Below are 54,353 nucleotides of genomic sequence, written 5' to 3' on the forward strand. Positions count from 1 at the left end.
ATGATGGCAAGGGGAGCCAAACCTGGGGTGGCCCAGCAAGTGGCAGCAAATGCCGGTCGCTGGTGGCGCAACAGCGGCAAGCTCCTTAACGCCACCCTCACCATTAGATGGGCTGACCAACTTGGAATGCCCAGGCTCGTCTAACCTCAATCTCTCGAACCGCCTGGTGCGGACCCGCATGCCGGGTGGTGTGGCAGGGGTGCGATCACATCGAGCGCCCCCTATGCCGATTTCAGTCAGCCCACGCCCCTTGTGTATGGCCGATGCACGTGCAAGTTTCCCCTGCAGAGATCGGGAGGGCACCATGCAGACAGTCACACTTCTTGCGTTCGCAGTCGTTTCCTTCGTGGGTATTGCCACGCCGGGGCCGACCGTACTCCTGGCAATGACCAACGGCTCCCGCTACGGTGTCAGGCGTGCCGCTGCCGGCATGGTTGGAGCGGTGCTCTCGGATTTTGTCCTGATCGGCGCCGTTGCGATCGGTCTCGGGGCACTGCTCGCGGCTTCCGAATTCTGGTTCTCGGCCCTGAAGTACGTTGGGGCAGCCTATCTGGCGTTTCTCGGGATCATGATGCTCTGGTCGAAAGGCACGATCGATGCGGCGTTGAGGCAGGGGGCGGCGGATGCGGGCGGGACGCCGGTTTCGATCGCGTTGAAGAGCTTCATGGTCGCAGTCACCAATCCGAAGGGCTACCTCTTCTTTTCGGCCTTCCTACCGCAGTTCATCGATCCGACCGGCCTGCAGGCAACGCAGTATGGCGTGCTGGCACTGGTGTTCGCCTCCCTCGATTTCATCATCATGCTGGCCTATGCCGTGTTCGGCGTGCAGGCCGTCCGATTCCTCACGACGAACGGCGCGTTGTGGCTTGAGCGCGCCTGCGGCTGCGCGCTGTTGGCGTTGGCCGGTTCGCTTGCGCTCTATCGTCGGGCGGCGGCCTGATTTAGGGCAGTGATACGTGTCCGACACGATAGATCTGGCCTGAACCTGCAATGAGCGGCGCCGATCGGCGCAAGCTGAAGCGCACCAGCGTCCAGTTGGTCGGCTCGAAGGCCGAAACCGAGGCCAGGACGTCGGCCTGTCGTGCTTCTCGTTGCGCCTGCCTGACCTCCACGTCTCTGATCTCGGCGAGCGCGGAATAGGGCTCGATGGCGACTATCTCTGTGGTAACGAATTTTGCCTCTGCAATCGCGGAGGCGGTTTCCGCGTGCCATGCGATCCAGGTCTTCACGCGAGGCCAGCCGAAGGACTGCATCAGTCCCTCGAAGCCGGTGCCGGTAAGAAAGTCGCTGGCGCGCTCCGGCTGCTGCCAGAGATAGAAGGGCGCATAGAGGTTTTCGCGGGATCCGAACTCGCCTCTGCGGGCACTGAGGTAGGCCTTGAAGCCGAGACCGGGAAATCCGTCCAGCATCGGTCCCTTGTCGCGGATGCGCCGGTCGATGATCGACATGTCGTAATCGGCCGGAAGGGTGAAGCTGTACTGCATCGCCATCATGAGAGGATCTCCACCGGCTCAAGCCAGTCGACGTTGCGGCCGGCTTCGGTTGCCTGAATACTGAGATAGCTGAACGGGCTGTCGTGTCCGGCGCCGTGCCAATGCTTCTCGCCGGCGGCGAACCAGACAGCATCTCCGACCAGCAATTCGTCGACTGCCCCACCTTCGCGTTGCGCCAGACCCTTGCCTGATAGAACATAGAGCAGCTGCCCGCGCGGATGCCTGTGCCAGCGTGTGATCGTGCCCGGATCGAGCGTCGCCCGCATCGCCGTGTTCTCGCCGTCGGCTGTTCCTTCCAGCAGCATCTCCACCCAGAAGGGTGCGGTGGCAATATCAACGGGCGAGCGGACGGCATTGCCCGGACGCTGGATCGTCATACGTTCAGGGTTGCCCATCATGCCGCACTCCCGAAGGCGCGGGCTTCCCAGCCGGGTTCGCTCATCTGCGCCTTTCCGTCGCCGAACGACCATTCATCCGGTGATGTGGTGGTGACGACGATCATGATGTCTTCCGGCCGGATTCCCGGCGATTGTCCGAGAAGCTCGGTGGCCCGCTTGAAAAAGGCCTGGCGGGTCTCGGTCGAGCGCGGCTTTCCGGCGGTGATGGCGAAAAGCACGAAGTCGTCGGAACGCGGTCCGGCAAGATAGTTGCGGTCGAAGATCAGTTCGCCCGGTTCATGCTGGTGGATGATCTGGAAACGATCGGCGGGCGGCACGTTGAACGTCTCGACCATGGCGCGATGAATGCTGTCCGCAACAGCGCGCAAATACTCCGGCGACTTGCCGCGCAGTAGAGAGATACGAACAAAAGGCATGGCGAGTTCCTTTGAGTGAATTCTTGACAGGAGAAGCATCGCACGCCACGATAATGCTGAAAATCAGAATTGTTTGAACATACGATTCACAAAAACGGGACGAAAGTGATGCGACGGACGATCTTCGATCTCGATGTTCTCAGAACCTTTGCGACCGGAATGGAGCTCGGCAACTTCGCGCGAGCGGCTGACCGGCTCGGCCGCTCGACCTCGGCGGTCAGCGCTCAGTTGAAGAAGCTCGAGGAGCAGGCGGGCACGCCGATCTTCCGCAAGGCGGGGCGCGGCCTTGCGCTCACCGATGCCGGCGAGACGATGCTGGCCTATGCGCGGCGGCTGCTGGAACTCAACGACGAAGCGGCTGCAGCGGTAAAGAGCATCGAGCTCGAAGGCTGGGTGAGGCTCGGATTGCAGGAGGATTTCGGCGAGGTCTTGTTGCCCGACGTGCTCGGCCGTTTTGCGCGCGCGCATCCGAAGGTCCGCATCGAGGCGCGCGTGGTGCGCAATGTCGAACTGATCGAGCGCGTCACATCAGGAAAGCTCGATCTGGCACTCGCGTGGAGCGATGGCACGCTGACGCCGCATTGCGAGCAGATCGCCGAAGTCCCGATGCGTTGGATCGGGCCGGCGGAAGCAGCTGTTGACTGGAGCCTCGGCGGCGGCGAACCGATGCCGCTCGCCTCGCTGGAAGCCCCGTGCCTGTTGCGCTCCGCGGCGACCAAGGCGCTCGACGCGGCGGGCATTCCGTGGCGGCTTGCCTTCGTCAGTCCGAGCCTCGGCGGATTGTGGGCGGCGACGGCCGCTGGGCTCGGCATTACCATCCGCACACCGATCGGGCTGCCGCGAAAGGTCAAGCCGCTTGTCGCAGACGCAGCCGGCTTGCCGGAGCTTTCCTCGCTCGGTCTCGTCCTGCATCGCGCCGAGGCGGAGCCTGGGCCGGCGACGGCGCGGCTTGCGTCCATCATGTTGCAATCGGTGCGGGAGGCCGTCGCTGATGTCGTGCCGCAGGCAGTCCGCCCGGCGGCAAGAGCCTATGCCTGATATTCGCGCTGCGCGTTGCGGCGGATCGCTTGCGGTGGCTGGCCGAAAGCGCGCAGGAATGCGCGTCGCATCCTCTCACGATCCGCGAAGCCTGTCTCCGTGGCAACGACGTCGATCGGATGCCGGCCCTGTTCCATCATCAGCCGGGCCGCCTCGAGGCGCAGGTTCTCCACCGCTTTTGCGGGCGATTGCCCTGTCTCGGCGCGGAAGGTCCGACTGAACTGGCGGGGGCTGAGCGCCGCTGCTTCTGCCAGTTCTTCGACGGATAGCGTGTTCTTCAGGTTGCTGCGCGCATGGGCCAGCGCCTTCTGGATCCTGTCCGATTTGGGTTCCAGTTCCAACAGCGCGGAAAACTGCGACTGGCCGCCGGCCCGGCGGTGGTAGACGACGAGCTTGCGGGCAACGGCGCGGGCGATGTCGGCGCCGTGATCCTTCTCAACCATGGCAAGTGCCAGATCGACCCCGGCTGTCATGCCCGCCGAGCTCCAGACAGAGCCGTCGATGATGAAGATGCGATCCTCCTCGAGCCTGACCTTGGGGTAGCGCGATTGCAGCTCTCGAGCGAGCAGCCAATGCGTCGTGGCGCGCCGGCCGTCCAGCACACCCGCGTCGGCAAGCAGAAATGCACCGGTGCAGATCGAAGCGACGCGGCGGGAGGCGGCAAGCGCGTTGCGGATGAATTCGCCTTCTCGTGGGGTCGGCAGCTTGATGCCGACGGCGCCCGACACCAGCAGCGTATCGAAAGTGGGGTCGTCGAACCGCGTCGTCTCCATCGTGACGCCGAAGGAGCCGCGCACCGGCCCACCGGTCTCGGAGAGATAGGCGATGTCGTAGACCTGTTCGCCGAGTTCGAGGTTGGTGAACTCGAAGGCGGAGATGGCGGCGAGGCTCATCATCTGAAAGCCGGGAAAGAGCAGGACGGCAATGCGCTGCATGGCTCGAAACTCCGTTTGTCCTAAAAGGTTGTTTATATGACATTCAAGACATTGGCAATCAGGCGTAAGACTCTCCTCAGGCCAACAGCAGGCGCTGTCGCCCAACACGGAGAACGACAATGACCGAGCAGCACAAAGGAACCGCACTCGTTACGGGCGCATCATCGGGGATCGGCGCCATCTACGCCCACCGGCTCGCAAAGCGGGGTTACGATCTCATTCTAGTCGCGCGCAATGCCGAGCGCCTTTCCGAGCTTGCGACCAAGTTGACCCGGGAGACGGGCAGGACGGTTGAAACGGTGCCTGCCGATCTCGGCAACAAGGCTGATCTGGCGCGTGTCGAGGCGGTGTTGAAGAACGACCGCAGCATCACCCTTCTGGTCAACAATGCCGGCGTCGGCGGCACCGCGCCGCTGCTGGCCTCCGATGTCGACAAGATGCAGGCGATGGTCGATCTCAACGTTACAGCGCTGATGCGGCTGACCTACGCAGTCGTGCCCGGTTTCACGGCCCGCGGCGGCGGCTCGATCATCAACATTGCGTCGATCGTGGCGATCGCGCCTGAAGTTCTGAATGGGGTCTATGGGGCAAGCAAAGCGTTCGTTCTTGCTTTCAGCCAATCGCTGAAGCACGAGCTGGCGGATAAGAATATCCGCGTTCAGGCGGTGCTGCCGGGGGCGACGGCGACCGAATTCTGGGGCATTGCCGGTACGCCGGTCGAACACCTGCCGACCGAGATCGTCATGCAGGCGGAAGACATGGTGGATGCGTCTCTTTCCGGCTTTGACCAAGGTGAATTCGCGACGATCCCGGCGCTCGAGGATGCCGGATTGCTGAAGGCCTACGAGGATGCACGCCAGGCGCTGATGCCGAACCTGTCACGGTCGGCACCCGCGACGCGCTACAAGGCTGCGTAGCGTAAGAGACGGGGTGGGCAGGCTTGTTCTGCCTCTACCCGTGCCGGGCCAGTGCGCCGGCGAAGATATCGGCGTCGACGTTGCCTCCCGAGGTGACGACGACGACGTTGTCTTCCTCCATCTCATCGCCGTGGAACAGCGCTGCGGCAAGGGCGACCGCGCCGCCCGGTTCGACGACAATCTTCAGCCGCACAAAGGCTATCACCATGGCGCGAAGCGCCTCCTCGTCTGTCACGACGATACCGGGGCCGGCAAGGCGCTGCAGGATCGGGAAGGTGATATTGCCGGGCTGTGGGGTAATGATCGCATCGCAGATGGAGCCGGTCATCGCCGCGTTGCGCTCGATCTTGCCTGAGGCCAGCGACCGTGTCGTATCGTCGAAGCCTTCAGGCTCGCAGGGACGCACGCGGAACGCAGGCGCGCTAGCCTCGAGCGCAAGCGCGATCCCCGACGTCAGGCCGCCGCCGCCGCAGGGCACCAGCACCTCGGCAGCCTTGATGCCTTCCTCTTCCGCCTGTTCGGCGATCTCGAGACCCGTCGTGCCCTGGCCGGCGATCACCTGGGGCTCGTCGAACGGCTTGATCAGGGTCAGCTTGCGTTCGCCCGAAAGCTTGGCGCCGATGGCGTCGCGATCCTGTGTGGCGCGGTCGTAGAGCACGACTTCGGCGCCGAGGGCGCGGGTGTTGGCAATCTTCAGTTTCGGGGCGTCCGACGGCATGATGATCACCGAAGGCACGCCATGAAGCTTGGCGGCGAGCGCCACACCCTGCGAGTGATTGCCTGACGAGAAAGCGATGACACCGTGCGCGCGTACGGCCGAATCGAGTGCGGAAACGGCGGACCAGCCTCCGCGGAATTTGAAGGAGCCGGTATGTTGGAGGCACTCGGCCTTCACGAACACCCGCCGTCCGGCAAGCTCGTCGATGAAGGGAGAGGAGAGAAGGGGCGTGCGGCGCGCATGTCCGCGCAGACGGGCGCGGGCGGCAACGATCATTTCAATGCTGGTCATAGAGACTCTTTCGAATGACGGTACGCCCCTGCATAAGGCTACACGTGATGCTTGTGAACGACGACTTTGTCACCGTGACACGAAAAGCGCCATACTACGCGCCAGCATCAACGGCGACTACCTCCGCGCTCGCATCCGACAATCAGTATCCGCCGGCGGAGCCCTCGGAGGCGCGGCTGTCCATCGCGCCGTTGTAGCGTGCGCCGCCACCCTTCTCGATATCGGCGAGGCTCTTTCCGCCGACAAGGATGCCGGCGGCCTGCCCCCATTGCGGCGGGCCGCTGCCGTCATCCAGTGTATGGCCCATGGCGATCAGCGCCCGGATCGTATCAGGCGAGAGCGTGTAGGGCTCGAGATAGATCTTGTCAGGCTGCCATTGGTGGTGAATGCGTGGGGCGTTGACCGCCTGGCTGATGTCCATGCCGAAATCGATGACGTTGAGGATCGCCTCGAGGGTGATGGTGATGATGCGCGATCCACCGGGGCTGCCGATGACCATGAAGGGCTTGCCGTCCTTGGTCACGATCGTCGGGCTCATCGAGGAGAGCGGCGTCTTCTTCGGTGCAATCGCATTGGCCTCGCCCTGAACGAGACCGTAGAGGTTCGGAACGCCAGGCTTCGAGGTGAAGTCGTCCATCTCGTTGTTGAGCAGGATGCCGGTGCCGGGCGCGACAACGCCAGCGCCGAAGGAACCATTCAGCGTATAGGTGACCGCGACGGCATTTCCTTCATCGTCGATGATGGAATAATGCGTGGTCTCGACGCTTTCCTTGGCTCCGAGCGGCTTCAGGTCGGCCGACGTGCCGGATTTATAGGGATCGATCTTGGCGCGGATCGCCTTGGCGTAGCTCTTGTCGAGCAATGTCGACATCGGGTTCTCCACGAAGTCGGGATCGCCGAGGGCAGCGTTGCGGTCGACATAGGCATGGCGCATCGCCTCTACCATCAGGTGAACCGTCTCAGCAGAACCGTAGCCGAGGAAGGAGAGCGGGTAATCCTCGAGCACGTTGAGGATTTCGCAGATGATGACGCCACCGGAGGAGGGGGGAGGCGAGGAGATGATGTCATAACCGCGGTAGCTGCATTCGACGGGCTTCAGTTCTCGCACCGCGTACTGCTCGAAATCCTCCTTGGCGAGAATGCCGCCCTTCGCCTGGCTCGTCTTGGTGATCGCGTCGGCCGGCATGCCCTTATAGAAAGCGTCGGGCCCTTTGTCGGCGATGCTGGAAAGAACGGCGGCGAGGTCGGGTTGCACCAGTTTTTCGCCTGCGGCGTATGGCTTTCCTTCTGCTTTCAGGAAGATCTTTGCAGCGGCTTCATCCTTCGCAAGCCTCTTGGCGCTGCCGGAAATGTTGGCCACGTCGCCTTGTTCCAGCGTGAAGCCTTCCTTGGCGTAGCGAATGGCCGGCGCCAGCAGATCCTGTCGCGACTTCGTGCCGTATTTTTCTCGCGCCGTCTCGAAGCCCATCACGGATCCGGGCACGCCGACGGCGAGATAGCCGTCGAGGCTGGCGCGGGGAACGATATCGCCCTTGGCATCGAGATACATCGTCTTGGTGGCTGCGAGCGGCGCGCGCTCGCGGAAGTCGAGAAATGTCATCTCCCCGTCCTTCAGCCGGATCGTCATGAAACCGCCGCCGCCGATGTTGCCGGCCGTCGGATAGACGACGGCGAGGGCGTAGCCAACGGCAACCGCGGCATCGACGGCATTGCCGCCGTTCTTCAGCACATCGACGCCGATGTCGGTCGCCAGATGCTGGGCGGTTACGACCATGCCATGCTCGGCTTCAGCGGGCGCGGGCGAGGCGGCGAACGCCGACGGTGCAAGCGAGAGCGACAGTGCGGCGGCAACCGCGAATATTCTGATGTTGGGCTGATCCATGACTTCCCTCAAAGCATGACGGTGCGATGGATATGGGACGCAACGAGCGCTCGGCAATGCACCGCGCTCAGCAGTGGTGTGTGTTCCGTTGCTGAAAGGTTAGTTTTCGGTTGCGACGGGCCCGGACAGGCTGGCTGGATCGCCGAAGGGCGCGACAATGTCTGTTGGCCGCGCGGGCTTTTCATGCCCCAGGCGGTGCTCGGCCTGGCGGGCGGCGGCCTGGAGGTCGCGAGCGGCGCCGCCGATCTTCTCCATGGCGGCAATGGCGACGTCGGTGACCATATAGTCCGGCTTGTGGCCGAGGCCCTGTATCTTCACTAGTTCGGAGCCGGCGATATCACGGGCCAGCCCCTGCGAATGAATGTGTTCCCAGACGATGGCATCGCTGTCACCGGTGATGATGACAGCAGGTGCGGTGATCCTGGAATATTGCGGAGAATGCGCCTTGAGGTAAGCCAGCAGGCGGGTGCAGTCGATGGCGTTGTTGTAGAAGGCGCGCGGACGCAGCGCCAAGGTGGGGCCTGTCTTCGCGATATAGTCTTCCGGGCGCGGATTGGGACGGAAGACGTTCATCGTCGCCTGCTCCAGCCGTCGCAAACCTAGCGGCACGACAATGGCGTGGGTAAAGAGCCAGCCGAGCATGGGCATTGCAGCCAGGTGATAATACCAATCGATGCCGCCCGGCCAGGGATGAGTCGCGGGGGCGAGAAAGAGCAGGCCTTCCGTCTTGTCGGGATGGCGCACGCCGAAGGCGGCCGCGATGGCGCCGCCGAAGGAGTGGCCAACGATGACGGCTCGTTTGATTCCCCGCTTCTCCATCAGCGTTGCGATCGCATCCGCCTGTCCGGACGGCAGGGCATTCTCGGGACCGCCGCGTTCCGAGTAGCCATGACCCGGCCGGTCGACGAACAGCATCTCGGCGCGGCCGTGAAGCGGTCCCAGGAAGGCGCCGACTTGATCGAGCAGGTTGCCGCCTGCTCCATGGATAAAGACCAGCGGCGGTAGATCGGCGGTTTCGGGACGTGGAACATGGACGGCATTCAGCTGGTAACCGCCGATATCGGTACGTTCGCCAATGTTGGGATAGTTGGCCTCGAACTGCCGTTCCATGTAGACGGAGTAGCCGACAGCGGCGGCAACAGAGGCAATGAAAGCGGAGGCTTCGGCAAGCATGGCAATATCTGCTGAAATCACGTAACCGAGGCTAAGATTGGGCTGCGCGCGCCGCCGTCAAGATCAGGTGCGGCTGCCGGCCAGCTTTTCGGAGAGTGTATTCATCTGCTCCTGGGCGCTTCGATTGGCAGGATAGATCGCCAGGAAACGCTCCCAGGCTTTCAGGGCCAGCGCGTCGTTGCCCGTTTCCATTAGAATGGCGGCCATGCCGGAGAGCGCGCCGAAGTGGCGGGGCTCGATGTCAAGCACGCGCTCGATGTCGGACATGGACTTGCGATAGTTGTCATTGGCGTAGTTGAGCGTCGCCCGGCGATTCCAGCTCTCTGCGTAATCCGGCTTGAGGGCGATCGCCTGATCGAGGAAGTCGAGGGCGGCGGCGGTGCGCTTCTCCTGGATCGCCTTGTCGGCCCACTGCATCAGGAGATTAACGGTCGCGCTGCCCGAGTCGTTCCACTCGGTACGGATTTCATCGGCGATACCGCTTGCTTTGTCAGGGTCGCGCTCGCGCTTCAGCTGTTCGAAGAGCTGATTCACATGCTGCTTGGGTGAGAGGTTTGCGTCCGGCTGCTCGACGATGACATCCTTGTCCGCAGCTGCGGCAGGGAAAACAGGAGCGAACAAGAAAAGGGACAGCGGCAACGCCGCGCAGGTCATAGCAAAAAAACGCATGGCGGACATAGTAGCCCGCCATCGCTGAAGATCAAAGCAATTTGATTTGATTGCAGAAGCAATCCCCGGACGGCGGGCGCAGAATGCCACGAAGCCGTACAGGCGCGCTATATCAGCCCTGACGAGCCTTGTAGCGCGGATTCAGCTTGTTGATGATGTAGATGCGGCCCTTGCGGCGAACCAGGCGGTTGTCACGATGACGAGCCTTGAGCGACTTGAGCGAATTCTTGATCTTCATTGTTTTGATCCGCGATGTTTGAGGGGGAATTCACATTCGCCCGTATCTATTACATTCAAAAGCGCGCTCAGGGCGCGCTCTTCAGGTTGGGCGTGCAGATAACCCGACGGTTCCGCTGTGTCAACCACATGACGGTGTTTTTCCCGGGGCCGAAGCGGCTTTTGTCAGGGAAAAACCGGCAATTTTGCGGTCAACGTGGTGACGTGGCCCATCTTGCGGCCGGGGCGGGATTCCGTCTTGCCGTAGAGGTGGACCAGCGTGTCGGGTCGCTGCAGCCAGTCGGGCAGGGCCAGAATATCGTCACCGATCAGGTTCTGCATGACGCAGTCCGAGTGGCGGTCGGCATTGCCGAGCGGCATGCCGGCGACGGCACGGATATGCTGCTCGAATTGCGAGACAACGCAAGCGGCTTCCGTCCAGTGACCGGAGTTGTGGACACGGGGCGCCATTTCATTGGCGATCAGGCTGCCGTCCGCGAGCACGAAGAATTCGATGCCGATGACACCGACATAGCCGAGCGCCGCCAGGATCTTCTCGGCGGCTTCGCTGGCGGCGGCTGCCGTTTCCGCAGCGATGGACGCGGGTATGGTCGACGTGTGCAGGATGCCATTGCGGTGAATGTTTTCGGCTGGGTCGTAGCAGGCGACGGTGCCGTCGGCCGCGCGCGCCGCGATGATCGAGATCTCGCGCTCGAAGGCAACGAAGCTCTCGAGAATGAGCGGCACGTTGCCGAGTGCTGCAAAGGCGCCATCCGGCGCATCGGCTGCGGAGCGGAATACTCTCTGTCCCTTGCCGTCATAGCCGAGGCGGCGGGTCTTGAGAACGCCGCGTCCGCCGAAGTCCTTCAGGGCCGCTTCGAGATCGGCTTGGCTGTCGACCGCGTGGAAGCCCGCCGTCGGGATGCCGCATCCATTGATGAAGCGCTTTTCGACCAGCCGATCCTGTGCGGCCTCGAGAGCCTTCGGCGGTGGATAGACCGGGACCTTGCTTGCAAGGGTTTCGGCGGCGGTTACCGGGACATTCTCGAACTCATAGGTAACGACGTCGCAAGCCTTCGCAAGTTCGGCCAGCGCTGCAGGATCGTCGTAGGCGGCGACGATCTGTCCGTTGGCGACCTGCGCTGCTGGACAGTCGGCCTGCGGTTCCAGGACGACGGTGCGGAAGTTCAGTCGTGCAGCGGCCATGGCAAGCATGCGGCCGAGCTGGCCGCCGCCAATGATGCCGATCGTTCTTACTGTCATAGGTCGTCCATCGGATATTCGGCTACCGCGGCGCTCTGGCGCTCGCGCCATTCGTCGAGCCGGTCGGCAATCTCTTCGTCCGACAATGCCAGTACGGCTGCTGCCAGAAGAGCAGCGTTGATCGCACCCGCCTTGCCGATGGCAAGCGTGCCGACCGGGATGCCGCCCGGCATCTGGACGATGGAAAGAAGACTGTCCTGACCTGACAGTGCCTTGGATTGGACCGGGACGCCGAAAACTGGCAGCGGCGTCATGGCTGCGGCCATGCCGGGAAGGTGGGCCGCGCCGCCGGCGCCAGCAATGATCACCTTGAAGCCTTCATCGCGGGCGGACTTTGCGAAGTTCACCAGGCGATCCGGTGTGCGGTGGGCCGATATTATGCGCGCATCATAGGGAATTTCGAGCGCCTCCAGCGTGTCGGCGGCGTTCTTCATGGTCTCCCAATCGGACTGGCTTCCCATGATGATGGCAACGGATGGTCTGTCTGTCATCGTCACGGCGTTCCCTTCAGGCGATGATGTCAGGGATGATCTGGTCTTCCAGCTTGGACAGCTTGTCCTTGATGACCAATTTCTTCTTCTTCATGCGCTGGATGCGCAATGCGTCGCATCCAGTGGCAATCATGGCGTTGATGGCGGCGTCGTAATCCTCGTGCTCCTGGCGCAGTCTTGCGACCATGAGCCTGATTTCCGCCTGTTCCTGATCGGCCATTTTGCATTCCCCATAACCGTCTTCGGACATCGTCCGTTCTGCCGATAATTTCCGCAAGCTCCTATCACCAATTGGAGGTAACGGCTAGCGGCTGTTCGTCATGATTTTGCCACGTGTTCTCCTTGCTTTCACCTTCGACAAGGCTTCAAAAATATGTCACAGTCGAAGGGTTGACGCCTTGGATCTCCGGCGGTGTTGGCCGGGGAGAGGTAAGAGGAAGGAAGGGTCAAATGACTGTTCAAGCTCATCTTGAGTCACTCCAGAAAAAGCATGTTGCTCTCGAGGAGGAGTTGCATTCGCTTATGACATCCCCCTCCCGAAACGATAATGAAGTAGCTGAGTGCAAACGCAGAAAATTGCGGATCAAGGACGAGATTGAGCGCCTTAAATCATCCTTCCATTGAGTAGGATGCAATAAATCAACGAACGCGGCCCTAGGCGAGGAGGGCAAAACTCCAATTTCACCAAAAGCTTAGACCAGTTCGTGCTCGACAGGCGGTTATGGCGCCGGCTCCGACGGAAAGTCGCGAGCCGGCGTCCTTCGTTTGAGCGGTCGGGCTAGGCCCAGAACTGATCGAGCCAGAGATTGAGCCTGTCGAAGCCGCGATTGTTGACCGCATAAATGCGTCGGGTGCCTTCTGCGGTCACCGAAACCAGATTGCAGTCCAGCAGCGCCTTGAGGTGCTGGGAGACGGCGGGGCGGCTGATCGGCAACCCCTCGGCAAGTTCGCTCACGGTCTTCGGCGCGCGTCGCAACTCCTCCAGCAGGAAGCGCCGGTGAGGGTCGGCTATCGCGGTGAAGGGATCCACGTTCGACATAGCGAAAACGCTACGTCAAACGGCGCAATCGGGCAAGGAAATTGTGCGACGCAACGAAACCCAAAATTGTCAGAATCCCAAGCCTTCCTTCGCGATCAGGACGGCGGCAATGAGCGCCATGGCGTACATGAAAGGGTAGAAGATCGCGGGCTTCATCCGGCGCACGCACCAGGCGCCGGCAATCGTCGCAAGCGGCGCGAACGGCAGCAGCGTGGCCGATGTGGAGAGGTTCTGCGTGTCGAGCTGGCCGAGCGCGAAGTAGGGTATGAGCTTGACGGCGTTGAGAATTGCGAAGAAGCGGACGCTGGTTCCCGTATACTCCCGTGGCTGCATCTGCAGCGGCAAGGCATAGATCTGGAACGGTGCTCCGCCGGCATGAGCGACGAAGCTGCCATAGCCGGACAGGCTCCCCCACGTCGTCGCAAGCAGCGGCCGTTGGGCTCGAGGCGGCGTATGCTTTCCGGCTGCCGGGCCGAAGTTGTTCCAGAAGTAACGAAGGCAAAAGAGGATGGTGACCGCGCCGATGACGACGCGAAGCGCACTGCCTGGAACGAGCGCCGAAGTCGCCCAGCCGAGCCCGATGCCGAACAATGCGCCCGGCAGCATGATCTTCAGCGTTGTCCAGTCGCCGTGTCCGCGCCAGATCACGAGCGAGATCATGTCCATGAAAACGAGGATCGGGAGCAGGATCGCGGCGGCCTGAACGGGCGAGACGACGAGAGCGAGAAACGGCAATCCGATCAGCGACAAGGCATCACCCATGCCGCCTTTCGCCAATCCGACGAGGATGACAGCAGGAACGGCGGCGTAGTAAAATGACAAGTCCATCGGCATGCTTTTGAAATCCTCCACTTGCCAGTCCCGTCTAACGGAACTACTCACACGAGACGAGTGCAGATAGGCCGCAAAACGACCTGTCCTGCTGTAAATGGAAAGAGTTCATGACCGAACCGGAAAACCGCTGCCGCCTAGTTCTGATCGCGCCCGACATTGCCGATGTCGACGAGCAGGCGAAGATCGTCGGCGACGCCTTGAAGGGCGGTGATGTCGCCTCGGTGATCGTACCGCAATACAGCCTCAATGACGGCGAGTTCCAGAAGCACGCCGAGAAGCTGGTTCCCATCATTCAGGAGTCAGGTGCGGCCGCACTGCTAGCGGGCGACAGCCGCGTCGTCGGGCGCAGCAAGGCGGATGGCCTGCATCTGACCGGTCCGGCGAGCGAAATTTCCGAAGCGATCGACAAGTATGCCGACAAGCTGATCGTCGGCGGCGGCAATGCCGCTGATCGCCACCATGCGCTGGAGATCGGCGAGGAGCGACCGGACTACATCTTCTTCGGCAAGCTCGACGGCGACATCAAGCCGGAGGCGCACCCCAAGAACCTCGCGCTCGGCGAGTGGTGGGCTTCGATGATCGAGATCCCGTGCATCGTGATGGGCGGTACGGATCCAGCTTCCGCACTGGCCGTTGCCGAAACCGGCGCGGAGTTCGTCGCGCTGCGGCTGGCGGTTTTCGCGGACGCCGGGCGTGCGCCGTCCATCGTCGCCGAGATCAATGCGCTCTTGGACGAAAAAGCGCCACGGTTTGAGGATTGATATCGCGCTCATGCCGATCCTAGCCCGTCATCTGCGCCTGTCCGCTGCCTTTACTGTCGCCATTTTGGTGGGATTTACCCATGGCGCTTCGGCCCAGGTTGTCGACAATGTCGTGACACGGCCACTGGCGACCGCCCCAGAGTCGCTCAAAGCCGGGCGGCCGCAGACCGATGGCACGGGACCCTCGACGGGCGTTGGCGTTTTCGACCGCATGGGTGCGAAGTTGCCGGACCTGCCGCCGGAAAAGGATTATAAGGGCGTTGTCGATGAGGCCTACGGCGCCTATCAGCGCGGCTACTATCTGACGGCGATGGAAAAGGCTCTGGCCCGGGCACAACTCGGCGATCCGGCAGCGCAGACGCTTATGGGTGAGCTTCTGGCGGACGGGCTGGGCGTCAAACGCGACATGAAGAACGCGGCCTTCTGGTACAGCAAGGGTGCGGAAGGCGGCGACGCTGCAGCAATGTTCAAATACGCGCTGATGCTGATCGAGGGCCGGTACGTCAAGCGCGACAAGGCCAAGGCCGACGAATACATGCACAAGGCGGCCGATGGCGGAAATGCTTCGGCGCAATTCAACTGGGGCCAGATCCTCACGACCGACAATCCCGGCGACAAGGGATTGAAGCTTGCCCTGCCTTATTATGAGAAGTCTGCCGAACAGGGCATCGCCGACGCGCAGTATGCGGTGGCGGAGATTTACGCCTCGCTGCCCGACTTGCCGGAGGAAAAGAAGCAGCTGGCGCGCGAATGGATGGCACGTGCTGCGCATGCCGGCTTCGACACCGCCCAAGTCGATCTTGGCATCTGGCTGGTCAACGGTCAAAACGGCCCGCGCGATTTCGTCAAGGGTTTCCAGTGGCTGAGGCTTGCCGCCAATCGTGGCAACGTCGTTGCGCAGAACAAGCTCGCGCACCTCTATATCAACGCGCTTGGAACCAAGCCGGATCCTGTCGAGGCCGCGAAATGGTATGTCCTGTCGCGCCGCGCCGGTCTGCCCGACCCGGAACTTGAAGACTTCTATCTCGGCATCGAGGACGACCAGCAGAAGGCGGCCATCGATGCTGCCAACAAATTCCGCCGGCTTCAGTGATTTAACCCCTGAAAGGCTCTGAACGGACCGGCGGCTCGTGCCGCCGGCTTTCTGTCTCAGGCGAGATAGCCGCCGTCGATCGTCAGGCTGGCGCCGGTGATGAAGGACGCTTCTGAACTTGCGAGATAGGCCGCAAGGCTTGCAATTTCGCGGTCTTTTCCCATGCGACCGAGGGCAATCAACCCCTTCAACATCTCATTGGCATGCGGATCGGTATTCATGTCCGTCTCGGTAGGCCCGGGCTGGATCGTGTTGACGGTAATGCCGCGCGGGCCGAGATCGCGCGCGAGGCCGCGCATCATCGCAGCGACTGCGCCCTTGGTCATGCTGTAGACAGCGGATGTCGGAAAGCCGCTGCGTTCCGCGGTCACGCTGCCGATGGTGATGATCCGACCGCCTTCATGCATATGTTTCGCTGCGGCCTGCGTGCCGGCAAAGACGGCCCGCACATTGACGGCGAACATGCGGTCGAAGTCCTCCAGAGGGAAGGTTTCCAAGCTATTCAACAACAGGATTCCTGCGTTGTTGACGAGAATGTCGATGGAGCCAAAGTGATCGGCAGCCTTGTCGATGGCTCGCTGCAGTGCTGCGGCATCCGCGCTGTCGGCTTGAATGGCAAGTGCCCTGCCGTCCTTCAACTCGATCTCAGCTTTGATTGCTTCAGCTTTCTCCTTGGAATTGGCAAAGGTGAAGGCGACTGTGGCGCCATCCATGGCCAGCCTGCGAACGATCGCCGCGCCGATGCCGCGTGAGCCGCCGGTCACGATTGCGACCTTTCCTTCAAGTGGTTTCGTCATTTTCATTTCTCCTTATTGGACTGTTTAATCTAGAATAGGGTGCGGAAAATCAGCGCTCTTCGATTGGGCTGTTATCGAAGGCTGCGGATTGCGAGACTGGCGATGGTGCGCAGGGTTTCGGGGCTTGCGCCGTTGCGGGCGCTGACTTTCATGCCGGATAGGGTGGCACCGAGAAACTGGGTGGCGGTTTCGGGATCGATTTCCGCCGATAGCTGGCCTTTCCTCTGGCCATCCTTCAGCAGCGTGAAGATTGCCTTGGCAAGCATTGCCGAGGCGCTGTCAGTCAAGGTCGCCACATCTGCGTCGGTGCGGCCAAACTCGCAAATCGCGCTGACGCCGAGGCAGCCCTTCGACGCCTCCGAGGCAGGTCGAGATGCGAAGGCGAACAGGGCAGCCTCCAGGGCATCAAGCGGTTGCGCGCCGTTTTGCATGTCCGCGATGATGCGCAGAATACTGTCGGTATTGTAACGCTTCAGAGCCTGGAGGTAGAGACTGCGCTTGTCGCCGAAGGTATCATACATGCTCTGCCGGCTGATCTTCATCGCCGCAAGCAGGGTGTCGGTGGAGCTGCCCTCATAGCCATGCTGGGAGAAGACGCCGATCGCAGCGTCGAGAGCATTGTCTTTGTCGAATTCCTTGTGCCTTGCCATGGACACGCAAATAGCAATTCCGGATCAATCTGTCCAGAAATATTTGAGTCGCATTTCTCCGTCGGCGTCGTGGTTCTACGGTCTCCTCTTGAAATTTTCCCGATTTTGTGGTCTTGAGGCCGCCAATCTTATCGAGCGCCGCCTTCTCCGGCGATCAGGGACCTTTCCCACCCTGACAGCGCATACCGTTTACCGCTCAAGGAAAAGTGCTCACATGGCTCGTTCAGCTCTCCTCAATGTCATGGTTCAGGCTGCCATCAAGGCAGGCAAGTCGCTGGGACGTGATTTCGGGGAAGTGCAGAACCTGCAGGTCTCGGTGAAAGGCCCGGGCGATTTCGTCTCGAATGCCGACCGCAAGGCCGAAAAGATCGTTAAGGACGAACTGCTGAAGGCCCGCCCGACCTATGGCTTCCTCGGCGAAGAGAGCGAGGAAATCAAGGGCACGGACGGAGCGCATCGCTGGATCGTCGATCCGCTCGACGGCACGACAAACTTCCTGCACGGCATCCCGATGTTTGCGGTATCGATCGCGCTCGAGCGCAACAATGAAATCGTGGCTGGTGTCGTCTTCAATCCTGCGACGGACGAACTCTACACCGCTGAACGCGGCGGCGGCGCCTTCCTGAACGATCGCCGTCTGCGTGTCGGCGCACGCCGCGTGCTGTCTGATTCCGTCATTGCCTGCGGCGTGCCGCACCTCGGCCGCGGAAACCACGGCAAGTTCCTCGTTGAACTCCGGCACGTCATGGGCGAAGTTGCCGGGATTCGTCGCATGGGCGCGGCGTCGCTCGATCTCGCCTATGTGGCTGCAGGTCGGTTTGATGGCTATTGGGAAACTGCGTTGTCGGCCTGGGATATCGCTGCGGGCATCCTGCTCATCCGCGAAGCCGGCGGCTACGTGTCCGATTGGGAAGGCGGCTCGTCCATTCTCGAGACGGGCTCGGTGGTTGCAGGCAACGAGTATATCCAAAAGGCATTGCTTGAAGTCGCCAAGCGCCCGATCCCGGCTCGGTAAATCGCTGTTGTAAAGGCACGGTTTTCGTTCCGCGCATACTTCAATTCGGCACAATGTTGCTCTAGTCTCCGGCTGAAATGAATCCGGAGGCTGCGGAACCTATGGAAAATGTGAATGTGGCTGAGTTCGGCTCGACCGAAAAAACCACGGGTAATTACAGCTATAAACTTTCCAGTCCGATGCCGTTTCTTTGGACGATGGTGCTGTTTCTGATCATCGTCGGGTTCATCGCAGCCATTCTTTTCCGGCAGACGCAGACCGCTTTCATGCACAATCCGGGCCTTAACGGTTTGATCCTCGGCGTATTGGCGGTCGGTATCATCCTCGTCTTCAGCCATGTGCTGTCGTTGCGCCCGGAAGTACGGTGGTTCAATTCGTTCCGCGCTGCAGGCAGCGCCGACAAGGTCGGCCGCAATCCGAAGCTGCTTGCTCCGATGCGGACTCTGATCGGCAGCCGCAGCGCTTCGGCGGGAATCTCGACGGCGGCGTTTCGCTCCATTCTCGATTCCATTGCCAACCGCCTCGATGAATCGCGCGACGTGTCGCGCTACCTGATCGGCCTCCTCGTCTTTCTCGGCCTGCTTGGTACGTTCTGGGGTCTTATCGGCACGATCGGTTCGATCAGCTCGGTTATTCAGACGCTCGACGCGGGTTCGAACGGTTCGACCGATGTTCTCGGAGCGCTGAAGGAGGGGCTTTCGATGCCGCTTTCGGGCATGGGCCAGGCATTCTCGTCGTCGCTGCTTGGCTTGTCCGGCTCGCTCATCTTGGGTTTCCTTGATCTGCAGGCAGGCCGTGCTCAGAACCGCTTCTACATGGAGCTGGAGAACTGGCTTTCGTCAGTGACCGACGTCGGCTCCGATGTGGCGATCCCGACCATCAATCCCAACTCGGCGGTCTCACCGGACGACGTTCGGGCGCTCTCCGAATATATGCGCCGGATCTCAGAGGAAGGCAGCGGCGGCACCCAGAGGTCGGTTGCGGCAATGGCAAACCTTGCCGAAGGCATTCAGGGCCTAGTCAAGAACATGCGCAATGAACAGCAGATGCTTCGCGACTGGATCGAGGCGCAGCAGGACGAGACGAAGGCGATGCGGCGCACGCTCGATCGCCTGGCTGAGAGGATCGGCTCGCAGGAAAAGCACGGCTCAGGCGAACGCTCTCAACGCATGCAGCAACCCGAAAAGACCGAGGGCAAGTAAGCTATGGCTCTTGCCCGCAATCGTCGCCCCCAACGCGCGGTGGACTACTGGCCAGGTTTCGTTGATGCACTATCGACACTGCTGATCTCCATCATGTTCGTGCTGACCGTCTTCGTGGTCGGACAATATATCCTGAGCCGTGAGATTACGGGCCGGGACGAGGTGTTGAATCGGCTGAACAGCCAGATCAACGAATTGACGCAGCTTCTCGCCCTGGAGAAGGGAAGCAAGCAGGACCTCGAGGATAGCGTCGCCAATCTGCAGGCCTCCCTAGCGTCCGCCGAGAGCGAAAGATCCCGCCTGAAGGCGCTCCTTGATGCTGGGTCGGGCGGACAAAGCGCTGCGGAAGCACGTGTCGGCAACCTGACGAAGGAACTCGACGAACAGAAGCAGATGAGTGACCGGGCGATGAGCCAGGTCGAGCTTCTCAACCAGCAGATCGCCGCCTTGCGCAGCCAGATCGCCGCTGTCGAAGCTGCTCTGCAGGCTTCCGAGCAGAAGGATCAGAGTTCGCAGGCGAAGATCGCCGATCTCGGACGGCGCCTGAACGTCGCTCTTGCGCAACGCGTGCAGGAGCTCAACCGCTACCGGTCAGACTTCTTCGGGCGCCTGCGCGAGATCCTGTCCGACCGCGAGAATATCAGGATTGTCGGCGACCGCTTCGTCTTCCAGTCGGAAGTGCTGTTTCCCTCGGGCAGTGCGGATCTCAATCCGGACGGGCAGGTCGAGATGGCAAAGCTTGCGACGGCGCTCCTCGACGTTGCCAAGGAAATTCCGCCTGAGATCAACTGGGTACTGCGTGTCGATGGGCATACGGACAATGTGCCGCTCGCGGGCACCGGACGATATGTCGATAACTGGCAGCTGTCGTCCGCACGTGCGATCTCGGTCGTCAAGTTCCTGATTTCCCACGGCGTGCCGGCCGACCGTCTCGTCGCCGCCGGCTTCGGCGAGTTCCAGCCGATCGCACCAGGCGACACGCCCGAGGCGCGCGCAACCAACCGTCGTATCGAGCTCAAGCTGACCGAGAAGTAGGGTTACGCGACGCCCGACCGAACGTCGGTGAGGCGATCCATCAGGAAACAGCGCACCGCCGGGCTGTCGCTGAGGCCGATTGCCGAAAGGTAGGCGGCCTCTGCCGCCGGATAGTCTCCAACTTCCGTCAGCAAGTGCGCGCGAACGGCCCAATAGGGCTGGTAGGCTCTGACTTCCTTTGCGTCCATGGCGTCGAGAGACGCCAGCCCAGCTTTGGGTCCCTTCGTGCGACCGAGGACGGCGGCACGGCTGACGCGGGCGCCGATCGTCGGCTGCATCATCAGCAGCGCATCATACAAGATCACGAGAGCGTCCCAGTCCGTCAGGCCTGTCAGCCGCCGGGCGGCATGAACGGATTGAATGGCGGCCATGCACTGGAACGGACCGAAGCGGTTGGCGGCGCCTGCCTTGCGGAGCAGCGTGTCGGCTTCGGTGAGCATGATCGCATTCCAGCGATCCGTCGACTGCTTGTCGAGCGCGATGTACTCGCCCTCGGCATTGTGCCGCGCGGCACGTCGACCCTCGCAATAGAGCATCAGGGCAAGCAAACCGATCACCTCTGGCTCTTCGGGAAGCATTGAAAGCAGCGCCCGGCAGAGCCAGATGGCTTCGCTGGAAAGGCCACTGCAACCGCCATCGGCGCCATCGAGATTGTCCCAACCAAGCCCGTAGGCCGCGTAGATTGCGGAAAGAACGGCGGACAGACGCTCGGGCAGCGAGTGTCGATCGGGTATGGCAAACCCGATGCCGGTATCGCGAATGTTCGCCTTGGCCCGGACCAACCGCTGGCCCATGGCGGCAGGCGAAACCACGAAGGCCTGCGCGATTGCTTTTGCGTCGATGCCCAACACGACTTGCAGCATCAGCGGCGTGTGAATGCCTTTGTCGATTTGCGGATGAGTGCAGGCGAAAAGCAGCTTCAGGCGTTCGTCGGGCAACGCGTCTGTGGCCACTTCGTTCATCCTCGCCTCGGCCTCCTCGAAGGCCAGGACGATCGTTGGTCGCGCATTCTCGCGAACGGATCGACGGCGTGCAGCTCGCATGAGGTTGCGCCGCGCAGCGACCAGCACCCACGCCTCCGGCCTGTCGGGGATGCCGCGTTCCGGCCAGACCCGCAGAGCATCGACGAGCGCTTGTGACAACGCATCCTCGGCGGCCGGCAGATCGCGGGAGCGGGCCGCCAGGAAGGCGACCAGCTTGCCATAGGATTGACGCGCCACCCTTTCGGCGACGCGTTCGGCTTCGACCGTCATGTCCGCCTCACATCTGAAGGCGAGGGCGCACTTCGACCGAACCTTCTGCGGAGACCGGAACCCGGGTCGCCCATTCGAGCGCCGTATCGAAGTCGGGTACGTCGATCAGATAGAAGCCTCCCAACTGCTCCTTGCCCTCAGGGTATGGACCATCCTGCACGTCGTGGTCCTCGCCCTTGCGCCGCACCACCGTGCCGGTTTCGGGCGCGGTCAGGCCGGCGCCGCCGGTCATGATGCCGGCTTGGATCAGAGCCTGCGTGTAGGCGATCCAGCCGTCGCGGTAGGTGGGATCGGCGCGGCGGGCAAAATCCCGCGACGATTCGCGAACGATGAGCGCGTATTGCATGTGTATTCCTCCAGAATGGTTGTGTTGACCGGCGTGCAGGCATCTAAGAACCAAAAGCAGAAAGCTGCAACGCTTGGGGGATCGGCGGTAGACCGTTCCGAGAGAATGAGACTCGGCGTTGGCTCATTTCGACATCCGGCCAAAAAAATTTCACGGCGGAAAAGTGGCGTTGTCGCCGGGCGGGGCTCCGCGTAGGCTCGTGTCGTTTGGGGGAGAATGCTTTGATTGAATGTGATGTGCTGGTCATCGGCGCAGGACTTGCCGGGCTTGTGGCGGCGGCGGAGGCAGCGGAGCGCGGACGGAAGGTCTGCATCGTCGAGCAGGAGGGCGAACAGAGCGTCGGTGGGCAGGCATTCTGGTCTCTGGGCGGGCTGTTCTTCGTCGACAGCCCTGAACAGCGGCTGCTGGGCATTCGCGACAACCTCGGCCTGGCGCGACAGGACTGGATGGGGTCCGCGTCATTCGACAGGCCGGAAGACTATTGGCCGCGTCGCTGGGCAGAGGCCTATCTGGAGTTCGCCGCAGGCGAAAAGCGTTCATGGCTTTATCAGCAGGGAATGCGCTGGTTCCCGGTGGTCGGTTGGGCCGAGCGGGGAGGCGGCTTGGCGCACGGCCACGGAAACTCCGTACCGCGCTTTCATGTGACCTGGGGAACCGGGCCGGCTGTGCTTGCCCCCTTTGTTCGCCGCGTGCGCGAAGCGGAAGCGAAGGGCCTTGTTACGCTTCTGTTCCGGCATCAGGTGGATGATCTTCTCGTTCAGGACGGCGTCGTCTGCGGCGCCCGCGGCTCGGTCCTTCAGCCCGATGCTTCCGTGCGAGGGCGGGAGACAAACCGTATGTTTTCGGCGCTCTTCGAGGTTCGGGCCGGCGCGACGATCGTCACATCAGGGGGTATCGGGGGTAATCACGACGCGGTGCGCCGGAGATGGCCGGTCGATAGGCTGGGGCGGCCCCCGGCCGAAATGGTCGCCGGCGTGCCCGCCCATGTAGACGGTCGAATGATCGAGATCGCCGAGCGTGCTGGCGGGCGGGAGATCAATTCGGATCGGATGTGGCACTACACGGAGGGCGTGAGGAATTGGGACCCGATCTGGCGCAATCACGGCATACGCATCCTGCCGGGTCCCTCCTCCTTCTGGTGCGACGCCTGGGGTAACCGCTTTACTCCGCCAGCGATGCCCGGCTTCGATACGCTGGGGACTCTGAAGGCGATCTGCGCAACCGGGCAGGACCACAGCTGGTTCATCCTGACCAAGGCAATCATCAAGAAGGAGTTTGCCCTTTCCGGTTCCGAGCAGAATCCCGATATCACGGGCAAGGATATCCGCCTGCTTCTCAAGCGGTTGGGCAAGGAGCCGCCGGGGCCGGTTCGTGCGTTCATGGACAAAGGCGAGGATTTCGTCGTTCGCGACACGCTGGAATCGCTTGTCGACGGCATGAACGGGTTGACGGGTGAAAAACGTGTGGATGCGAGCCGCCTCAGGACGCAGATTGAGGCGCGCGACAGGGAGATCGCCAATCCCTTTGCCAAGGACGCACAGGTGGTCGCCATTCGAGGGGCGCGGCGCTATCTCGGGGATCGCTTGATGCGGACGGCCAGGCCGCATGCACTGCTTGACCCCAGGGCCGGGCCGCTCATTGCCGTGCGGCTGCACATCCTGACACGCAAGTCGCTCGGTGGTCTGGAGACGGATCTATCCGCGCGCGTGATCGGCCATGGTGGCGATCCGGTTCCGGGGCTTTATGCGGCGGGTGAAGTGGCGGGTTTTGGTGGTGGAGGTATGCACGGATACAATGCGCTCGAGGGAACCTTCCTCGGCGGCTGCATCTTTTCCGCCAGGGTAGCCGGGCGGGCAGTTTAAAGGCGGCGTTTGTGGCGCCGCCTTATGTGATCAGGCCTCAGCCTTCGTCGTGTCGACGACTTCTGCGCCGGGAGAATTCTTCTTGATGGATTCGATGGCGCTGAGCGCCGATGCCTTGGCTTTATAGCCTTCGGAGCCGAACATGGCTTCGCCATTCGGAGCTTTGAAACGGAAACGGAACTCGCCAGCCTTGTCCTTGTAAACTTCGAACTTATACATCGATTTTTCTCCCGGAATCAGGATGTTGTCCTATCTGCAGGTGCAGCCTAGAACAAAAAACGCAACTATTCCATCGGGATATTTGCGCGCTTTGCAACCGACGCGACTGACGGGCCGTCAGGGACGACATACGCCCCTGATGTATAGGTCTTACGGTTTGAAGATCGAGAAGACCGACGAAAACTTGTTGATCAGGTAGGGCGCAAAAGAGCACCAGGCCGGAATAGAAGAAGTTGGCGCCCTTCGTCATATCGGGGATCTCGTTGCCGCTGGCGAAGCGATGGAGGAGGCAAGGCCAAAGCCGACATAGAGCATCAGGATCGCGACGGTTCCGACAAGCGCGATAAAGCGGCTCGAGCTCGCCTTCATCATCGTGACGGTGAGAGGGACTTGCCCTGCTGCGAGCGCATTGCCGGCGGCATCAATGGCGTTTCCGGCCGTATCAGTCTTAGTCAAGGCGACTTCCTCCGACAAGGCATCGGTGAGCGACCAATCCCGGGCCTCCCGCAGCGAGCGATAGCACAGCAGCATCGATATGACGACGGCTACGGCGACGAGAACGACTAGCATCTGGGCAAAGCTTATCGAGTTCAACTGAGCCTCCCCTCAGAACGCGACGACATGGCGTTCACCCATAAATCGGGTGTAATCTTTGCGTGCATTATGTCAATATACACGCAAAGATTACACGCCGTTGCAACCGGCGGAGGCCGGGGGTCGAGGAAGAGCGTGTGGTCAGGCAATCATCTTGCAGCGGCGAGAAAGTCCCCGGCGCCGGTTTCGAACTGCAGCCTCGCAAGCTTGGCGTATATGCCGCCCTCCCTGATGAGGCTCTGATGTGTTCCCTCTTCGACAACGCGTCCCTGATCCATGACGAGGATACGGTCGGCCTTCAGCACGGTCGCGAGGCGATGGGCGATGACGAGCGTGGTGCGGCCGGTCATCAACCCGTCGAGGGCCTTCTGCACAAGCGTTTCGCTTTCGGCGTCCAGGGCCGACGTCGCTTCGTCGAGAAGCAGGACCGGTGCGTCCTTGAGGATGGCGCGGGCGATGGCGATGCGCTGGCGTTGACCGCCGGAAAGCGTGATGCCGCGCTCTCCCACCTCGGTGTCGTATCCCTTCTCCAAACGAGCGATGAATTCGTCGGCCTGTGCAGCGATCGCGGCGGCCCGCACCTCTTCGCGGCTTGCCTCGGGACGGCCGAAGGCGATGTTGTCGTGAATGGAAGCCGCAAAGATCGTGACGTCCTGGGGCACGATCGCTAGGCGCTTGCGCAGTTCGTCGGGGTCGCTGCTGCGTGCATCCACTCCGTCGATCATCACGGCGCCCTTCTGCGGGTCATAGAAGCGCAGCAGCAGCGAGAAGACGGTGCTTTTTCCGGCGCCGGAGGGGCCAACGATCGCGACGGTTTCGCCGGGAGCGACGCCGAAATTCAAGCCATGCAGCGCGGATCGCTCCGGCCGTGAGGGATAGGCGAAATGCACGTCGGTAAACTGGACACGGCCTTGCGCCGGAGCGGGCAAGGCAACGGGCGCAGGCGGTGCGGAAATCGGGGAAACCTCGTCGAGCAATTCCGTCAGCCGATCGGCCGCTCCCGCGGCCTGCGAGAGCTCGCCCCATACCTCGGAGAGTGCGCCGAGCGAGCCTGCGGCAATGACGGAGTAGAGAAGAAACTGGCCAAGAGTGCCTGGCGACAACGTGCCGGCGAGGACGTTATGGGCGCCGACCCAGAGAACGGCGACGACGCTGCCGAAGATGAGGGTAATGGCGATGCCGGTCAGCAGGGCGCGCGAGCGAATTGCGGCCCGGGCAGCGTCATAGGCGGTTTCGACGGCCATCCCGTAACGCGAGGCGGCGGCATCCTCGCCCCCGAAGGCCTGGACGGTACGGCTGGCCGCAATCGTTTCGTTGGCGAAAGCAGAGGCGTCGGCCAGCGTATCCTGAGCCGAGCGCGAGCGCTTCCGGACGGAGCGGCCGAAGCCGACCAACGGAAAGACGATCAACGGGATCGCACCGATCACCAGGCTGGACAGCTTTGGCGACGTCACGATCATCATGCCCATCGCGCCGAGACAGAGAATGAGGTTGCGCAGGGCGACGGAGGCCGTCGCGCCGACAGCCGACTTGATCTGCGTCGTGTCCGCCGTCAGGCGCGAGACGATCTCGCCGGACTGGTTGACGTCGAAGAACGAGGGAGACAGGCGCGTGACGTGATTGAAAACATCGCGGCGCAAATCGGATACCACACGCTCACCAAGGGTGATGACGAAGTAGTAGCGAAGGGCGCTCGCGATGGCGAGCACGATCGCCATGATCATCAGCATCAGGAAATAGCTGTTGATGAAACTGCCGTCGGCCTGTGTGAAGCCATGGTCGATCATGCGGCGGACGGCGAGCGGCAGAGCAAGCGAAGTGACAGCGGCAAGTGCCAGGGCGGCAAGCGCCCCTGTGACCATGCCGCGATAGTGCATCACATAGGGTGTCAACCTGCCGAGCGGCTTCAGCGAACGAGACTTCTTTTCCTCGGGTTGCCCTGCGTATGCCAATTCGTCTCCGATCGCCTTCGACACCGCTCATCCGCGGCTGATGGCTCTTGTTATCCTGCCGGCCTTCATGTATAGGCAGCCCATCCTAATGGGAAGCCGTAGCCTTTTGCGTCTGCGGCTTCATTTATTCAATCGGTCCTCTTGTCGCAACGAATATGCGTCAAATTGGACGTTGCATGGCAGGAAGATTGTTATGAAGGCAGATATCCATCCCGACTACCACACGATCAAGGTAGTCATGACCGACGGCACCGAATACGAAACCCGCTCGACCTGGGGTTCTGAAGGCGCAGTCATGAACCTCGAAATCGACTCCAAGTCGCATCCGGCATGGACTGGTGGCAACCAGCAACTCATGGACCGCGGCGGTCGCGTTTCCAAGTTCAACAAGCGTTTCGGCGGCCTCGGCCTCTAATCGCTGTCGCTTGGCAGAGTTTGAAAGAGCCCCGCTTCGGCGGGGCTTTTTTGTGGAATTGCTCAGGAAATAGCACCAAGCCGATTTCCAGCATCCACCACGGCAGCTTTGCGCCGTGAGTGGACTTCGACACGCTCGTGACGGGCGACCGACTTGTGGCCGGAGAACGAACCCGCTGCGCGTTTCTGGCATGGGAAAAGCGATAGCAGACATTCAACGATCCGGATTGAGGTCTCGAGCTGACCTGCTTCGTTATTGCCGCCGCTCGGCAGGAACGTCGCGAGAGGGTGGAAAGCGGTCATTTGCCTAGTCTTCAGGAAAGATGGCGTTACGACCGGAACCGGTCGTTTGATGTTCTGCCTCTTGCAGCAGGCCCTCGAGACGGGTCGCCCATTCCTTGTTGCTATCTCTGAACGGACCAAGCGCATCGCCGGCAGGCTCCGGGAGATCGCCTACAGCGGCGGAGAAACGGCGAGCCTCCTGACTATGTCCCAACGCCGTGTGGCAGCACGCCTGAATGCGGAGCAGCGCCGGCCAGTCAGGCCGCGCCTTTAGCGCCATTCGTCCCGTGTCAAGTGCGCCCTCGACGTCGCCCGAAAAGAACAGCGCAAGCATCAAGAAACTGAACCAGGCCGCATTCTGCGGATCATGGGGGTTGAGTTCGAGGCCCCGAGCCAGTGGCTTTCGCGCGCCGGCCGCATCGCCCACGAAAAGGCGGGCCATGCCGAGGACGAGATACCCCAAGGCGAAGCTAGGACCGAGTTCGATGGACCGCTCGGCTGCGAGGATCGCCTGGTCAGCCCTGCCTGTGTAGGCCGACACAATCGCCAGCGCATAGTGCGCATACGGATTTCGGGCGTCGAGATATATCGCCCGCAAGGCCGCATCGAGACCTTCCTTCCCGTCCGCGGCGGGATTTTCTGTCCAGCCATAGGCGATGAGGCCTGCGTTGACCCGTGCCCGCCAGATCTGCGCCTCTGGAAGCATGGGATCGAGCTCCGCGGCCTCCCGGAAGAATCTCCTTGCGAGAAGATGGGTTGGCTGCGTTACCTTGTGAAAATTGAATGTACCTTGCCGTACAAGGTCCCATGCGGTCACGTTGCCGGTGTGCGGAGCAACCTGAAGTCCATGCCGCAACAGCAGTTCCGGCTCGACCGCCGCTGCAATCCGCTCGGCGATGGCGTCCTGCACTGCAAATACCTCGGCCACCTGAAGATCGTAATGTTCGGACCAGACAGTGACATCCTTCATTGCGTCGGCAAGGTAAACCGATATCCGCATCCGATCGCAGGTATGCCGGATGGCTCCATCCACCAGAAAATCAACGCCAAGTTCGTGCGCGATAGACTTCGGATCCCTCGGGCCATTCCTCATTGCGAAACTCGCCCCACGCGACGCGACGCGGAACCATCGGAACCGGGCGAGCGCCACGATCAGGTCGTCGGCGATACCGTCGGCCAGATATTGTCTCTCGGCATCTCCGCCAAGATCCTCGAAAGGCAGTACTGCGATCGCGGGGCTGGATCTCGCCTCCGCATGCCCTTCGCTACCGGGTCCGTCGGTCCGGCTCTCCACCGGACCGGAAAATCTGTATCCCACCCGTGGGACCGTAACGATCCAGTCGCCGCCGTCTGATGCCGGGCCGAGCAGCTTGCGAAGGGCAGCAATCTGAACGGAAAGATTACTCTCCTCGACGGCGAGGCCCGGCCAAACAGCATCCATCAGCGCCGACTTGGCGACGATGCGCCCATCTGCCGCGAGCAGAACGGCAAGCAGCGAAGCGCCGCGGGCGCCGATGGCGACAGGCCTGTTATCACGGAGAAGGCATCCGTTCTCGGTAATGAACTCGAAGGGGCCGAATACAAGGTGCTGGGTGTTCATGACTTGGGAATGATACGCCCGATTTCGCAGTTTTCGGAATTTTTCGGCCTTCGTTCAGGACTTGCGCCGGCTCCGCGCGCAGATTCAGCTCCATGCAGCAGTTGAAGTGGTGGGAACGATGGAGAACGAAACAATGCAAGCGAAGAATGCTCATGCATCAACCGCGAAAATCGTACGCGGCAGTGACAGCTATGTCGCCGAGCAGGGATCTGTCTATCGCTCGGGAGTCTCGGCGGAGAGCGTCGGATCCAGCATGCTGTGGCTCGGGATGATCTCGCTACCCGCAGGACGACGAACCAGCGCCCATCGCCATCAGGGACACGAGACGGCCTTGCTTATGACCGCGGGCAAAGAGATCGAGATTTGGTCGGGGGCCGAGCTTGAACGATGCGAAAAGGTCCTCCCCGGCGACTACCTGTTCATTCCGGCCGGCGTTCCGCATCTTGCCGTGAACCGCAGCACGGAAAACGCCGAGTTCCTCGCTGCCCGCAACGACCCCGCAGCGAACGAGAGTGTCGTGCTGATGCCGGAACTTGACGACATCGTACCCTAATCAGGCTCAGAGGTGCGCTATGGCGATCATCGAACAACGTCTGGCCGCTATGGGTCTGGAACTGCCCGAGCCTCTGAAAGTTCGCGAGGGGCTGCGTATGCCTTTCGCCTGGGTCCGGGTGCGCGGCAACCGCGCCGACATATCGGGTCACGTCGCGTGCAGCCGGGATGGGACATTGGCGAAACCCCTCGGCAAGGTCGGGACCGAGGTTTCGCCTGAGCAGGGTTACGCGTCAGCGCGGCTCGTTGCCCTGGCTCATCTCGCGAGCCTCAAGCGGGCAGTCGGAAACCTCGATCGGGTTACGGCGTGGCTGCGCGTCTTCGCCATGGTGAATGTTGCTCCGGGTTTCAATGAGACCCCGCTGGTCACAAACGGTTATTCCGATTTGATGCTGGAGCTGTACGGCCCTGACGTTGGCGCCCACGCCCGCTCGTCCATCGGCATGGCCATCCCTTTGAATGCGCCTGTAAACTGCGAAGCGGAAGTGGAAATTGACGGGTGACCCCTTAGGGTCGGTTCACGACCTTTGCGGGGTGCGGCGCGAATGACGTTCATGGCGCAACCGCGACCTCCAGCTGTCGTCGCCGCCAACGTCTGCTTTTCGGACGGGGCAAAGCTGTTCTCCACGACCGATATGGTTTAGTGTTTCGGGTGCCGTCAGGCATACGAAAGCCTCCCATGCAGGAACCCGCGGGTCCGCAAGGGCCGGAAGGAGGCAGGAGGTGTCCCTCCTTGCGTCAACGCATTTGCTGCCTCGCCACTACGTTGAGTCGCGTGGTTGTTGTGCGCACAAAGAAAAACCGGCTGCGCGGGACGCCGCCGGTTTCGTGAATTCAGGTTGCGGCGGTTCAGTTGTTGCCGAAGGCCGTCTGCAGCAGGCTCAGCTGAGCCTGTACGCTGTTCTGGTTGTCGGGAACGATCGGGGCTTCCGCCGGACGGTAGATTTCGCGATCGAGCAGGGCGACACGATTCTGCAGGCGCAACGAGCGTTCGATCAGGTCGCGGAAGGATTCCGGCAGATCGCCCCAGCCCGGCGCATTGCGGTCGACGTTGAAGCCGTCGAGGCGAACCTTGTTCTTCTCGGCCAGAACCTGATCGCGCGACATCTCGCCATTGTTGACGGCGCGCTGCAGCAGTAGCCAGGAGGCCATCTGCATCAGGCGGGTGGTCAGGCGCATCGATTCAGCGGCATAGAGGACGGATGCCATGCGCGGCAGAACCTTGGAGGCAGCGCGGCCCTGGCCATCGAGATAGGCGGCGGTTTCTTCAACCAGCGACATGCCTTCCGAATATAGTGTCTTGAACTGCGAGGATGCGGCAGCGCGACCTGCAAAACTGATCGTGTTCAATCCAAGCTCTGACATTTAAACAGTCCCTGTTGCACGCATCTACTTATGGTCAGGTAACGCCAGTCGAAGGGAAAAAGTTTCCTCGGCCAGTCTTTATGCGTTTAAGATGGTAGCTTTAGCCGAATTGCGCAAGGCGTTTCTTAAGAAAGGGTTAACTTCCACAGTTTCATGGAAATGGTCCCCAGCGCAATAAAAAAAGAAGAGCCGCAAAAGCGGCTCTCAAGGTAAAACAGGGAGAAAAATCAGACCAATTCACCGCATGGAAAACTGTCTGAGATCCAGAGAAGAACTGGATGAGTACAGTAATACCTTATAAAGCTTAATGGCCGCTTAAACCTGTCTCGGATTAACACTCTTCGGTCGTTAGCTTTCTGCAATAGTCAGCCGACGAATTACGAGCGGAAGAGGCTCTCCGCCGCTGATCTTGTCGATGTCTTGCTGGCAGCTTCCGCCTCGAGTCTTACGATTTCCGCCTTGAGCAGCTCCACGCGCGCTCTCAACTCGTCGACCGATAGGGTGGAGAGGTCGGCCCCGATCTCGTGGGCAACCTTCTTCTGCGGCCGGTCATCGTCGATGAAGCTCATATGCTATCCTCCCTTGTATGCCTCAGCTATATTTTAGGGCAGGATCGCCGGTTTCGGGAGTCTTGCCGGTTCCGCGGTCGGCAAGCGACATGCTTTCGGGCGTCAGCGTCTGCGATGTAGCCGTCGGAATGGTGGTAAAGGCGTCGCGATCGCCGGCGGGAACGGCGGCGCGCATGCGGCTGCGGATGATGGCATAGGCGGTGATCAACACATGGGCGATTGCCGTCACCAGGAAGAGGGCGTGCGGATTGATCATCGACATGACGGGGCCGCCGATGGTCGGGCCGATGATGGTGCCGATGCCGTAGAGGAGCAACAAGCCGCCCGAAACCTTTACGAAATCCTCTGCCGAGGCAAAGTCGTTGGCGTGCGCAACCGCGATCGGATAGAGGGTGTTGGCAACGGCGCCGTAAAGGACGACGAGGCCGATGATGAAGGCCGGTGACGATGGTTGCAGGATGGCGATCAACAGGCCGGCGAAGGCCGCGATGGCCGACATGGCTGCCAGCACATAGCGCCGGTCGATGCGGTCGGAAAGCCGCCCTGCCGGCAGCTGCATCACGGCGCCCGCGAAGATGGTGGAGCTCATCATGATGGCGATGCTGGTGTCGGACAGGCCGGAGCCTGCGCCGAAGACAGCGCCCAGCGTTCCGTATGCGCCGTTGGCGATGCCGACGAGGAGAATGCCAAGGCAGGAGACCGGGGAGTTGCGGTAAAGGGCCGGAAGATCCAGCTTCACGGCCTTCAGCGGCTGCGGCGAGGCTGCGGTCGAGAGCGTCGTCGGCAGCATCGCGATGCAGTAGAAGATGCCGCAGACCATGAACAGGACAGGCGTGCGAACATCCTCGAGCGGGATCATCATCTGACCCGCCACGACGCCGAAGAGCGTGATGGCGATATACAGCGAGAAGATTGCGCCGCGGCTCTCGTTTGTGGCGCGCTCGTTCAGCCAGCTCTCGATGATCATCGAGGTGCCGGCGGTCGCAAAACCGGTGACGGCGCGCAGCAGCACCCACCAGACGGGGTGGATGATAATGCCGCTGACCAGGGCGATGATCGCGATAATCGCAATGAAGCCGGAGAAGGCACGGACATGGCCAACGCGGCGCACCAATTTCGGCGCGACGAGGCAACCGATGACGAAGCCGGCAGCCCAGGACGTGCCGAGCAGGCCGAGCGTGGTTGTCGCGTAGCCTTCCAGGTTGCCGCGAACCGGAAGCAGGATGCCCTGCAACCCATTGCCCATGAAGAGAAACAGCGTCCCGAAGAGAAGCGAGGCGACGGACAGCAGATTTCTTTTCATATAGCCAGACTCTATGCGTTGATTGCAAAGACAGATGGCAACACGGAGTGTCGCCCAGCCTCGAGATGATTGATTGTGCCCCCAAATGCCTTTACGGCATGAATAAATGCAGTCGTGACGTGAAAAAATGTCCGTCCTGTGACATTCAGAAGAGATGGAAAAATAAAGACATGACGAAGCTGATCGCTCTGCTGCTCATCTTGGCGATGGCGATTCAGCTGATCAAGCCGCTGGGCGTTCCGGGGCTGCGGCGGCGCATGGATTTCTGGAAGATCGCCCTGATCGCGTTTGGGGTCTGGGCGGTGGCGCTGCTTGGCCGCGATCTGTTCGTTTAGTACGTGATTTCGCCGCGCATGACCGGCGCGCAGCTGCCCGAGATCGTCACATCGGAAACGATGCCGTCCTTCTTGACGGCTTCGATGCCGATGATGCTGCGGCGTCCCATCTCGACGCCTTGCTCGATGGTGAGCGAAACGTTCATGTCCGCATCCGGCTCCAGCGAAACGAGGTAGGCGCCGAGGGCTGCCGAGGCGCTGCCGGTCGCCGGATCCTCCGGAACGTTGTCGAGCGGCGCGAACATCCGGGCGCGGATCGTCCACGGCTCTTCCTGGGAGCGCACATAGACGAACAGCGAGAAATCGTGATTGCCTTCGGCAGTCGGGCCGGCGGCATCCTGGAAATAGGTGAGGTTCGGGCGGGCGCGACCGAGGGCGGCAAGGTCTGCCAGTTCCGCGACGGCGAAACTCAGTCCAACGGAGGCGACAACCGGTCGGTGCTTCGCCACCCGGATTTCCTGCGGCTCGATCACTATACAGCGCGCAACGGTTTCCTCGGATATCGTGTTGCCGATGGTGAGCGGCTTCGGCGCACGAATCGATGCCGACAGCACCTCACCGTCGTCACGCTTCAGGTTGACCTCGACGAGACCCGCCTTCTCTTCGAAGCGCAGGCTGTCGCCGACCGGCCGTCCGAAGACCTCGCGCTGTTGGCCGAGCACATAAGCCGTCCCGACGTTCGGATGCCCCGCAAAGGGAACCTCCATGGTGGGTGTGAAGATGCGGACACGGGCGGTATTTACCGGATCTTCTGGCGGCAGCACGAAGGTGACTTCCGAATAGCCGAACTCGGCGGCAATATTCTGCATGTCTGCGTCCGTCAGGCCACGCGCGTCCGTCATCACGGCGAGCGGGTTGCCTTCGAAGCGAGTAGAGGTGAAGACATCGACTGTCGTGAAGGCAACGGTTCTCATGGCGGCTCCGAGAGGGCTGATACCACGATCTCTACCGGCGATCCGCCGGCTGCAGAAGCCGGAAAGTTGTCGCCCTTACAATGCAGAAACCGGCCGTCTGCGACGACCGGTTTTGCTTTTCTTGTCGATCAGAAGATGGCTTAGGCCGCCTTCTCCAGATCCTTCTTCCAGCTGCCCTTGGCGGCGAGGCTGTTCATTTCGGCGCGGTGGGCAAAGGCACGCTGGCCGGCGGCAATGTTTTCCTGCTTGCCGCCCCAAGCCTTCAGTGCCGTATCCTGCAGTGCGCGGCCGTAGGAGAAGGTCACAGTCCACGGCAGGTCATAACCGGAGTTGATCGCGGAAAGATGCGCCGACGCTTCTTCGGTGGACTGGCCACCCGAGAGGAAGGCAATGCCGGGAACGGCCGACGGAACGGTGCGCTTCAGCACCTCGACCGTGCGCTCGGCGACCTCGGCGACGGAAGCCTTGCGGGCGTTCTTGCCGTCGATGACCATGTTCGGCTTGAGGATCATGCCTTCGAGGCTGACGCGGGCGTCTGCCAATTCCTCGAAGACGGTGCGCAGCGTCCATTCGGTGACCTCGGCGCAGCGATCGATGTTGTGGTCGCCTGGCTTGCCGTCCATCAGGCATTCCGGTTCGACGATCGGCACGATGTTGGCCTGCTGGCACAGCGCGGCATAGCGGGCGAGGGCGTGGGCGTTGGCTTTCATGGAGCCCCAGGTGGGCAGCGTGGAGGAGATTGCGATAACGCCGCGCCACTTGGCGAAGCGGGCGCCGGCTTCATAATACTTCGCAAGACGGTCTGCGAGGCCGTCGAGGCCTTCGGTGATGGTTTCGCCGGGATAGGCTGCCATCGGCTTTGCGCCGATATCGACCTTGATGCCCGGGATGCTGTCGGCCGCACGGATGACGTCGACAAGGGGCGTGCCGTCTGCTGCCTTCTGGTGGAGGGTCTCTTCGTAGAGGATCACGCCGGAGATATACTGACGCATCGCGTCTTCGGTGCGGAACAGCATTTCGCGGTAGTCGCGACGGCTCGTTTCCGTCGATTCAAGTCCGATCGTGTCGAACCGCTTCCCGATTGTGGCTGTCGATTCATCTGCTGCAAGCAGCCCGCGGCCACCAGCCACCATACGCACGGCAATGTCTTCCAAACGTTCGCTCATATCGTTTCTCTCCACAGCAAAAAAAATCGTCAACCAGTAGATATAGGTCGCGGATAACAGAAGTTTATGGGTGGGAAAACGGCAGCAAAATTGTCTGAAACGTTTGAATTTTTTTTAATCGTTTGAAAGTTTGGGCTTTTGTACTCCAAATGAGCAAAAGACCGCGGAGCTTTCGCGCCGCGGTTTCTATCTACATGTAAAATTTGTTAAATTCGTTCGCTTGAATTATTTGTGCTTGTTGAGCACAGCGACACCGGGGAGCACTTTGCCTTCCATCCACTCAAGGAAGGCGCCGCCGGCCGTCGACACATAGCTGAAATCGTCGGCCACGCCGGCGTGGTTCAACGCCGAGACCGTATCGCCACCGCCGGCCACCGAGGTGAGCTTGCCGGCCTTCGTGCGCTCGGCCGCAAATTTCGCTGCCGCGACGGTTGCCTTGTCGAAAGGCTCGATCTCGAACGCGCCGAGCGGGCCATTCCAGACCAGCGTATTGGCGCGCTCGATCCATGCCTTGATCGCCTCGACCGACTTCGGGCCGACGTCCAGCACCATAGCGTCATTGGGGATCGCGTCGATTGCGACCGTTTCGTTGGCGGCGTTTGCCTTGAATTCGCGGGCAACGACGCCGTCTTCCGGCAGAATGATGGCGCAGCCGGCCGTGGCCGCTTCGATCATGATCTGCTTGGCGGTGTCTGCAAGATCGTGCTCGCAGAGCGACTTGCCGACATTCGTGCCGCGGGCGGCAATGAAGGTGTTTGCCATGCCGCCGCCGATCACCAGCGCATCGACTTTCTTCACAAGGTTCATCAAGAGGTCGATCTTGGTCGAAACCTTGGCGCCGCCGACGATGGCGACGACAGGACGGGCCGGGTTGCCGAGACCACTCTCAAGGGCCTCAAGCTCGGCCTGCATGGTGCGGCCCGCATGGGCGGGAAGATGATGGGCGAGGCCTTCCGTCGAGGCATGTGCGCGGTGGGCAGCAGAGAAGGCGTCGTTGACGTAGATGTCGCCGTTCGCCGCAAGCGCCTTGACGAAATCGGGGTCGTTCTTCTCTTCGCCCTTGTGGAAGCGGGTGTTTTCCATGAGCAGGATGTCACCGTTCTTCATCGCACCAACTGCCTCCGCTGCTGCTGCGCCGATGCAGTCGCCGGCGGTTGCCACGGAGTGGTCCAGCACCTCCTCGACGGACGGAGCGACCAGCGACAGCGAAAGGTCCTGCGACGGGCCATCCTTAGGGCGGCCGAAGTGCGCCAGCAGGATGACCTTGGCACCTTTGTTGGAGAGCTCCAGGATCGTCGGGGCAACACGCTCGATGCGTGTGGTGTCGGTTACTTTGCCGTCTTTGACCGGAACATTGAGGTCAACGCGAACGAGGACGCGCTTGCCGGCAACATCGTTGAGGTCGTCGAGGGTCTTGAAGGAAGGCATGGAAAAATCCGTTCGTTATTGCCCAAAAGATGCGGCGACCATAGCAAGGATGATCGCAGACGCAAGGCGCTCATTGCGGGTTTTGATCGCCCTTGGCTGATGCCGCCGCAGCCGCTGCTTCCCGGCTTCTGCGACCTTTGATGCGGTCGCGGATGCGATCGATGATGTCGTGCAAATTGAGGAAGATCGGCAGGGTGGTGGCGGGCTCTACAGCCTCCAGCGACATGCCGACCGAGGTGATGTGGTCCTGATCATCGAGATCGCGGACGATGAGAATGATCGAGCCGAGACGGACCCGGTCCGCATAATCCGCCTTGCCGCCCAGACGATGCTTCATCAGTTCGGCGATCGTCAGCCCTTTCTCGGATTCGTTCAGCAGGCCGGGGCCATAGGCGGCGTCGAGATCGGCCGCTGGCCGGGCGGGCGACAGCGCGAATGCGCCGAAGAAATCGGCGTCATCCTCTTCCACCGGCGCGCGGCTGGCAAAGAGCTTGTCGAGCAGCCGCGAGTAGGACGGCACGACGAACAGATAGACGAGGTCGTTCTCGCGTAGCCGGCCCGCATACTGATAACGCATCGACTTGCCGTCGCGGATGACGAGCGACGGCGTCGCCCAGCGCGGGATGCGTTCGCCGCGAAGCACCGGGCTGTCCTTGATAACACGGTAGGAGAGGAGCTCGTGGTTTGCCGCACCCGGCAGATCGACTTCGACCTTGTCGACGGCACCCATGCGCGGCGGGATGATGAGCCCCAGCTTCTTGGCGACCGGCTTGATCGTCCAGCCCTGTACGAGAAGCGAGACGAGCACGATGATGAAGGCGGTGTTGAAATAGATCTGGCTGTTCTCCAAGCCGCCGAGAATGGGCATGATGGCGAGCAGGATCGAAACGGCGCCGCGCAAGCCGACCCACGCGACAAAGCCGATCTCCCGCTGCGTATAGTCGAAGGGGAGCAACGAGAGCCAGATGGCGAGCGGGCGCGCGATGAAGATCAGGAACAGGGCGAGCAGCACGGCGGGAACGGCAATCGCCGGAAACTGCGACGGCATCGCAAGCAGTCCCAAGACCAGGAACATAATGATCTGGGCAAGCCAGGTCATGCCGCTCTGGAAGCGCTTGATAGAGGCATGGCCTTGCAGCTTGCGATTGCCCGCGTAGATGCCGGCGACATAGACGGCAAGGAAGCCGCTGCCGCCGACCGCGCCCGTCGCCGAAAAGACCAGCAGCGCCAGGGCCAGCACGAATATCGGGGTCAGGCCGCGATCGGTTTCCAGCTGGCTGACGATCAGCGAGATCATCATGCCGCCGAGCAGGCCGAGGATGACGCCGAGGCCCATCTCCTGCACGAACATGGCGAGCATACCGATGTTGATGCCGTGATAGCGCTCGCCGCTGGCAAGGATCTCTACGAGGGCGATGGTCAGGAAGATCGCCATCGGGTCGTTGGTTCCCGATTCAACCTCCAGTGTTGAGCGCACCTTGTCACGAATATTGATGCCGCCGATGCGCAGCAGGAAGAAGACGGCGGCAGCGTCGGTGGAGGAGACGATCGAGCCGAGCAGCAGGCCTTCCAGCCACGTGAAGTTCAGCAGCCACATGGCGGCAACACCAATGAGTGCCGCTGTTATCAGAACGCCGACCGAGGCGAGCGTCAGAGAGGGTATCGCCGCAAGCTTGAAGGCTTGGACCGGCGTTCCGAAACCGGAGTCGAACAGGATGACGGCAAGCGCGATGGAGCCGAGGAAGTAGGCCAGATAATTGTTGCTGAACTGGATCCCGAGGCCATCAGATCCAGCAAGCAGGCCGATCGCGAGGAAGAGCAGGAGGAGCGGGGCGCCGAAGCGGAAGGCGAGCAGGCTGGAGAATGCGGCGAGAAGCACGAGCGTCGTCGATACCAGTACGACGATATAAAACGCTTCCATGCCTGTCCCCTTACCCGCAATTCAATGCAGACCGCCCCCGGTCCCGCAGTCCATCCAATCGCCCTTTCGTGGTCACTCAAGCCCGCTATGAGTAAACGGCAAAACAAACAGGATGGGTAGGCCTTGCGGTCGACCCGTGCTGTTTTGCGGCTTCATGCTGCTGTTTTGGCGTGCCTGACGGCAAAACCGGGTGAGTGCTCACGAAGGAGCATGAATCGAGTGTATGAGCAAATCGGGCGATAGGAGGGCAGAAGTTGCGCTCTCGCGCGTTTCCTCTCAATCAATGAGCGGTCATGGAGAAGCGCACCGTCGGCTTCTTGCCCGATCGCGCTGCTCAGGCGTCTTCGTCCTCATCGTCCTCGTCATCGACGATGTCGGAAATCGGGATCAGAAAGACGACAAATTCATCGTCAATCGTTCGCTCCGGATCATCGTCGAACTCATAGGCGTGCTCGACTTCGCTTGCCTCTTCGGCGGTCGCCTTGCGCAGCTTGAGTTCCGTGACGCCGTCCCAGACCGGCTTGCCCTGCGATTGCAGAACCGTCAGATCCTCGCGGAAATCCTCGGCCTCGAAGAAATTCTCGGCATCATCGGCATTCTCGGAGCGAAAGCTTGCGATCGCCTGTCCGCCGATCTCGATCGTAAAGTAGTCCATCAAAATTCTCTTTCGCTTCTGTGCCGTCCAGCTTCGATGGACAGTACGGTGATCGGCTGCGGCGCGCCAGTCTAATCGTTCGGGCAAACGGACTATCGAGGTCCCATGACGCGTGTGGACGCCATTAACGGCTGCCCTTCGGCGATCTGCTTCGAGTTGCGCCCGCCAACAAGGCTGAGACTCAGCACGCTCGCAATCATGAGCAGAACGATGATTGTCATGAGAATTCTCATGGATGAGTCCGCCAGCCAACATCCGGCATTATCTTGTCTCTATGACGCTAGTCAGTTTGGCTTCAAAAGAAAAGCGGCCCGGTCGCCCGAGCCGCTTTCGACGATTCATGTCGGGACGCTCTTAGATGAGCTTTGCGAAAGCGACAGCCGTATCAGACATGCGGCTGGAGAAGCCCCACTCGTTGTCGTACCAGGACAGGACGCGCACGAAGTTGCCTTCCATGACCTTCGTCTGATCCGTTGCGAAGATCGAGGAGTGGCTGTCGTGGTTGAAGTCACGGGAAACGAGCGGCTCGTCAGTGTAGCCGAGGATGCCCTTCAGCTTGCCGTTTGCGGCAGCCTTGATCGCTTCGTTGATTTCGCCGACGGTCGTGGCCTTCTTGGCAACGAATTTGAAGTCGACGACCGAGACGTTCGGGGTCGGAACGCGGATCGACGTACCGTCAAGCTTGCCCTTCAGATGCGGAAGGACGAGGCCAACGGCCTTGGCGGCGCCCGTCGACGTCGGGATCATGGACAGGGCTGCGGCGCGGGCACGGTACAGGTCCTTGTGCATGGTGTCGAGGGTCGGCTGGTCGCCGGTGTAGGAGTGGATGGTGGTCATGAAGCCGTGGTCGATGCCGACCGCGTCATCGAGAACCTTCACAACAGGCACGAGGCAGTTCGTCGTGCAGGATGCGTTGGAGATGACTAGATGCTCCTTGGTGAGCTGCTCATGGTTGACGCCGAAAACGACGGTCAGGTCGGCGCCGTCGGCAGGAGCCGAAACGATGACGCGCTTTGCGCCGGCCGTCAGGTGCGCGGCAGCCTTGTCGCGGGCGGTGAAGATGCCGGTGCATTCCATCGCGATGTCGACGCCGAGTTCCTTGTGCGGCAGCGTTGCCGGGTCCTTGATCGCGGTCACCTTGATCGGCTTGCCGCCGCCAACAGTGATCGTGTCGCCCTCGACCTTCACCTCGGCCGGGAACTTGCCGTGGATGGAGTCGTAGCGCAGCAGATGGGCGTTGGTCTCGACCGGGCCGAGGTCGTTGATGGCAACGACTTCAATGTCGGTGCGGCCGGATTCGACGATAGCGCGGAGAACGTTACGGCCGATGCGGCCGAAGCCGTTGATGGCAACCTTTACAGTCATGTGCATTCACTCCCTAGAGATGGGGCTTGCGGATTGAGTTGGAGAGCGCCGAAGCGCACTCTTAGAGGTTTGCTTCTGCGGCAGCGACCACGGCGTCCGCGGTGATGCCGAAATGCTCGAATACCTTCTTTGCCGGACCGGACGCGCCGAAGCCCTTCATGCCGACGAACGTGCCTTCCGGACCGATGAAGGCATCCCAGCCTTCGCGGACGGCGGCTTCCACGGCGATCTTGACTGGCGAGTTGCCGATGACTTCCTTGCGGTATGCTTCCGGCTGCTCAAAGAACAGTTCGGTGCAGGGAACGGAAACGACACGGACGCTGACGCCCTTGGCTTCGAGCGTTGCACGGGCGGCAACGGCGAGCTCGACTTCAGAGCCGGAAGCGAAGATCGTCACCTTGGCGTCGGCTTTGCCGGCGAGCGTGTAGGCGCCGAGTTCGCAAAGGTTCTTTTCGCTGTACTCGGTACGCACTGGCGTCAGGTTCTGGCGGGTCAGCGCGAGCGCGGACGGGTGTGTCTTCGACTTGACGGCGATCTGCCAGCATTCGGCAGTTTCAGTCGGGTCTGCCGGGCGGAAGACCCGTAGATTCGGAACGGCGCGCAGGCCGGCGATCTGCTCGACCGGCTGGTGCGTCGGGCCGTCTTCACCGACGCCGATCGAGTCGTGCGTTAGGACGTGGACAACGCGGATGCCCATGAGGGCGGCCAGGCGGATCGGCGGTCGGCAATAGTCCGAGAAGATCAGGAAGCCGCCGCCGTAGGGGATAAGGCCGCCGTGCAGCGCGACACCATTCATGGCCGAAGCCATGCCGTGCTCGCGGATTCCCCAGTGCATGTAGCGCCCGGCGAAATCGGTCGGCGTGATCGAATGCATCTGGCTGGTCTTGGTATTGTTCGACGGCGTCAGGTCGGCGGAGCCGCCCAGCGTTTCCGGCAGGAAGCCGTTGATGACCTCAAGCGCGTCTTCCGATGCCTTGCGGGTGGCAATCGTCGGCTTGGTTTCGATCAGCTTCTTCTTGTAGGCGCTGATCGCGGCGTCGAAGCCTTCCGGCAGGTCGCCGGCGAAGCGGCGGGTGAACTCAGCCTTGTGCGCGGACTTGGCGAGGCCGTCTTCCCAGGTCTTGACTGTTTCGACCGAGCGGCTGCCGGCTGCGCGCCATGCGTCGAGAACGTCGGAAGGAACGACGAAGGGTTCGTATTCCCAGTTCAGCGCCTTGCGGGTCGCCGCGATTTCATCGGCGCCGAGCGGGTTGCCGTGAACCTTATGAGTGCCCTGTTTGTTCGGAGCGCCGAAGCCGATGATCGTCTTGCAGGCGATGAAGGTCGGACGGTCGGACTTGTGAGCGGCTTCGATGGCGGCGGCAATGGCAGCCTGGTCGTGGCCGTCGATTTCGATCGTGTTCCAATGAACAGCCTTGAAGCGAGCAACCTGATCGGTGGAATCCGACAGGGAGACGGCGCCGTCGATGGTGATCGAGTTGTTATCCCAGAAGAGAACGAGCTTGTTCAGCTTCAGATGACCGGCAAGTGCGATCGCCTCGTGGCTGATGCCTTCCATCAGGCAGCCGTCGCCGCAGATGGCATAGGTGTAGTGGTCCTGAAGCTCAGAGCCGAACTCGTCGCGCAGCTTGCGTTCGGCGATCGCCATGCCGACGGCATTGGCAATGCCCTGGCCGAGCGGGCCGGTCGTCGTTTCGATGCCGGTCGCATGACCGTATTCGGGATGGCCGGCGGTCTTCGAACCGAGCTGGCGGAACTGCTTCAGGTCCTCGATCGTCATGTCGGGGTAGCCGGTCAAATAGAGCAGTGAGTAAAGCAGCATCGAGCCGTGGCCGGCCGACAGCACGAAGCGGTCGCGGTTCGGCCAATGCGGCTTCTTCGGGTCGAACCGCAGATACTTCGTAAAGAGAATCGTCGCTACGTCAGCCATGCCCATCGGCATGCCGGGATGCCCCGAATTTGCCTTTTCGACTGCATCCATGGCGAGGAAACGGATCGCATTTGCCATCCGGTCGTTTTGTTCAGGAGAGGTCATGGCTATTCCACGGGTTCCGGGTGTCGGGGGATGGCCTCGAGCCTGTGGAGACCATCAATGAGAGCGGGTGACACATAGCAGTTGGAACGGCCAAGTCAACAAATGGAAGGCCCTCCGGAGGCCTCTCCAATCGATTTTAGACATTTGATCATCGATTTTTACAAAAGTTGAATAGGCGCTGAGGCGGCAGTTGATTTTCGTCATCCACAGAATAGGTCTGCAGCCGCAGGGCCAGCTTTATTGACGTGCCGTTGGCGAGGTGCGTATCCTTTTGGAAATACTGGATCGGTCTCGGGCGCCGATTCGCGGGTCTTGTGCGGGGAACCGGTAGAGACATGACGCCTACAGGCAAAATGGAAGCAGCACTCAACGAGCTCAGGCAAGCCATCTCCGGGCTTGAAAACGCAGTCGAGATGCGCATCGAGCACCAGCGGGAGCAGGGCGAAATCGAAGGCGAGGTACGTCGTATTCATGCCGATCGCTCGAAGCTTGCCCAGGAACTGGACCAGGCCGAATTCCGTGCGAACCGGCTCGAGGAAGTCAATCGCGAGGTCTCGCGGCGGCTGGTGACGGCCATGGAGACGATCCGCGCGGTTCTGGACCGATAGAAAGGCGCGATACATGGCGCAGGTAACGGTAACGATCGACGGCAAGGCCTATCGCATGGCCTGCGAGGAGGGTCAGGAAGACCACCTGACGGACCTCGCGACGCGCTTCGACAATTATGTCGGGCACCTCAAGGGGCAGTTCGGCGAAATCGGTGACCTCCGCATCACCGTCATGGCTGGCATCATGGTCATGGACGAAATTTCGGAGCTCACCCGCCGCGTCGCCGGGCTTGAATCCGAACTCGATTCGTTGCGGAACAGCAGTGATAGCGTTCTCGCGGCAAACGCCCGCACCGAGGAGGGCCTTGCGGCGGCCTTGGGTGAGGTGACGAGCCGTATCCGCAGCATCACCGACAAGCTGAACGGCCGTGCGCCCGCCGAACTCAATTAAATAGGGGCGGCGTCGCCGGCCCTCTGGCGCAGCGCCCAAATCGGCCTTATATAGCGGAGTGCGGTCTGCGCCTCTCGACAGGAACCACAATCCCTGGGGCCATACTCGATCCAAAGGGAGCTGTCCCTGACCAGGCTCGTGGGCCTGGACACACGGTGCCCACCTACGTTTGTAGGCGCCCAGGATCGTAAACATCCATCGGTTGTCGTGGATCGCACTTCCCAAAAATCCGTACACGCTTACTGCTGTTGGGGCACGATGGATATCTTTCCGTCTGCTTTCTCAATCTTGTACATCCCGATCCCGGCCCCAGGTCCCAGGCGAAGTCTGGCGTATAAGTAATCAGGTGGGGTCATGGCCGCCGTCTGTCGCTTGATCATGAAGTTATTGATCTGCTGATCCACTAGCGGCGTTTTCGATATGATCAGAAAAATCCAGCTGTTCCTTCCGTAAGGCGATTTGGTGAAGTAGATTTGCGGTCGAACAAAACGTTGTCGAATTGCAGATCGGGGTCTGGATTATCCTCGATGCTGCCAATCGCGGTTTAGCTTTGGAGCGCATCTTCTTTCTTCATATTGTTTATAGCTGTTTCCTGCGCGGTAATGTTGCTTCGCAGGCCCTCAAAGGCTTCGCGGCTCTGTTCGTTGTAGCGATAACTCGCATAGATCCACCAAGCAGTGCTGAGAACGGTGCAGATTACTCCGCACGCCACTGCGACATGAAAATAGATCCGAAATCGGTGTAGAGCCCCTTCTTGATCTCGCTGTTGCTCGTCGAGGAGAACAGGTATCGATACAAGAAGACGAGACCGGTCGGAATAACACACATGAAGACGAGTGCGAAGAAAAACGGGCCGTATTTCTCGGCAGTGATCGTCGCGTGTTCCGGTTGATCTATAAGTTCCTTTAGTTTGATCAGATCGATGTCCCTCACCTCACTGAAGTATTCCCTGGACCGGGCCCATAGACGTTGCAGGTGCAGTAGGCGGAGGGCGGACCGAAGCCCGGGCATATTCCAAACTGCGTGACGCACGCGCGCGGACCCTGCGGTGGGACGCCCTGCATTTGCATCTGGTAGACGACCAGCGGCGGACATGACTGCGCCATGAGGCTGTCCGGATAGAGGCATAATCCGATCAGCAAGGCAGCAGACTTCATCGCTCAGACCCCACAATTCCCCAGGAGCACTTTGAAAGTAAAGATTGCCACAGTTAGCGCAGAATCACAACTATTGAACGAACATTACAATATGGCCCGTTATGATGGTATGCGGTTGTGGTAGACGCTGTCTATCCTGAAATGCTTTCCGGTGATCCGCTATTGAAGATTCTCGATGGAATAGGCGGACCGCGGTCCGCCGACGACAATGCCTGTCGGTTGCTCCGAATGTGACAGAGACTTCTCTTGCTTGCTGTATTGCGAGTGCTAGTTTCCGCATCTTATCGATTTAATTTCCAGGAGACTCGAGATGCAGCTTGGCATGGTGGGTTTGGGCCGCATGGGCAACTACATGGTCCAGCGATTGATGCGCGATGGCCATGAATGCGTCGTCTACGACGCGAGGCCTGAAAGCGTTGCTGATCTCGTCGGCAAGGGCGCTGTCGGCAGCGCCTCTCTCGAGGAGTTTGTTTCGAAGCTGTCGCGCCCGCGCGCGGTTTGGCTGATGCTGCCGGCGGCGATCACGGACAAGGTCATCGCCCAGCTTCTGCCGTTGCTGCACGACGACGACATCATCATCGACGGCGGCAATTCCTACTATCACGACGATATCCGGCGAGGTGCCGAGCTCATCACCAAGGGCATTCACTACGTTGACGTCGGTACCAGCGGCGGCGTTTTCGGCCTGGAACGCGGTTATTGCCTGATGATCGGGGGCGAGAAAGGAATCGTCCAGTCGCTGTCGCCCATCTTCGCGTCTCTGGCGCCGGGACAGGGAGTCATTGCTCCTTCAGAGGGGCGCACTGCTCATCCGGAAAGCACGGCCGAGCAAGGGTATCTTCATTGCGGTCCGCATGGCGCCGGTCATTTCGTCAAGATGGTGCACAACGGCATCGAGTATGGCCTGATGGCCGCCTATGCCGAAGGCCTGAATATTCTGAAACATGCCAATGTCGGTGCGGCCACGCATGCGGTCGATGCCGAAACTGCGCCTTTGGCGCATCCCGAACACTATCGTTACGATTTCAACTTGCCTGATATTGCCGAAGTGTGGCGTCGCGGGAGCGTCATCACCTCCTGGCTGCTCGACCTGACGGCCGACGCGCTGCATGTCGATCCGGTCCTCACCAAGTATGCCGGCCGTGTTTCCGATTCCGGCGAGGGCCGCTGGACGATCATGGCGGCGATCGATGAAAGCGTCCCGACGCCGGTGCTCAGTGCGGCGCTTCATGGTCGCTTCTCCTCGCGCGACAACGACGAGTTCGCCAACAAGGTGCTGTCGGCCATGCGTGCGGGCTTCGGCGGTCACGTCGAGAAGCCAAAGGGCTAGGCTGAAACTTTTCGTTTTCCAAGCCCGCGCAGCGCCGCCTGTGCGGGCTTTCCTTTTATACAGCGGGATATATTGTCTATACAACGGGATACATTGTCGAGAGATTGCATTTAGGGCAAGGGATCACGGGTCTGGCAATGGGGCGCGCGTGGCATGATGCAACTACTGATATCGATGGCATTCGCCCTCGCCGTGGCCACGAGCGCCGCGGCTCAGACCGCCAACCCGCCGTCGCCGCCTTCCACGCCCACGACTAGTGCGGCTCAACCGCCGGCGGAAGTTCGGCAGATGCTCGAGCTGATGCAAACGCCACAGGTGAAGGAGTGGATGGCGACGCAAATGAAGGCGGCGCCGACAGCCACCCTGACGGAGGCCGGCGAAATGTCGGCGCTCTCCGAACTCGTCGGTCATGCGCGCCGCCATGTCGAAATGGTCTCCGGGGCGGCGATGGAGTTTCCCGGCGAAGTCGAGACCGCGTCTGAAGTCGTCGAACGCGAGGTCGCGCCGACGGGCTGGCTGCTGATTACGACGGAGGTCATTGCCCTTTTTCTCACCGGAGCGATTGTCGAGCTGCTGTTCCGTCTTATCGTGCCGAAACCGCGAATCCGACGGACCGACGACGAGGTCGTCACCGTTGCCCACCACGCTGCGGCAAATCTGCTTTATCGCGTCGTTCCCGCAATCGTTTTTGCGATGGCGACACTGGTGCCTTTGCTCGCTTTCAACTGGCCTCCGATCACGCGGTCCATGGCCATCGCGATTGCAGTCGCACTCATCGTCGCCCGCTTTACCGTCGCGCTCGGGCGGCTCCTGGTCGCCCTCGTTACCTTGCCGCGTGCGGATGGCGAGCGCCAGATTTCGCGCGCCAGGGGGCTTTTCTGGTTCCGGCGTTGCGCGACCTTCGCGATCTACTTCGCATTCGGCTGGGCGGTGATCCAACTGATGGTGCCGCTCGGCTTTTCCGAGGGCGCGCGCTACTTTGTCGGCTACATTCTCGGCATCGGGCTCTTCGCCATCGCAGTGGAGGCGATCTGGCACCGTCCGGTGGAGGAGGGAGAGCATCGCAGCTTCACCGTTTCCTGGGGGCTGACGCTCTATTTCGCTTTCCTTTGGCTTCTCTGGGTTTCAGGGTTCAACCTGCTGCTCTGGCTCGGGATCTATGCCGTGCTCCTGCCGCGTGCTCTCTCGGTTGCAACGCTGGCCGTTCGTTCCCTGCACCAGGCCGAGGCGGGCTTTCTCGCCGGGCGCCGGATTGCGACTGTGCTTCTCGACCGTGGCGTTCGAGCCCTTATCATCACGGCCGCGGCTTTCTGGCTTGGCCGCATGATCGGGCTTGCGGCCGATCGCATGGCCGCCGGCGAGACCATGCTCGATCGGCTTGCCCGTGGCGCGATCGGCGGCATCGTCATCCTGCTCGCTGCCGATCTGTTGTGGCACCTGGCGCGCGCATACATCAACGGCAAGCTCGATGACTCCAGGATCGAAGGCGCGATAACGGATGAGGAAAAAGCCAGCCGCGCCCGCCTGCAGACATTGTTGCCGATCTTCCGCAATATCCTCGCCGTGGTCATTGCTGTCATTGCTGTACTGATGGTGCTGTCGGGCCTCGGGGTCGAAATTGGCCCGCTGATCGCCGGTGCCGGCGTGGTCGGCGTCGCCGTGGGCTTCGGCGCACAGACCATCGTGAAGGATGTCATCAGCGGCATGTTCTATCTTTGGGACGATGCCTTCCGTGTCGGCGAGTATATCGAGAGCGGTAGCCACAAGGGCGTTGTTGAAGCCTTCAGCCTGCGCTCGGTGCGGCTGAGGCATCACCGCGGGCCGCTGACGACGGTGCCGTTCGGCGAACTCGGCGCGGTCAGGAACCTCAACCGAGACTGGACGATCGACAAGATTACCCTGAACGTCACCTACGACACCGACCTCGTGAAGGCGAAGAAGGTGATCAAGCAGATCGGACAGCAACTGCTGGATAATCCCGACTACAGTCCGCACATCATCGAGACGCTGAAGATGAAGGGCGTGGAACAGTTCGGCGAGTTCGCGATTGTCATCCGGCTGGCAATGATGACCAAGCCCGGCGAGCAATTCGTCATCCGACGCAATGCCCTGGCCATGATCCGCAACGCCTTCAAGGAAAACGGCATCGAGTTTGCTGTGCCGACGGTGCAGGTTTCGAGCGAAGGGCACGAGTCCGAGGCGCATGCAGCCGCCGCCCGCCATCTTTCGCAACGCTCGAATTCAGATGAGCCCGCGGCGTAGCATCCGGGACTCGCTTATCGGAGCGGGCTAGCCTCGTTCAGTGCTTTTTTGCCGCTCCAACCCTGTCAACGTTACGAAATTGCAATGTGCGCCGGCGCGCCCTGCGCCAAATTTGCCCCAATTGGAGATGAAGCAGGCGAGATCGGCGGTTCAGGGTCGGGCAGGCTGCGCACTCATAGAGCTTGCGTGCCGCGCATGTTACGTGTTTCGGACATGATTCCCACCAAACTGGAATATTGCGGCGGTACGAGATGTCGGGACACGGCAAGTTAGAAGAAATCGAAGACGCCGACGAATCTTCGGTACGTGGATTCTTCAGGCGCTACCGTGCGCACCTGACAGCACTGGCGACGCTCGCGCTGTTCTGTCTCGTCGGCTTCGCAATCGTGCAACTGACGAACGAAGTGCGATATGACGACGTCGTTCAGGCGCTGGCCGATACCAAGGTCAGCTCGATTTTTCTGGCCCTCCTGTTCACCGGCATGAGCTTTCTTGCCCTCGTTTTCTATGACGTCAATGCCATTGAATATGTTGGCCGCAAGCTGCCATTTCCGCAGGTGGCGCTGACCGCCTTCAGCGCCTATGCGGTCGGCAATACGGCGGGCTTCGGGGCGCTGAGCGGCGGTGCAATCCGCTATCGCGCCTATTCGCGCCTCGGCCTGACGCCTGAGGAGATTGGCCGGGTCATCGCATTCGTGACGCTGTCGTTCGGCCTCGGGCTTGCGGGCGTTGCCGCTATCTCGCTCCTGATCATCGCCGATGAAATCGCGCCTCTGATCAATGTCGGCAGCCTGACCCTGCGGCTGATGGCCGGTATGGTCATTGCCGGCCTCGGCGTCATCATGTTCCTGGGACGCGAGGGGCGCGCAGTCCACCTCGGTCCCGTCTCGGTCCGATTGCCGGACTCGCGCACATGGTCGCGGCAGTTCCTGGTGACCGCCTTCGACATCGCCGCCTCGGCGACCGTCCTTTATGTCTTGCTGCCACAGGCCGCGATCAGCTGGCCGGTATTCCTGGCTGTCTATGCCATTGCGGTTGGGCTTGGAGTGTTGAGCCATGTACCGGCCGGCCTCGGTGTGTTCGAGACCGTTATCATCGCTTCGCTTGGCAGCGCAGTGAACATCGACGCAGTGCTTGGTTCGTTGGTTCTCTACCGCCTGATCTATCACGTTCTGCCGTTGCTGATCGCTGTGCTGGCCGTCTCGGCAACCGAGCTTCGCCGGTTTGCCGATCACCCGGTTGCGTCAGGCATCCGACGGATCGGCATCCGGCTGATGCCGCAGTTGCTCTCGACCCTATCGCTCCTCCTCGGCGTCATGTTGATCTTTTCGAGCGTGACGCCGACGCCGGACCAGAATCTCGAGTTTCTTGCGAACTACCTGCCGTTGCCGCTCGTCGAGGGGGCGCATTTCCTCTCCAGCCTGCTCGGGCTGACACTGGTCGTTGCGGCACGCGGTCTCGGCCAGAAGCTCGACGGTGCCTGGTGGGTGTCGATCCTGTCGGCCGCGGCGGCGTTGACCTTGTCGCTGCTGAAGGCGATTGCACTGGTCGAGGCCTGTTTCCTCGGTTTCCTGATCTTCGGCCTGTTCGTCAGCCGCCGGCTGTTTCGCAGACATGCGTCCCTTCTCAACCAGACGCTGACGGCCTCATGGCTGACGGCGATCGCCGTGATCTGCGTCGGTGCGATCGTGATCCTGCTCTTCGTCTATCGTGACGTCGAATACAGCAACGAGCTCTGGTGGCAGTTCGAATTTGCCGGCGAGGCCCCGCGCGGTCTGCGCGCCGTGCTCGGCCTTACGATCATTTCCTCGGCGATTGCGATCTTCAGTCTGCTCCGTCCGGCGACGGTCAAGCCGGAACCTGCTTCCACCGACGCGTTGCAGCGGGCGGTCGGTATCGTCGAGAAGCAGCGCTTTGCCGACGCCAATCTGGTGCGCATGGGCGACAAGAGCATCATGTTCTCGGAGAAAGGCGACGCTTTCATCATGTATGGAAGGCAGGGGCGCTCCTGGATCGCTCTTTTCGATCCGATCGGGGAGCGCAGCGCCATTCCAGAGCTGGTCTGGCGTTTCGTGGAGTCCGCACGCGCCGCCGGCTGCCGCGCAGTCTTTTACCAGATCTCTCCGGCGCTTCTTTCGCATTGTGCCGATGCAGGGCTGCGTGCCTTCAAGCTCGGCGAGCTTGCCGTTGCCGATTTGAAAACCTTCGAGATGAAGGGCGGCAAGTGGGCAAACCTGCGGCAAACCGCGAGCCGCGCGCAACGCGACGGCCTTGAATTCGAGGTTATCGCGCCGGAAGACGTTCCCGCCGCAATGGATGAGCTTGGCTCGGTTTCGAATGCGTGGCTCGAGGATCACAATGCCAAGGAGAAGGGTTTCTCGCTCGGTGCGTTCGATCCAGACTATATCGTTGCCCAACCCGTCGGCATCCTGAAGCGGGAAGGCAGGATCGTGGCCTTCGCCAACATCCTGATCACCGCCGCGAAGGACGAGGGGACCATCGACCTGATGCGGTTCTCCCCGGATGCGCCGAAAGGGTCGATGGACTTCCTCTTTGTCCAGATCATGGAATATCTGCGCGACCAGGGGTTTGCGCATTTCAATCTCGGCATGGCGCCGCTTTCGGGCATGTCGAAGCGCGAGATGGCGCCGGTCTGGGACCGCGTCGGCAGCACCGTCTTCGAACACGGCGAGCGGTTTTATAACTTCAAGGGCCTCAGGGCCTTCAAATCAAAGTTCCATCCGCACTGGCATCCGCGGTATCTTGCGGTTTCGGGTGGAGGCAATCCGATGATCGCTCTGATGGACGCAACATTCCTGATCGGCGGCGGATTGAGAGGGGTAGTGAGGAAATGATGAAAAGACACCTTCTTGCAGCCGTCTGCGCCCTGTCGCTGTCCGTTCCGGCGGCAATGGCGGCGACCGAGACGACACAGAGCTTCGAGACCGGGCTCATTCCTTCGCCGCATATTTTCCTGCCCGAAGGCGACGTGAAAGGCGCCGTTGTGCTGATCTCGGATGGCGCCGGCTGGGGCGATAATGAGAAGGCAGAGGCAAACCGTCTCGTCGAGCAGGGAGCCGTCGTCATTGGCATCGATTTCGTGGCCTATATGGAGGCGCTCAGAAACTACGACGTCAGCCAGAATGACGGCTGCATCTACATGGTGTCCGATCTTGAATCGCTGAGCCAGCAGGTACAGCGCGCGGCGGGCAACAGTGCATACCATCTGCCGATCGTTGCCGGCGTCGGCGAGGGCGGTGCGCTGGCGCTGGCGATCGCGGCGCAGACCCCGGATGCGACGATCGGCCAGACGCTGGCGATCGATCCAGTTGCCGGGATTCCGCTTACCAAGGAACTGTGCACGCCGGCGAAGAAGCAAACGGTCGGCGACCGCATGATCTATGGGCTCAGCGAAACATCGCTGCCGGACCCGATCATCGCCTCGTTTACGGCGGCAGCAGAAAAGGAGGGCCGTGCGCATGTCGAAGAACTCAAGAAGCAGCACTCGGACATCGATATCCGCGATTCCGGGGACGATGCCCAGACGACGCTTGCCGACACGCTCTCGGACCTGATCGACGCCTCCGGCAGTGCAGACAATCCGCTCGGCCTCCCGCTCACCATTCTCGATGCCAAGCCGGCTTTCGACACGATGGCGGTCATCTACTCCGGTGATGGCGGGTGGCGCGATATCGACAAGGAGGTTGGTGCGGCGCTGCAGAAGCAGGGTGTGCCGGTCGTCGGCATCGACTCGCTGCATTACTTCTGGTCGGAGCGCCAGCCGCAGCAGACGGCGGATGATCTCGGCAAGATTATCGAGCTTTATCGCAAGCAGTGGAAGGTGAAGCACGTTCTGCTGATCGGCTATTCCTTCGGCGCCGATGTCGTGCCTGCCGCGTTTACGCGCCTGAAGCCGGCCGCCAAGGCAACCGTCGCGCAGATGTCGCTCCTGTCCCTGTCGCATGAGGTCGATTACCAGATCTCCGTCATGGGCTGGCTCGGCCAGAAGACGGAAGGTGCGGGCGGCGATCCGGTTGATGACCTGAAGAAGGTCGACCCCAAGATCGTCCAGTGCATCTACGGAAAGGAAGATGACGACGAGGTGGCCTGCCCTGATCTCAAGGACAGCGGTGCCGATGTGATTGCCCTTGCCGGCGATCACCACTTCGATGAGAACTATGAGCTCTTGAGCAAGACGATCATCGATGGGCTGAAGGCGCGGCTTCAGGACTAGGCTGCGTCGCGCCGCCCCAGGCTAGCGCATCAACTGCTCTTCACTCCAGCCGAGAGCGGCGATATCGCCGCTCCGGAAGCGACCATCATCGGCAACGATGAATTCATCGAGCTGCGGTGGATGTACGCTCGTTCCTGCCAACATCGCATGAACCTGGCCGCGATGATGCGTCTGGTGTTGGAACAGGTGGTTCAAAACGTCTTCCATCCGCTCGCGCTGAATGCGCCCCGAACGATGGATCTCGGTCGTCGACGCCAGCTTTTCCGGCGTTGCCGGCTCGCAAAGCGCGACCAGCCGACGATCGACTTTGGTTTGCTCTGCGGCAAGCGCCGCGATGTCGTCGAAAGGCTCCTCGACATCCCAGGCGGTAGGCCCAAGCATGCCGCCTTCGAGCGCATCAACGTAAAACCAGTCGACCGTCAGAATATGGTTGAGCGTCGCCTTGATCGACGGAAAGAAGCTTACGCGTGCCGCCTCGAACTCTCCCGGCTTCAACCTGCTGCAGGCTTCATGCAGGCGATGGTTCGCAAGCGCATTGTTATAGGCAAGCTTCCGTGTGGTCCTGCATGGGTCGAAAGTCGGCATCGGTAACTCCGTTTCTTGACGGGCAACCCGCAAGCGTCAGTCGTCCTCCTGGAACAAGCGAAACTGTGCCGCTTCCAGATCCTTTGGGGGCTGCATGCCGAGGTGCTTCCAGGCCGTCGCGGTCAGGACGCGGCCGCGTGGGGTGCGCTGAATGAAACCCTGCTGAATCATGTAGGGCTCGATGATGTCCTCGATCGCGTCGCGTGGTTCGGAAAGCCCTGCGGCGATGGTTTCGATGCCGACGGGGCCGCCGCCGAAATTGACCGCGATCATGTTGAGGTAGCGCTTGTCGAGCTGGTCGAGGCCCATGTTGTCGACGAGCAGCCGGGTCAGCGCCTCATCGGCAATCTCGCGGGTGACGGCTTCAGCCTTCGCCACTTCCGCGAAATCGCGCACGCGCCGCAGCAGGCGACCGGCAATACGCGGCGTTCCACGAGCGCGCCGGGCGATTTCCCGTGCACCCTCGTCGGTCATGGGCAGGTTCATCAGGCGTGCGCCGCGTCGAACGATCAGCTCCAATTCCTCGACGGTATAGAAGCTCAGGCGGACGGGAATGCCGAAACGGTCGCGAAGCGGCGTGGTCAAAAGGCCAAGGCGGGTCGTTGCTGCAACGAGGGTGAATTTCGACAGGTCGATCTTGACAGAGCGCGCGGCTGGTCCTTCGCCGATGATGAGGTCGAGCTGGAAATCCTCCATCGCGGGGTAGAGGATTTCCTCGACGGCCGGGTTGAGCCGGTGAATTTCGTCGATGAAGAGCACGTCGCGCTCTTCGAGATTGGTCAGTAGAGCGGCGAGATCGCCCGCCTTGGCAATAACCGGACCGGACGTCGAGCGGAAATTGACGCCGAGTTCCTTCGCCATGATCTGCGCGAGCGTCGTCTTGCCGAGGCCGGGCGGGCCAACGAAAAGGACGTGATCCAGCGCCTCACCACGGTTCTTCGCCGCCTCGATGAACACCTTCAGGTTTGCGCGCGCTTCCGCCTGGCCGGTGAACTCGTCCAGCGACTGCGGCCGCAGCGTCACATCCAGGTCTTCGCCTCGTTTCTCGGCCGATATCAGGCGCGCGGCTTCACTCATGCTGGCATTTCCCAATCTTCAAACGCTCGTGACCAATACACCAAGCCGAACGCTTTTGGCACCCGCTCGGGCAATTGGATCAGCGAGCCAGTTCCTTCAACCCAAGGCGGATGAGCTTGGCGCTGTCGGCGCCTTCACCGGCGGTCTTCATTGCGGCGGCAACGGCATTGGCAGCCTGGTCGCGGGAATAGCCGAGGTTCGTCAGCGCGGATACCGCGTCGGCGACAGGGGCAGCGGCAACACCTTCACCGAG

General features: G+C 61.2%; 58 protein-coding genes and 1 other RNA gene (1 of these 59 running past the window's edge). 21 read left to right on the forward strand and 38 right to left on the reverse strand.

The genetic code is table 11. From position 1 onward, the window contains the following. Positions 1-304 precede the first annotated feature (304 nt). Positions 305-940, forward strand: a complete 636-nt coding sequence (locus AF71_RS18655) for a LysE family translocator (RefSeq protein ID WP_169682573.1) — start codon at positions 305-307, stop codon at positions 938-940. Between the two features lies 1 nt (position 941). Here the strand turns inward: AF71_RS18655 and AF71_RS18660 are convergent, their stop codons facing one another. The 3 genes from AF71_RS18660 to AF71_RS18670 are packed head-to-tail and all read right to left on the reverse strand — an operon-like array spanning position 942 to position 2,307. Then, positions 942-1,493: a DUF4865 family protein gene (locus AF71_RS18660; RefSeq protein WP_169682575.1), complete on the reverse strand. Its 552-nt coding sequence runs from the start codon at positions 1,491-1,493 to the stop codon at positions 942-944. After that, positions 1,490-1,891: a cupin domain-containing protein gene (locus AF71_RS18665; protein ID WP_169682578.1), complete on the reverse strand. Its 402-nt coding sequence runs from the start codon at positions 1,889-1,891 to the stop codon at positions 1,490-1,492. Before AF71_RS18665 ends, AF71_RS18660 begins: the two co-directional genes overlap by 4 nt. After that, entirely contained in the window at positions 1,888-2,307 is a 420-nt protein-coding gene (locus AF71_RS18670; protein WP_018858905.1) for a tautomerase family protein, read from the reverse strand. Before AF71_RS18670 ends, AF71_RS18665 begins: the two co-directional genes overlap by 4 nt. Before the next feature lie 108 nt (positions 2,308-2,415). On the opposite strand from AF71_RS18670, the gene AF71_RS18675 reads away from it, so the two are divergent. Further along, on the forward strand, positions 2,416-3,345 hold the full coding sequence (locus AF71_RS18675; protein WP_018858904.1) for a LysR substrate-binding domain-containing protein: 930 nt from the start codon (positions 2,416-2,418) through the stop codon (positions 3,343-3,345). On the opposite strand, the gene AF71_RS18680 is transcribed toward AF71_RS18675, so the two are convergent. Next, positions 3,336-4,280, reverse strand: a complete 945-nt coding sequence (locus tag AF71_RS18680) for a GlxA family transcriptional regulator (protein ID WP_025660863.1) — start codon at positions 4,278-4,280, stop codon at positions 3,336-3,338. The genes AF71_RS18675 and AF71_RS18680 overlap by 10 nt on opposite strands. A 119-nt stretch (positions 4,281-4,399) precedes the next feature. On the opposite strand from AF71_RS18680, the gene AF71_RS18685 reads away from it, so the two are divergent. Further along, positions 4,400-5,197: an SDR family oxidoreductase gene (locus AF71_RS18685; protein ID WP_169682580.1), complete on the forward strand. Its 798-nt coding sequence runs from the start codon at positions 4,400-4,402 to the stop codon at positions 5,195-5,197. Between the two features lie 34 nt (positions 5,198-5,231). Here the strand turns inward: AF71_RS18685 and AF71_RS18690 are convergent, their stop codons facing one another. The 8 genes from AF71_RS18690 to AF71_RS18725 all read right to left on the reverse strand — a co-directional run bounded on the left by AF71_RS18690 (position 5,232) and on the right by AF71_RS18725 (position 12,120). Beyond that, entirely contained in the window at positions 5,232-6,206 is a 975-nt protein-coding gene (locus AF71_RS18690; protein ID WP_018858901.1) for a threonine/serine dehydratase, read from the reverse strand. Between the two features lie 142 nt (positions 6,207-6,348). Beyond that, the gene (gene ggt / locus AF71_RS18695) at positions 6,349-8,088 is read right to left on the reverse strand and encodes a gamma-glutamyltransferase (RefSeq protein WP_169682582.1); all 1,740 of its coding nucleotides are present in this window, start codon (positions 8,086-8,088) and stop codon (positions 6,349-6,351) included. A 99-nt stretch (positions 8,089-8,187) separates the two neighbouring features. After that, positions 8,188-9,261: an alpha/beta hydrolase gene (locus AF71_RS18700; protein WP_169682584.1), complete on the reverse strand. Its 1,074-nt coding sequence runs from the start codon at positions 9,259-9,261 to the stop codon at positions 8,188-8,190. 63 nt (positions 9,262-9,324) lie between these two features. Beyond that, positions 9,325-9,939: a hypothetical protein gene (locus tag AF71_RS18705; RefSeq protein ID WP_112646231.1), complete on the reverse strand. Its 615-nt coding sequence runs from the start codon at positions 9,937-9,939 to the stop codon at positions 9,325-9,327. Positions 9,940-10,042: 103 nt separating this feature from the next. Next, the gene (gene ykgO / locus AF71_RS18710; RefSeq protein WP_003582204.1) at positions 10,043-10,168 is read right to left on the reverse strand and encodes a type B 50S ribosomal protein L36; all 126 of its coding nucleotides are present in this window, start codon (positions 10,166-10,168) and stop codon (positions 10,043-10,045) included. A 164-nt stretch (positions 10,169-10,332) separates the two neighbouring features. After that, a complete protein-coding gene (locus AF71_RS18715; RefSeq protein WP_018858897.1) occupies positions 10,333-11,409 on the reverse strand; it encodes a 5-(carboxyamino)imidazole ribonucleotide synthase in 1,077 nt (358 codons plus the stop codon). Beyond that, positions 11,406-11,900 carry a 5-(carboxyamino)imidazole ribonucleotide mutase gene (gene purE / locus AF71_RS18720; protein ID WP_018858896.1) on the reverse strand — a complete coding sequence of 165 codons (495 nt, stop codon included), beginning with the start codon at positions 11,898-11,900 and terminating at the stop codon, positions 11,406-11,408. Before purE ends, AF71_RS18715 begins: the two co-directional genes overlap by 4 nt. Positions 11,901-11,916: 16 nt before the next feature. Next, positions 11,917-12,120, reverse strand: coding sequence for a DUF465 domain-containing protein (locus AF71_RS18725; protein WP_025660870.1), 204 nt, complete (start codon positions 12,118-12,120; stop codon positions 11,917-11,919). Positions 12,121-12,350: 230 nt separating this feature from the next. Here AF71_RS18725 and AF71_RS18730 point away from each other — a divergent pair, with 230 nt between their 5' ends. After that, a complete protein-coding gene (locus AF71_RS18730; RefSeq protein ID WP_018858894.1) occupies positions 12,351-12,524 on the forward strand; it encodes a DUF465 domain-containing protein in 174 nt (57 codons plus the stop codon). A gap of 154 nt (positions 12,525-12,678) precedes the next feature. On the opposite strand, the gene AF71_RS18735 is transcribed toward AF71_RS18730, so the two are convergent. Together AF71_RS18735 and AF71_RS18740 are read right to left on the reverse strand one after the other, a co-directional pair. Continuing rightward, positions 12,679-12,939 carry a metalloregulator ArsR/SmtB family transcription factor gene (locus AF71_RS18735; RefSeq protein WP_018858893.1) on the reverse strand — a complete coding sequence of 87 codons (261 nt, stop codon included), beginning with the start codon at positions 12,937-12,939 and terminating at the stop codon, positions 12,679-12,681. Positions 12,940-13,008: 69 nt separating this feature from the next. Further along, positions 13,009-13,773, reverse strand: a complete 765-nt coding sequence (locus tag AF71_RS18740) for a sulfite exporter TauE/SafE family protein (protein WP_018858892.1) — start codon at positions 13,771-13,773, stop codon at positions 13,009-13,011. A gap of 107 nt (positions 13,774-13,880) precedes the next feature. Here AF71_RS18740 and AF71_RS18745 point away from each other — a divergent pair, with 107 nt between their 5' ends. Both AF71_RS18745 and AF71_RS18750 read left to right on the forward strand, forming a co-directional pair. Beyond that, entirely contained in the window at positions 13,881-14,534 is a 654-nt protein-coding gene (locus AF71_RS18745) for a thiamine phosphate synthase (RefSeq protein WP_112646227.1), read from the forward strand. A gap of 10 nt (positions 14,535-14,544) precedes the next feature. Then, the gene (locus tag AF71_RS18750; RefSeq protein WP_018858890.1) at positions 14,545-15,627 is read left to right on the forward strand and encodes a tetratricopeptide repeat protein; all 1,083 of its coding nucleotides are present in this window, start codon (positions 14,545-14,547) and stop codon (positions 15,625-15,627) included. Positions 15,628-15,683: 56 nt separating this feature from the next. Here the strand turns inward: AF71_RS18750 and AF71_RS18755 are convergent, their stop codons facing one another. Both AF71_RS18755 and AF71_RS18760 read right to left on the reverse strand, forming a co-directional pair. After that, positions 15,684-16,424 carry a 3-oxoacyl-ACP reductase family protein gene (locus AF71_RS18755; RefSeq protein WP_113471231.1) on the reverse strand — a complete coding sequence of 247 codons (741 nt, stop codon included), beginning with the start codon at positions 16,422-16,424 and terminating at the stop codon, positions 15,684-15,686. Between the two features lie 71 nt (positions 16,425-16,495). Beyond that, positions 16,496-17,074 carry a TetR/AcrR family transcriptional regulator gene (locus tag AF71_RS18760; RefSeq protein WP_018858888.1) on the reverse strand — a complete coding sequence of 193 codons (579 nt, stop codon included), beginning with the start codon at positions 17,072-17,074 and terminating at the stop codon, positions 16,496-16,498. Between the two features lie 214 nt (positions 17,075-17,288). Between AF71_RS18760 and AF71_RS18765 the strand changes: the two genes are divergently transcribed. The 3 genes from AF71_RS18765 to AF71_RS18775 all read left to right on the forward strand — a co-directional run bounded on the left by AF71_RS18765 (position 17,289) and on the right by AF71_RS18775 (position 20,326). Next, entirely contained in the window at positions 17,289-18,089 is an 801-nt protein-coding gene (locus AF71_RS18765) for an inositol monophosphatase family protein (protein ID WP_018858887.1), read from the forward strand. A gap of 101 nt (positions 18,090-18,190) precedes the next feature. Further along, the gene (locus tag AF71_RS18770) at positions 18,191-19,291 is read left to right on the forward strand and encodes a hypothetical protein (RefSeq protein WP_018858886.1); all 1,101 of its coding nucleotides are present in this window, start codon (positions 18,191-18,193) and stop codon (positions 19,289-19,291) included. Positions 19,292-19,294: 3 nt separating this feature from the next. Beyond that, a complete protein-coding gene (locus tag AF71_RS18775) occupies positions 19,295-20,326 on the forward strand; it encodes a peptidoglycan -binding protein (protein WP_025660877.1) in 1,032 nt (343 codons plus the stop codon). 2 nt (positions 20,327-20,328) lie between these two features. Here the strand turns inward: AF71_RS18775 and AF71_RS18780 are convergent, their stop codons facing one another. Next, complete coding sequence (locus tag AF71_RS18780) at positions 20,329-21,579, reverse strand: DUF6596 domain-containing protein (protein ID WP_169682586.1); 1,251 nt, start codon at positions 21,577-21,579, stop codon at positions 20,329-20,331. Between the two features lie 7 nt (positions 21,580-21,586). After that, positions 21,587-21,925, reverse strand: coding sequence for a YciI family protein (locus AF71_RS18785; protein WP_025660879.1), 339 nt, complete (start codon positions 21,923-21,925; stop codon positions 21,587-21,589). A gap of 221 nt (positions 21,926-22,146) precedes the next feature. On the opposite strand from AF71_RS18785, the gene AF71_RS18790 reads away from it, so the two are divergent. Then, on the forward strand, positions 22,147-23,787 hold the full coding sequence (locus tag AF71_RS18790; RefSeq protein WP_018858882.1) for an FAD-binding dehydrogenase: 1,641 nt from the start codon (positions 22,147-22,149) through the stop codon (positions 23,785-23,787). 30 nt (positions 23,788-23,817) lie between these two features. On the opposite strand, the gene AF71_RS18795 is transcribed toward AF71_RS18790, so the two are convergent. The 3 genes from AF71_RS18795 to AF71_RS18805 all read right to left on the reverse strand — a co-directional run bounded on the left by AF71_RS18795 (position 23,818) and on the right by AF71_RS18805 (position 26,552). After that, positions 23,818-24,006, reverse strand: coding sequence for a YegP family protein (locus tag AF71_RS18795; RefSeq protein WP_018858881.1), 189 nt, complete (start codon positions 24,004-24,006; stop codon positions 23,818-23,820). A gap of 246 nt (positions 24,007-24,252) precedes the next feature. Then, positions 24,253-24,600, reverse strand: coding sequence for a hypothetical protein (locus AF71_RS18800; protein WP_018858879.1), 348 nt, complete (start codon positions 24,598-24,600; stop codon positions 24,253-24,255). Between the two features lie 149 nt (positions 24,601-24,749). Beyond that, positions 24,750-26,552, reverse strand: coding sequence for an ABC transporter transmembrane domain-containing protein (locus AF71_RS18805; protein WP_169682654.1), 1,803 nt, complete (start codon positions 26,550-26,552; stop codon positions 24,750-24,752). Between the two features lie 193 nt (positions 26,553-26,745). On the opposite strand from AF71_RS18805, the gene rpmE reads away from it, so the two are divergent. Further along, on the forward strand, positions 26,746-26,967 hold the full coding sequence (gene rpmE, locus AF71_RS18810) for a 50S ribosomal protein L31 (RefSeq protein WP_007527409.1): 222 nt from the start codon (positions 26,746-26,748) through the stop codon (positions 26,965-26,967). A 62-nt stretch (positions 26,968-27,029) separates the two neighbouring features. Here rpmE and AF71_RS18815 read toward each other — a convergent pair whose 3' ends face one another. Together AF71_RS18815 and AF71_RS18820 are read right to left on the reverse strand one after the other, a co-directional pair. Beyond that, positions 27,030-27,269 (reverse strand): hypothetical protein, encoded by a 240-nt coding sequence (locus AF71_RS18815; protein WP_018858877.1) that lies wholly within the window; start codon positions 27,267-27,269, stop codon positions 27,030-27,032. Positions 27,270-27,273: 4 nt separating this feature from the next. Next, positions 27,274-28,848, reverse strand: a complete 1,575-nt coding sequence (locus tag AF71_RS18820) for a winged helix-turn-helix domain-containing protein (RefSeq protein ID WP_018858876.1) — start codon at positions 28,846-28,848, stop codon at positions 27,274-27,276. A 118-nt stretch (positions 28,849-28,966) separates the two neighbouring features. Between AF71_RS18820 and AF71_RS18825 the strand changes: the two genes are divergently transcribed. Together AF71_RS18825 and AF71_RS18830 are read left to right on the forward strand one after the other, a co-directional pair. Beyond that, complete coding sequence (locus tag AF71_RS18825) at positions 28,967-29,401, forward strand: cupin domain-containing protein (RefSeq protein ID WP_025660882.1); 435 nt, start codon at positions 28,967-28,969, stop codon at positions 29,399-29,401. 19 nt (positions 29,402-29,420) lie between these two features. Further along, a complete protein-coding gene (locus tag AF71_RS18830; RefSeq protein ID WP_169682588.1) occupies positions 29,421-29,903 on the forward strand; it encodes a RidA family protein in 483 nt (160 codons plus the stop codon). Positions 29,904-30,249: 346 nt separating this feature from the next. Here AF71_RS18830 and AF71_RS18835 read toward each other — a convergent pair whose 3' ends face one another. The 3 genes from AF71_RS18835 to AF71_RS18845 form a co-directional block, all read right to left on the reverse strand. After that, positions 30,250-30,765: a DUF1465 family protein gene (locus tag AF71_RS18835; protein ID WP_018858873.1), complete on the reverse strand. Its 516-nt coding sequence runs from the start codon at positions 30,763-30,765 to the stop codon at positions 30,250-30,252. 377 nt (positions 30,766-31,142) lie between these two features. After that, complete coding sequence (locus AF71_RS18840; RefSeq protein WP_018858872.1) at positions 31,143-31,334, reverse strand: DUF1192 domain-containing protein; 192 nt, start codon at positions 31,332-31,334, stop codon at positions 31,143-31,145. Positions 31,335-31,356: 22 nt separating this feature from the next. Continuing rightward, a complete protein-coding gene (locus AF71_RS18845; protein ID WP_018858871.1) occupies positions 31,357-32,637 on the reverse strand; it encodes an MFS transporter in 1,281 nt (426 codons plus the stop codon). A 170-nt stretch (positions 32,638-32,807) separates the two neighbouring features. Here AF71_RS18845 and AF71_RS18850 point away from each other — a divergent pair, with 170 nt between their 5' ends. Next, positions 32,808-32,972, forward strand: a complete 165-nt coding sequence (locus AF71_RS18850; protein WP_018858870.1) for a hypothetical protein — start codon at positions 32,808-32,810, stop codon at positions 32,970-32,972. Here AF71_RS18850 and AF71_RS18855 read toward each other — a convergent pair. The 8 genes from AF71_RS18855 to tkt form a co-directional block, all read right to left on the reverse strand. Beyond that, positions 32,969-33,886 (reverse strand): PhzF family phenazine biosynthesis protein, encoded by a 918-nt coding sequence (locus AF71_RS18855; protein ID WP_018858869.1) that lies wholly within the window; start codon positions 33,884-33,886, stop codon positions 32,969-32,971. The two genes, AF71_RS18850 and AF71_RS18855, sit on opposite strands and share 4 nt — an antisense overlap. A 140-nt stretch (positions 33,887-34,026) precedes the next feature. Then, positions 34,027-35,052, reverse strand: a complete 1,026-nt coding sequence (locus AF71_RS18860; RefSeq protein ID WP_113471236.1) for a class I fructose-bisphosphate aldolase — start codon at positions 35,050-35,052, stop codon at positions 34,027-34,029. 225 nt (positions 35,053-35,277) lie between these two features. Continuing rightward, complete coding sequence (locus AF71_RS18865) at positions 35,278-36,480, reverse strand: phosphoglycerate kinase (protein WP_113471237.1); 1,203 nt, start codon at positions 36,478-36,480, stop codon at positions 35,278-35,280. 70 nt (positions 36,481-36,550) lie between these two features. Next, entirely contained in the window at positions 36,551-38,401 is a 1,851-nt protein-coding gene (locus AF71_RS18870; protein WP_018858866.1) for a potassium/proton antiporter, read from the reverse strand. Between the two features lie 334 nt (positions 38,402-38,735). Beyond that, on the reverse strand, positions 38,736-39,056 hold the full coding sequence (locus tag AF71_RS18875; protein ID WP_018858865.1) for a hypothetical protein: 321 nt from the start codon (positions 39,054-39,056) through the stop codon (positions 38,736-38,738). 92 nt (positions 39,057-39,148) lie between these two features. Then, a complete protein-coding gene (locus tag AF71_RS32145; RefSeq protein ID WP_018858864.1) occupies positions 39,149-39,277 on the reverse strand; it encodes a hypothetical protein in 129 nt (42 codons plus the stop codon). Between the two features lie 133 nt (positions 39,278-39,410). Then, on the reverse strand, positions 39,411-40,421 hold the full coding sequence (gap, locus tag AF71_RS18880) for a type I glyceraldehyde-3-phosphate dehydrogenase (protein ID WP_169682591.1): 1,011 nt from the start codon (positions 40,419-40,421) through the stop codon (positions 39,411-39,413). 61 nt (positions 40,422-40,482) lie between these two features. Next, positions 40,483-42,456: a transketolase gene (tkt, locus tag AF71_RS18885; protein WP_018858862.1), complete on the reverse strand. Its 1,974-nt coding sequence runs from the start codon at positions 42,454-42,456 to the stop codon at positions 40,483-40,485. A 335-nt stretch (positions 42,457-42,791) separates the two neighbouring features. Between tkt and AF71_RS18890 the strand changes: the two genes are divergently transcribed. The 3 genes from AF71_RS18890 to ssrS all read left to right on the forward strand — a co-directional run bounded on the left by AF71_RS18890 (position 42,792) and on the right by ssrS (position 43,673). Continuing rightward, the gene (locus AF71_RS18890; protein ID WP_025660886.1) at positions 42,792-43,064 is read left to right on the forward strand and encodes a DUF4164 domain-containing protein; all 273 of its coding nucleotides are present in this window, start codon (positions 42,792-42,794) and stop codon (positions 43,062-43,064) included. A 13-nt stretch (positions 43,065-43,077) separates the two neighbouring features. Then, on the forward strand, positions 43,078-43,455 hold the full coding sequence (locus AF71_RS18895; protein ID WP_018858861.1) for a cell division protein ZapA: 378 nt from the start codon (positions 43,078-43,080) through the stop codon (positions 43,453-43,455). Positions 43,456-43,514: 59 nt separating this feature from the next. Next, positions 43,515-43,673: non-coding RNA, 6S RNA (ssrS, locus tag AF71_RS18900), on the forward strand. A gap of 478 nt (positions 43,674-44,151) precedes the next feature. On the opposite strand, the gene AF71_RS18905 is transcribed toward ssrS, so the two are convergent. After that, entirely contained in the window at positions 44,152-44,388 is a 237-nt protein-coding gene (locus AF71_RS18905) for a hypothetical protein (RefSeq protein ID WP_169682593.1), read from the reverse strand. Between the two features lie 534 nt (positions 44,389-44,922). Between AF71_RS18905 and gnd the strand changes: the two genes are divergently transcribed. The 4 genes from gnd to AF71_RS18925 all read left to right on the forward strand — a co-directional run bounded on the left by gnd (position 44,923) and on the right by AF71_RS18925 (position 52,438). Further along, the gene (gnd, locus tag AF71_RS18910; protein ID WP_018858858.1) at positions 44,923-45,942 is read left to right on the forward strand and encodes a phosphogluconate dehydrogenase (NAD(+)-dependent, decarboxylating); all 1,020 of its coding nucleotides are present in this window, start codon (positions 44,923-44,925) and stop codon (positions 45,940-45,942) included. Between the two features lie 288 nt (positions 45,943-46,230). After that, complete coding sequence (locus AF71_RS18915) at positions 46,231-48,204, forward strand: mechanosensitive ion channel family protein (protein WP_246733735.1); 1,974 nt, start codon at positions 46,231-46,233, stop codon at positions 48,202-48,204. A 251-nt stretch (positions 48,205-48,455) separates the two neighbouring features. Continuing rightward, entirely contained in the window at positions 48,456-51,059 is a 2,604-nt protein-coding gene (gene mprF / locus AF71_RS18920) for a bifunctional lysylphosphatidylglycerol flippase/synthetase MprF (RefSeq protein ID WP_018858856.1), read from the forward strand. Then, positions 51,056-52,438 carry a virulence factor family protein gene (locus tag AF71_RS18925; RefSeq protein WP_169682597.1) on the forward strand — a complete coding sequence of 461 codons (1,383 nt, stop codon included), beginning with the start codon at positions 51,056-51,058 and terminating at the stop codon, positions 52,436-52,438. The genes mprF and AF71_RS18925 overlap by 4 nt, the downstream gene beginning before the upstream one ends. 21 nt (positions 52,439-52,459) lie before the next feature. On the opposite strand, the gene AF71_RS18930 is transcribed toward AF71_RS18925, so the two are convergent. The 3 genes from AF71_RS18930 to ruvA all read right to left on the reverse strand — a co-directional run. Continuing rightward, positions 52,460-53,023, reverse strand: a complete 564-nt coding sequence (locus AF71_RS18930; RefSeq protein ID WP_169682599.1) for a DinB family protein — start codon at positions 53,021-53,023, stop codon at positions 52,460-52,462. Between the two features lie 36 nt (positions 53,024-53,059). Continuing rightward, positions 53,060-54,100 carry a Holliday junction branch migration DNA helicase RuvB gene (ruvB, locus tag AF71_RS18935; RefSeq protein WP_007527359.1) on the reverse strand — a complete coding sequence of 347 codons (1,041 nt, stop codon included), beginning with the start codon at positions 54,098-54,100 and terminating at the stop codon, positions 53,060-53,062. Between the two features lie 79 nt (positions 54,101-54,179). Beyond that, positions 54,180-54,353, reverse strand: partial view of a Holliday junction branch migration protein RuvA gene (gene ruvA / locus AF71_RS18940; protein ID WP_018858853.1) — the 3' end only. Its footprint extends 444 nt past the window's final position; only the last 174 of its 618 coding nucleotides appear in the window; its start codon lies off the right edge, out of view — the gene reads right to left on this strand; its stop codon occupies positions 54,180-54,182.

Source organism: Rhizobium sp. 57MFTsu3.2, from assembly GCF_012932765.1.
GTDB lineage: Bacteria > Pseudomonadota > Alphaproteobacteria > Rhizobiales > Rhizobiaceae > Rhizobium > Rhizobium altiplani.

Excerpts from the sequence above, each read along its gene's own strand:
- AF71_RS18770 (WP_018858886.1), top strand. The coding sequence starts at position 18,191 with ATGGAAAATGTGAATGTGGCTGAGTTCGGCTCGACCGAAAAAACCACG.
- AF71_RS18705 (WP_112646231.1), bottom strand. The coding sequence starts at position 9,939 with ATGTCCGCCATGCGTTTTTTTGCTATGACCTGCGCGGCGTTGCCGCTG.
- AF71_RS18715 (WP_018858897.1), bottom strand. The coding sequence starts at position 11,409 with ATGACAGTAAGAACGATCGGCATCATTGGCGGCGGCCAGCTCGGCCGC.
- AF71_RS18750 (WP_018858890.1), top strand. The coding sequence starts at position 14,545 with ATGCCGATCCTAGCCCGTCATCTGCGCCTGTCCGCTGCCTTTACTGTC.
- AF71_RS18780 (WP_169682586.1), bottom strand. The coding sequence starts at position 21,579 with ATGACGGTCGAAGCCGAACGCGTCGCCGAAAGGGTGGCGCGTCAATCC.
- tkt (WP_018858862.1), bottom strand. The coding sequence starts at position 42,456 with ATGACCTCTCCTGAACAAAACGACCGGATGGCAAATGCGATCCGTTTC.
- AF71_RS18820 (WP_018858876.1), bottom strand. The coding sequence starts at position 28,848 with ATGAACACCCAGCACCTTGTATTCGGCCCCTTCGAGTTCATTACCGAG.
- ykgO (WP_003582204.1), bottom strand. The coding sequence starts at position 10,168 with ATGAAGATCAAGAATTCGCTCAAGTCGCTCAAGGCTCGTCATCGTGAC.
- AF71_RS18745 (WP_112646227.1), top strand. The coding sequence starts at position 13,881 with ATGACCGAACCGGAAAACCGCTGCCGCCTAGTTCTGATCGCGCCCGAC.
- AF71_RS18775 (WP_025660877.1), top strand. The coding sequence starts at position 19,295 with ATGGCTCTTGCCCGCAATCGTCGCCCCCAACGCGCGGTGGACTACTGG.
- AF71_RS18930 (WP_169682599.1), bottom strand. The coding sequence starts at position 53,023 with ATGCCGACTTTCGACCCATGCAGGACCACACGGAAGCTTGCCTATAAC.
- AF71_RS18735 (WP_018858893.1), bottom strand. The coding sequence starts at position 12,939 with ATGTCGAACGTGGATCCCTTCACCGCGATAGCCGACCCTCACCGGCGC.
- gap (WP_169682591.1), bottom strand. The coding sequence starts at position 40,421 with ATGACTGTAAAGGTTGCCATCAACGGCTTCGGCCGCATCGGCCGTAAC.
- AF71_RS18855 (WP_018858869.1), bottom strand. The coding sequence starts at position 33,886 with ATGAGAACCGTTGCCTTCACGACAGTCGATGTCTTCACCTCTACTCGC.
- AF71_RS18680 (WP_025660863.1), bottom strand. The coding sequence starts at position 4,280 with ATGCAGCGCATTGCCGTCCTGCTCTTTCCCGGCTTTCAGATGATGAGC.
- AF71_RS18895 (WP_018858861.1), top strand. The coding sequence starts at position 43,078 with ATGGCGCAGGTAACGGTAACGATCGACGGCAAGGCCTATCGCATGGCC.
- AF71_RS18825 (WP_025660882.1), top strand. The coding sequence starts at position 28,967 with ATGGAGAACGAAACAATGCAAGCGAAGAATGCTCATGCATCAACCGCG.
- AF71_RS18675 (WP_018858904.1), top strand. The coding sequence starts at position 2,416 with ATGCGACGGACGATCTTCGATCTCGATGTTCTCAGAACCTTTGCGACC.
- ggt (WP_169682582.1), bottom strand. The coding sequence starts at position 8,088 with ATGGATCAGCCCAACATCAGAATATTCGCGGTTGCCGCCGCACTGTCG.
- AF71_RS18795 (WP_018858881.1), bottom strand. The coding sequence starts at position 24,006 with ATGTATAAGTTCGAAGTTTACAAGGACAAGGCTGGCGAGTTCCGTTTC.
- AF71_RS18740 (WP_018858892.1), bottom strand. The coding sequence starts at position 13,773 with ATGCCGATGGACTTGTCATTTTACTACGCCGCCGTTCCTGCTGTCATC.
- AF71_RS18850 (WP_018858870.1), top strand. The coding sequence starts at position 32,808 with ATGACGAAGCTGATCGCTCTGCTGCTCATCTTGGCGATGGCGATTCAG.
- AF71_RS18845 (WP_018858871.1), bottom strand. The coding sequence starts at position 32,637 with ATGAAAAGAAATCTGCTGTCCGTCGCCTCGCTTCTCTTCGGGACGCTG.
- AF71_RS18925 (WP_169682597.1), top strand. The coding sequence starts at position 51,056 with ATGATGAAAAGACACCTTCTTGCAGCCGTCTGCGCCCTGTCGCTGTCC.
- AF71_RS32145 (WP_018858864.1), bottom strand. The coding sequence starts at position 39,277 with ATGACAATCATCGTTCTGCTCATGATTGCGAGCGTGCTGAGTCTCAGC.
- AF71_RS18660 (WP_169682575.1), bottom strand. The coding sequence starts at position 1,493 with ATGATGGCGATGCAGTACAGCTTCACCCTTCCGGCCGATTACGACATG.
- AF71_RS18725 (WP_025660870.1), bottom strand. The coding sequence starts at position 12,120 with ATGGCCGATCAGGAACAGGCGGAAATCAGGCTCATGGTCGCAAGACTG.
- AF71_RS18765 (WP_018858887.1), top strand. The coding sequence starts at position 17,289 with ATGGCTCGTTCAGCTCTCCTCAATGTCATGGTTCAGGCTGCCATCAAG.
- ruvB (WP_007527359.1), bottom strand. The coding sequence starts at position 54,100 with ATGAGTGAAGCCGCGCGCCTGATATCGGCCGAGAAACGAGGCGAAGAC.
- AF71_RS18840 (WP_018858872.1), bottom strand. The coding sequence starts at position 31,334 with ATGAGCTTCATCGACGATGACCGGCCGCAGAAGAAGGTTGCCCACGAG.
- AF71_RS18835 (WP_018858873.1), bottom strand. The coding sequence starts at position 30,765 with ATGTCAGAGCTTGGATTGAACACGATCAGTTTTGCAGGTCGCGCTGCC.
- AF71_RS18760 (WP_018858888.1), bottom strand. The coding sequence starts at position 17,074 with ATGGCAAGGCACAAGGAATTCGACAAAGACAATGCTCTCGACGCTGCG.
- AF71_RS18730 (WP_018858894.1), top strand. The coding sequence starts at position 12,351 with ATGACTGTTCAAGCTCATCTTGAGTCACTCCAGAAAAAGCATGTTGCT.
- AF71_RS18655 (WP_169682573.1), top strand. The coding sequence starts at position 305 with ATGCAGACAGTCACACTTCTTGCGTTCGCAGTCGTTTCCTTCGTGGGT.
- purE (WP_018858896.1), bottom strand. The coding sequence starts at position 11,900 with ATGACAGACAGACCATCCGTTGCCATCATCATGGGAAGCCAGTCCGAT.
- AF71_RS18685 (WP_169682580.1), top strand. The coding sequence starts at position 4,400 with ATGACCGAGCAGCACAAAGGAACCGCACTCGTTACGGGCGCATCATCG.
- AF71_RS18755 (WP_113471231.1), bottom strand. The coding sequence starts at position 16,424 with ATGACGAAACCACTTGAAGGAAAGGTCGCAATCGTGACCGGCGGCTCA.
- AF71_RS18700 (WP_169682584.1), bottom strand. The coding sequence starts at position 9,261 with ATGCTTGCCGAAGCCTCCGCTTTCATTGCCTCTGTTGCCGCCGCTGTC.
- AF71_RS18865 (WP_113471237.1), bottom strand. The coding sequence starts at position 36,480 with ATGCCTTCCTTCAAGACCCTCGACGACCTCAACGATGTTGCCGGCAAG.
- gnd (WP_018858858.1), top strand. The coding sequence starts at position 44,923 with ATGCAGCTTGGCATGGTGGGTTTGGGCCGCATGGGCAACTACATGGTC.
- rpmE (WP_007527409.1), top strand. The coding sequence starts at position 26,746 with ATGAAGGCAGATATCCATCCCGACTACCACACGATCAAGGTAGTCATG.
- AF71_RS18815 (WP_018858877.1), bottom strand. The coding sequence starts at position 27,269 with ATGACCGCTTTCCACCCTCTCGCGACGTTCCTGCCGAGCGGCGGCAAT.
- AF71_RS18670 (WP_018858905.1), bottom strand. The coding sequence starts at position 2,307 with ATGCCTTTTGTTCGTATCTCTCTACTGCGCGGCAAGTCGCCGGAGTAT.
- AF71_RS18690 (WP_018858901.1), bottom strand. The coding sequence starts at position 6,206 with ATGACCAGCATTGAAATGATCGTTGCCGCCCGCGCCCGTCTGCGCGGA.
- AF71_RS18915 (WP_246733735.1), top strand. The coding sequence starts at position 46,231 with ATGCTCGAGCTGATGCAAACGCCACAGGTGAAGGAGTGGATGGCGACG.
- AF71_RS18870 (WP_018858866.1), bottom strand. The coding sequence starts at position 38,401 with ATGGAAGCGTTTTATATCGTCGTACTGGTATCGACGACGCTCGTGCTT.
- AF71_RS18860 (WP_113471236.1), bottom strand. The coding sequence starts at position 35,052 with ATGAGCGAACGTTTGGAAGACATTGCCGTGCGTATGGTGGCTGGTGGC.
- AF71_RS18875 (WP_018858865.1), bottom strand. The coding sequence starts at position 39,056 with ATGGACTACTTTACGATCGAGATCGGCGGACAGGCGATCGCAAGCTTT.
- AF71_RS18785 (WP_025660879.1), bottom strand. The coding sequence starts at position 21,925 with ATGCAATACGCGCTCATCGTTCGCGAATCGTCGCGGGATTTTGCCCGC.
- AF71_RS18830 (WP_169682588.1), top strand. The coding sequence starts at position 29,421 with ATGGCGATCATCGAACAACGTCTGGCCGCTATGGGTCTGGAACTGCCC.
- AF71_RS18665 (WP_169682578.1), bottom strand. The coding sequence starts at position 1,891 with ATGATGGGCAACCCTGAACGTATGACGATCCAGCGTCCGGGCAATGCC.
- mprF (WP_018858856.1), top strand. The coding sequence starts at position 48,456 with ATGTCGGGACACGGCAAGTTAGAAGAAATCGAAGACGCCGACGAATCT.
- AF71_RS18890 (WP_025660886.1), top strand. The coding sequence starts at position 42,792 with ATGACGCCTACAGGCAAAATGGAAGCAGCACTCAACGAGCTCAGGCAA.